We start from the raw sequence: 53,874 nt of genomic DNA, 5'->3' as shown, positions 1-53,874 counted from the left end.
TCCTGGACCTTTTCGGCCTGGCGCTCGCCGCGCGTCACCTGGTTCAGCGCCGAGGGATCGACCACCTCGACGGCGATCGCCTCCTGATGCTCGGGCAGCGGCGTCGCGCCGGCAAACGCCAGCAACCCCGCGACCAGAACGGTCGCGTGGCCCAGGGCGGAAACCGCCAAGCCCGGCTCGGAACGCGAGACCATCAACGCGACGGCACCTTCTCGTTCAACGCGAATTCGGTTCGGTGACCAGCGCCACCCGCCTGAAGCCGGCGCTGGTGATCGTCGCCATCACCGAAGCGACGCGGCCATAGTCCACCTGCTTGTGGCCGCGCACATAGATCCGGTCCTCGACCCCCTGCTTGGCGATGCTCTGCAGCTTCTGCACGAGGTCAGGTTCGAGCGTCGGCTGGTCCTGCAGGAAGATCTGGCCCTTGTCGTCGATTGCGATGGTGATCGGCTTCTGGTCGACATTGATCGGCTTGGCGCCGGTCTGCGGCAGGTCGATTGGTACACCCGTCGCGATCAGCGGCGCGGCCACCATGAAGATGATCAGCAAAACCAGCATGACGTCGATGAACGGCGTCATGTTGATCTCGGCGATGGCGCCATGGCGGCGCGGGCGACGCCCACGGCGCCCCCCGGCCTTGGCTCCGGCTGCGGCTGACATGCCCATTGTTCTAAGCCCTCACGCCGCCAGACGTTCGTCGATCTGCCGCGACAGGATCGCGGAGAACTCGTCGGCGAATGCCTCCAACCGGTTCTGGGCCTTGGCGACCTCGGCCTGCAGCTTGTTGTAGGCCATCAGCGCCGGGATCGCGGCGAACAGGCCGATCGCGGTGGCGAACAGCGCCTCGGCGATGCCAGGCGCAACGACGGCGAGCGACGAGTTCTTCGAGACCGCGATCGCGGTGAAGGAATTCATGATGCCCCAGACCGTGCCGAACAGGCCGATGAAGGGGGCAGCCGAGGCGATGGTCGAGAGCACGAGCAGCTTCGATTCGAGACGCTCCGCCTCGCGCTGGATGGTGACGTCGAGCACCTTGTCGATGCGGGCCGACAGGCTCGCGACCGAGCGTCCGCCATTCTCGAAGGAGCGCTTCCATTCGCGCATCGCCGCGACGAAGACGGCCGCCATGTCGTTGACCGGCCGGTTGGCGAGGTCGCGATAGAGTTCCTCGAGCGAACGGCCGGACCAGAACACCTCCTCGAACGCGTCCATGTCCTGGCGCGTGCGGCGGTAGAGCAAAGTCTTGTCGATGATGATCGACCAGCACCAGATCGACGCGGCCAGCAAACCCATCATCACGAGCTTGACGACGATATGGGCGTGCCAGAACAGCGACCAGAAAGACATGTCGATCTGCGGCGCGGCCTGCGCGATCTCCACGGCGGGGTTCATCCTGTCATCCTTCTGCCTGGCCGACGCGAAACCGATGCTTGGCCCGCGCAGCCTGTTCTTCGCGCCGCGAAGCTCGCGCCGCCGCCCGTTCTGCGCTCCGGGGATATGCCATTGGTACCAATTGCCGCTGAATTCGGCGAAAGATGGGCCAAACGGCGGTGCTCCCGTGCGCCAGAGGCCTTGCGTCCCCTTAAATCCCCGCCGAGGTTAAGGGCCGGCATGGTTAACATCGCGTTATGACGAGCGTGCGGCTGCTCCGGCACCGGAGGCGAAAGGCCACACCGATCGGACGTGAAGTCATCGCGAAAATGGGATTCCTCTGCGAAAACGGAGGAGGCGCAGAGAACCCCTCCCCTTGTTGGGAGGGGCAGGGGTGGGGGGTAAAGTCGGAGCGAACTGGCCGGGAAACGGACTGATCCGCTTTTACGAGCGGCCTTGTACCCAGTCGTTCGCCCCCCATTCCCATACCCTTCCCCACAATGGGGAACGGAGGAGCCGGGGCGACCAGCGTTTCGCATAGGAATACATAGCGGGGACAACATCAGAAAACGCCAACGGCCCGCTTCCGTGAGGAAGCGGGCCGCCGACGGTCGTCAGCTCTGAAAAGGGGCGATCAGGCGCTTTCGACAGTATCTGTGCCGTTGCTGGGACGGCGCGTGTTCATGAACTGGTCGAACTCGGCCTTGTCCTTGGCCATGCGCAGCCGGCCGAGGAAGTCGTGGAATTCGCGCTGCTCGTCCTCGAGACGGCGCAGCGTCTCGTCGCGATACTCGTCGAAGGCGCGGTTGCCACTCGACGCGCCGCGGCCCCAACCGCCGCCGAAGCCGCCACGGCCCCAGGGCTGGGCCCCGCCCATGCGCTCGCGCAGGCGTTCCATCTTGTCTTGCAGGCGATTCATCCGGTGCTCGTAACGTGCCGGTCCACAACCATGTCCCATGCGTCCACTCCAGAATAGAAAGACCAGGGTCGCCAGACCCAGCGGCCAGAAAATGATGAAGCCGAGGACCGCAAACGCGAGCCAGGCTCCTTTTCCGTATTCATCAAGCTTCGCGACGATCGGCATCGATTCCTCTCGAACCTGAATGGCAGCGGCGGGTGCCGCTGCCGGCCAACCTTTCGATCGGCTTTCGCCGACCGTGTGAATGTAAATCACATTCACATATCTGGACGCACTTGCCAAGGCTTTCAAGGCGGGCGGATCAAAATTTTCCGCGGGACGTCAGACGGATTGATCGGGAGGCAGGCCCAGGCCCCTGAGATAGACCAGCATTCCGGCCTCGAGCAGGTCGGCGGCCGACATCGGCAGCGGCCGGCGGCCGGCATCGGCGCGGCCGAACAGCGCCGCGACGCCGTGCGACATCGCCCAGATATGCAGCGCCATCATCAGCGCCGGCGGCCGCTTTGCTTGCGGCAGCACCGCGATCAATGTCTCCGCCGCCTGGCGCAACTGCTGGAAGGCACGATCGGCGGCGGCGCGCAGCTCCGGGCTCGCATCGAGCGGTACACCGGCTTCGAACATTGCCGAATAGTAGGCAGGCTCGTCATGGGCGAAGGCGAGATAGGCCGGGCCGAGACGATGGAAGGCTGTCTCGGCATCGGGCTTGCCGCCGTTCCAGGCCTTGGCCAGAGCTGCCTCGAAGGCGGTGAACCCCCGCACCGCGACATCGGCGAGCAGTTCGTCGCGATCGCGATAATGCCTGTAAGGCGCTGCCGGGCTGACGCCGGCCATGCGGGCGGCCTCGGCGAAAGTGAAGCCGTTCGGGCCCTTCTCGCCGATCAGCCCCAAAGCGGCGCGCACCAGCGCCTCCTTGAGGTTGCCGTGGTGATAACCGCGCGGCTGCTCGGGCTCGTTGCGTTTCCAGCTCATGTTACGGGCCCTAACATGGTGACCGGCCAGCGTCGATGCCAGCGGCATCGGACGTGGTCAGACGATCTCCAGGCCGAGCCGATGCCTGAGCACATCGGGAATGCGCCGGGCCTTGCCGCCGCCGACGCAGGCGACCTTGACCTGCGCCGTCACCAGCACCTCTTCGCCACGCAGGACGCGTTGCTCAAGCTCCATGGTCGCCCCGCGCGCCAGGGTCGGCTTCGTCTCGACCGTGAGCAGGTCGTCCATCACCGCCGGCCTCACGAAGTCGATCAGCATGCGCCGGACCGCGAAGCCGAGCGCCGCATCGCCGTCGAAGAGCTCGCGCTGTTCGATGCCGAGCGCCCGGATCAGCTCGGTGCGGCCGCGCTCCATGAAGCGCAGATAGGAGGCGTGGTAGACGACGCCGGAGAAGTCGGTGTCCTCGTAATAGACGCGGACGGAGATGCTGTGGGCGCCGGCCATGACGGTCCTTCTGCAAGGTGGCGCGGGCGTTCTAGACCGACGTGCGCCAACCGGACAACCTCATGGGAGGCTGCCTGCCGCTCAGCGCTTGCAGGGCTTGCCCATGAACGAGCCGCAATCATAGGGCTGCGACAGCCCGGCACGGATCGAATAGGCCTTGCCGTCGATACGGTTGACGATATCGTCGATGCGCCAGCCACCGCCCTCCTCGACCATCAGGAAGCGGACCGCCATTTTCTGCCCGAAGCTGCGAAACGAGGCGATCACGCGCGCTCGTCCCTGCGAGGCCTTGCCGGCGAGTTTGACCTGCAGCTCCTTCACCTCGCCGTCCTGGCCCTGGATGAATGGATCGGCGCCGACATGGCCGATATCGCCGCTCTCGTCCTGATGGCGGTCGTCACGGGCGAACAGCGCCGCGAGACTCCTGCTCATCAGCGCATCGCGATGCGGTGGGCGCCAGGGCGGCTCACCGCCGCCATCCAAGGTTTTCTGGGTGACCTCATAGGCCTTGCGCACGGTGGCGTCGGGGGTGGGCTCGGCGGCAAAAGCTGTGGCGACGTGCAACAGCCCGAAGGAGAGGATAATCATACGTAGCGGCAGCAGCGTGTGCATCTCAGAGATCCATCAAGGTCGCGTAATCCTGCCCGCCATAGAAGACACGCACGATCCTGATCCGCGTCGTCTGAATGCGATAGGCGATCACTGCCCGCCGATAAGGAAATATCCGAATTCCGGGGACGAGATCATCGCGCTCCACGCCCAGTTCCGGAAACTCGCAGAGCAGCTCGCAGCGCTTTTCGATCTCGGCCACCCACTGCCGGGCAGCGCGCGGATTATCGAGTGCGATATAGAGCAGGACGGCTTCGAGGTCGGCGAGAGCAGAGGCGGAATAGACCAGCTCAAGCCGCATCGGGAGAGGTCTTGGCAATCGAGACCGCAAGGCGGTCCAGGCGAGCAGAAACCTCGTCTGCGCCGATATCGGTCGAGTCGGCATCGCCTTGCGCGATCTTCTCCCGGATCACACGCAAGTCCTCCTGCCGCCTCTGCTCGGCCTCGAGCCATGGCCGCATCGCGTCGCGCAACACTTCCTCGGCGGTTGCGAATCCACCGGCATCCGCCCGCGCCTGCACGAGAGCATCGATATCTTTCGGCAGTCTCAAGGTCATGGAACGTCCTCTCACTGCCTGCATATTAGCAGCAAGGCACCTCGGACCAAAGATCAGTCCTCATCGTCTTCCCCGAACAGCCCGAACTGCGCGGCCTCACGGTTCGGCTCCGGCATGCCCAGATGCCGGAAGGCGTGCGGCGTCAGCAGCCGTCCGCGCGGCGTGCGCTGGATGAAGCCCTGCTGCAGCAGGAAAGGCTCGATGATCTCCTCGATCGCGTCGCGCGGCTCGGAGAGCGAGGCGGCGATCGTCTCGATCCCGACCGGGCCACCGCCGAAATTGATCGCGACGGTGGTGAGATAGCGCCGGTCCATCTGGTCGAGGCCGATGGCGTCGACATCGAGCAGGCCAAGCGCCTTGTCGGCGACCTTGCGGGTGACGATCGCGTCGCCATCGACGACGGCGAAGTCGCGCACCCGCCTCAGCAGCCGCCCTGCGATGCGCGGCGTTCCGCGCGCGCGGCGCGCGATCTCGTTCGCCCCGTCATCCGACATCGGCACGCCGAGCACCCGCGCGCCGCGCGCGACAATGCTCTGCAATTCCTCGACCGTGTAGAACTGCAGCCGGATCGGGATGCCGAAGCGGTCGCGCAACGGCGTGGTCAGCAGGCCGGCGCGGGTGGTGGCGCCGACGAGCGTGAACTTCGGCAGATCGATCTTGACCGAGCGCGCTGCCGGCCCCTCACCGATGATCAGGTCAAGCTGGTAGTCCTCCATCGCCGGGTAGAGGATCTCCTCGACCGCCGGGTTGAGGCGGTGGATCTCGTCGATGAAGAGGACGTCGCGCTCTTCGAGATTGGTGAGCTGGGCCGCAAGGTCGCCGGCCTTGGCGATGACCGGCCCCGAGGTCGAGCGGAAGCTGACACCGAGCTCGCGCGCCACGATCTGCGCCAGCGTGGTCTTGCCCAGCCCCGGCGGCCCGACGAACAGCACATGATCGAGCGCGTCGCCGCGCGTGCGGGCGGCATTGATGAAGACCTGGAGATTCGCCCGCGCCGCCGCCTGCCCGGTGAAGTCGGCGAGCGAAAGCGGCCGCAGCGAGGTCTCGCTGTCGTCGTCGCGCTTGTCCGACGTCATCAGGCCGGGCCGCTTCGGTTCGCTCACAATTCGATCTCCAGCTCCAGCGCATCGTGCACCGGAATGTCCTGGTAGCCAGTCTTGATGATCGTCGGAATCACCGAACGATAGGCGTCGATGGCCTCGATATAGAGGCCGGAGAAGCGGAAGCCGTGCTTCTGGTAGAAGACCAGGGCCGGCATGTTGTCATTGGTCAGCATCGCCCTGAGCTTGACCGCGCCGGCTGCCCGCGCCGCGGCCTTCACCGCCTCTAACATGCGTGACGCGGCGCCTTCCCCCTCTTTCAGGGAATGCAAGGCGCACAGTACCGCAATCTCGCCGTCATGCGCCCAGCTCGCCACCGCCAGAAGCTCACCTTCGGCCGTGAACATGCCGAGCAGGGGCAATTCGGCGCAATCGTAGAGCTTCAGGCCGATCACCATGCGATGCGAGCCCCAGTGCCGCATCATCAGGGCAAGGAACGCCGACTTGTCGGCGATCTCCCGAAAGATCACCGTCGGACCGTTCTTCACTTGGCAAGCTCCTTCAGTCCGAGCCGGATCAGTTGCGCCGTGCCAGCCCCCTCGCCTGCCGTACGCGACGCAGCCGCGACCGCCGCGACCGCCTGCGCCTGCTGGTAGCCGAGATTGGTGAGCGCCGAGACAGCGTCCGCCACCGGCTGCGGCAGTCTCCTGTCCTCGAGCGCGCCGGAGAGCTGCGCGATGGCCGGATCGACATGGCCGAAGGCCGGCGCCTTGTCCTTGAGCTCGGCGCAGATGCGCTGGGCGAGCTTGGGGCCGACGCCGGGCGCGCGCGCCACCGCGGCCTTGTCGTTGCTGGCGATCGCGGTCGCAAGCGCGCCGGGCTCGAGCGTCGACAGGATGGCGAGCGCGACCTTGGCGCCGACGCCCTGCACCATCTGCATCAGCCGGAACCAGTCGCGCTCATTGTCCGACATGAAGCCGTAGAGCCGGATCGCATCCTCGCGGACATGCGTCTCGATCGACAAGGCCGCCGCCTCTCCCACCTTGGGCAGGCGCTGCAGCGTGCGCGACGAGCACTGCACGACATAGCCGACGCCCTGCACGTCGACGATGACATGGTCCTCGCCATACGAATCGATGAGGCCCTTGAGCTTTCCGATCATGCCTCCTGTTAGCATGGCGGCAGCCCGCCGCCAGATCGGATCATTCGTGGCGATCGCGCGTTCTCCACCGACGATATCGGGGAGCCGCATGTGCTGACGAAGACGAGGGACCTGCGGACCGGCCGTTCGGTCTGGCAGGGCAAGCGGCCACCGCGCTTTCCAAGGCAAGGCATCACCGCGGATATCGAGAGCGACGTCGTCGTCATCGGCGCCGGCATTTCTGGCGCCATGCAGGCCGACGCGTTGAGCGAGGCGGGCTTCCAGGTGCTGGTGATCGACCGCCGCGGGCCGGTGACGGGCTTCAGCGGCAACGGCATCACCTATAGCCGCATCGGTGCCGAAATCGTTCGGTCCGGCCTCCTCGGCAAGGGCGATCCGGACGCCGAGCTCTACGCTTTCCGCAGCTGATACTGCGCCAGCAGCGCCCTGGCGCCGCGATGCTGCGAATGACAGATCGCGACGGCGAGCGCATCCGCCGCATCGGCGCTGCGCGTCTCGGCCTTGGGCAGCAGCACGCGGATCATTGCCTGCACCTGCTTCTTGTCGGCATGGCCGACGCCGACCACGGTCTTCTTCACCAGATTGGCGGCATACTCCGCCACATCGAGCCCAGCCAGCGCCGGCACGACCAGCGCGATGCCGCGCGCCTGACCGAGCTTCAAGGCCGATTGCGGATCGCGGTTGACGAAGGTCTCCTCGACGGCGACCTCCTGCGGCTGATGCCGCGCGATCACGCTGGCGATGCCGTCATGCAGTTGCCGCAGGCGTTCGGCGAGCGACTGCTTCTCGTCGCTTTCGACCACGCCGCAGGCGACGAAGGACAGCTTCGTGCCCTCGCTGACGACGATGCCCCAGCCGGTCTTCCTGAGACCGGGATCGAGGCCGAGAATGCGAATCGGATCGGACATGCGCGAACGCTATTCCCGATCGGGCTCCGGCGCACCCCGTCGTTGCGCGAGCCGGGGCCGAGGCAGAAGCCTCGACCCATTTTAGTGACGCCAGTGACAACGCCTTGCTCAGGCGCCCTTCAGGCGGGTGTTGCACTGGCTGTAATAGCCGCCACCCTTCTGGATCCATTTCAGGTCGCCATTGCCGCCATTGGCCTTGTTGGCATTGTACTGGTCGTTGCAGGTCTTGAAGCGCTGCTTGCCGGCCGAGAGGGTCGAGTATTTCGGATCGACCTTGCTCGGAAACATAGCATTGCCGGTTGCGGCGGGCGCGGCTGTGGGCTTGGCGGGTGCGCTGGCGACAGGCTTGGCCGGCGCGGTCGCGGCCGGAGCAGTCGTCGCAGCGGGGGTTGCGGCAGCCGGAGCGGCCACGTCACTGCATTGCGCCTTGCGGAAATCATTCCACGACTGCCCGCCGAGCGTATTGCCGGCCTTGGCAGCGTTGTACTTGGTGCTGCATTCCTTCATCGACAGTGCGAGCGCCGGCGACGAGGTCTGCAGCATGAGGCCGCCGGTGAGCGCGAACAGTCCGGCGGCAAGTGCAAATCTGGTGCGTGTCATGATCGTCATCTCCCTGTGGGATCAGGTTGATGCAGCGTCGACCAGACGGAACATTCCGGAAGGTCTCGCGGCTGATCGACGCTAGGATCGCCAAGATGAACGCGCGATGACGGACCTCATTACAGTTTTGTAAGGCAGCCGGTCAGCGGCTTGCCACCAGTCCGGACCGGCGCGAAATGCTCTTCGGCCAAGGAACCGAACGAAAAGCAGGGCGCTCTTTACGCCACCGATGAACGACACTCATCGCTGCCATCACTGCAACAGGGGTTGATCGGCCGGCGCCTTGCGTGAAGGTAGAAAATCCTTCCCCGGCGTTCCGATGACAAACCTCCTGATCTCGCTTTTTCCCGGTGTCTCGCTTGACGGCATCGCCGTCCTGATCGGCGCGACCTTGCTCGGCGGCCTGGTCCGCGGCTTCACCGGCTTCGGCTTCGCCATGGTGTTCATGCCGCTGGCCTCGATCGTGCTCGGGCCGGTCGCAGCGCTCGGGCTGATCTGGGTCATCGACCTGCCCTTCGCCCTGCCGCTGGCGGCGCGCTCGGCAAAACGGGCGGAATGGAGCGAGGTCATTCCGCTCCTGATCGCCGCGACGCTCACCCTGCCGCTCGGCATCGCCCTGCTCACCTGGCTCGATCGCGAGACCATGCGCTGGCTGCTGGCGCTGCTCGTGCTCGCCGCCGTCCTGCTGATGGCCTCAGGCTGGCGCTACCATGGCAAGCCCGGCATCCCGCTCTCGCTTGGCGTCGGCACCGCCTCGGGCCTGTGCAACGGTCTCGCCAGCATCGGCGGCATGCCGCTCGCCGTGTTCTGGCTCGGCGCCCAGCGCAACGACCGGCACAAGACCCGCGCCAACCTGCAGACCTATTTCGGGCTGAGCACCGTGGTCAGCGGCGCGGTTCTCTGGCTCAAGAGTATCATCACCTTCACCTCGCTCGTGATGGCGTTGCCGCTCTTCGCCGTCTATGGCGCGGGCCTCTGGCTCGGCACCCACGCCTTCGGCCTGGCGTCCGAACAGACCTTCCGCCGCATCGCCTATCTGACGATCTTCCTGAGCGCGCTCGTCAGCCTGCCGTTCTGGGACGGGCTGATCGGGCGCTGAACTCAGCCGCCGAGCTTGGCCATCACCTCGTCGGCGATCTCGAAATTCGCGAAGACGTTCTGGACGTCGTCGTCATTGTCGAGCGCTTCCATCAGCCGCATCATCGACGCCGCCTTGTCCTCGTCGAGCGGGGCGGTCGTCGTCGGGCGCCAGACCGGCTTGGCCGAGGCCGGCGCGCCGAGCGCGGCCTCCAGCGCCTTCGAGACCTCGTTGAGCGAATCGAAGGCGCACAGGATGACGTGGCCGTTCTCGTCGCTGATCACGTCGTCGGCGCCGGCCTCGATCGCGGCCTCCATCACCTTGTCGGCATCGCCGGCTTCGGCGGGATAGCTGATCTCGCCGACGCGGTTGAACATGAACGAGACCGAGTTGCTCTCGCCCAGTGCCCCGCCCGCCTTGGTGAAATAGGAGCGCACGGCAGAGGCGGTGCGGTTGCGGTTGTCGGTCAGAGCCTCGACGATGACGGCCGCCCCGCCCGGGCCATAGCCCTCATAGCGCACCTCGTCATAGTTCTCGCTGTCGCCGCCCAGCGCCTTCTTGATGGCGCGCTCGATATTGTCCTTCGGCATGTTCTCGGCACGCGCGGCGAGCACGGCCATGCGCAGGCGCGGGTTCAGGTTCGGGTCCGGCATGCCCATCTTGGCGGCGACGGTGATTTCGCGGGCCAGTTTCGAGAACAGCTTGGAGCGCACCGCATCCTGCTTGCCCTTGCGGTGCATGATGTTCTTGAACTGTGAATGGCCGGCCATACGCTCAAATCTCCGCTGTTATGCGCCGGCCGGCTTATACTCAGCCGGCTCGGCGCGAGGCAAGCGCGGCGACAGCGTTTCCCGCGCCCCCATGCTTAAGCGTTTATTCGCGAACTGTCCGCAATGTCGCGGGCAGGCCCACCAGCGGAATAGAACGCAGCGCGCATGACTAACGCCATCGCCGAGCACGCGGCGCGCCTGCGAACCTTCCGGATCGACGCCATCGACATCGGCCTGCTGCGGCAGCAGGCCGAGTTTGCGCGCCGGCGCCTGCCGGACTTGCTGCCGGAGTTGCATGAGCATTTCGAGGCCTGGCCCGAAATCCTGAGCGCGATGCAGCGGCCGGAGGTGCACGAGCTCAGGCTCGCGCACTGGATCAGGCTGGTGTCGGGCGAGCTCGATGACGGCTATCTCCAATCCGCGCACGCTGTCGCCAGCGCCCTTAACGACAACGGCGTTCCAGCCCATGCGGTGGCAATCTGTCACGCGATCGTCGGCAATGCGGTCGGAGCCGAACTCGGTCTGCTGCGCGACGGCCTCGCCAAGCTCAGCCATTTCTGGCAGGCGAAGGAATACAACCGCCGCATTGCGCTGCGCGCCGCCCTGCAGAAGGCGGTGCAGCTCGATCTCGAACTGCTGCTCGAGACCTATTCGCATGTTCAGCGGCAGAGCCGCGAGCGCATCCAGCGCGAGATCTCGGCTTTCGAGGTCACGGTCCGGGACGTGGTCGGCGCCGTGACCGGCAGTGCCCGTGTCGTCGAGGCGACGGCGCATACCATGAACGGCATCGTCAAGGAGACTGGCACGCAGGCCGTCGCAGCCGCCCGGGCGTCGGACGAGGCTTCCGACAATGTCGGCAGCGTCGCCAGCGCCGCCGAGGAGCTGTCCATCTCGCTCAGCCAGATTTCCGAGGAAGTCGCGCGTGCCACGACCAAGGCGCACGATGCCAGCCAGGCCGCATTGCGGACTGAGGCGATCGTCAAGGGGCTCGCGCAATCGGCGCAGACGATCGGCTCCATCGTCGATCTGATCCGCGACATCGCCGCTCAGACCAATCTGCTCGCCCTCAACGCGACGATCGAGGCGGCGCGCGCCGGCGAGGCGGGACGGGGCTTCGCCGTGGTCGCGCAGGAGGTGAAACAACTGTCCGCCCGCACCGCCAAGGCGACCGACGAAATCGCGGCTCAGGTTCCGGCCATGCAGGCGGCGACGCAAGAAGCCGTCCAAGCGATCGAGAGCATCGTTGGCTTCGTCGGCGACATGGACCACACCACGCTGACGATCGCGAGTTCCGTCGACGAACAGCGGGCAGCGACCCAGGAGATCGCCCGCAGCGTCAATTTCGCCTCGCAGGGCACGCAGGAAGTCGCGCACGCCATCGCCAGCGTCAACGAATCCGCCCAGGCATCCGGCACCAGCGTCGGCGAAATGCTCGGCCTCGCCCAGACGCTTGCGCGCCAGGCCGAAACCCTGACCGAAGCCTTCGAGAACCTGACCCGGCAGAACCGCGCCGCCTGAGGGGCGACCGTCACCGACCTGTCAAGCATGGCTCATATATTCGAGCCGTTCCAATTTGCACGACAGGGCCGGGCATGACCGAAGAGACCCAATACGAATCCACCTTCGGCGCCAGCATGCTCGAGCATGACGACGCTCCGCCGCAGAACCATTCGGCCAACCCGACCATGGGCGAGCTGATCGGCCAGCGCTTCTCGCGCCGCGGCCTGCTCAAGGGCGCGCTCGCCGTCTCAGCCATCTCGGCGACGGTTGGCGCGGCCGCGCTGATGACCGCCGACGAGGCCAGAGCCCAGGCGAAGGCGTCTGCTTTCAGCTTCAAGGAGGTCGAAGCCGGGGTCGACGCCGACCATCATGTCGCAGAAGGCTATCAGGCCGACGTGCTGCTGCGCTGGGGTGATCCGCTGTTCGCGGACGCGCCGGATTTCGACCCGGCCAAGCAGACGCCGGAGGCCCAGGCCAGGCAATTCGGCTACAATAACGACTTTGTCGGCTATCTGCCGATGCCGGGTGCGGCCGATCCGTCTGCCCATGGCGTGCTCTTCGTCAATCACGAATACACCAACCCGCATCTGATGTTTCCCGGTGTCGTCGAGATCAAGGACGGCAAACCCGTGATGAAGAACGCCACGCCCGAGCGTTTCCGGATCGAGGCCATGGCACATGGCGCGACCGTCGCCGAGGTCCGCCGGACCGACGGCAAATGGGCGCTGGTGAAAGACTCCAAATACAATCGCCGCATCACCGTTGCGACCGAGATGCAGCTTTCGGGTCCCGTTGCCGGCTCCGACCGCGTGAAGACCAATGCCGATTCCAGCGGCCGCAAGGTCTTCGGCACGCTGAACAACTGCTCCGGCGCGATGACGCCCTGGGGCACCTTCGTCTCCGGCGAGGAGAACTTCCACGGCTACTTCTCCGGCAAGCTGCCGGAAGGCCATCGCGAGGAAGCCAACTACAAGCGCCTCGCCATTCCCTCGGCGCCCTATGCCTGGGGCCGGTTCGAGGAGCGCTTCGACCTCGCCAGGGAGCCGAACGAGGCCAACCGCTTCGGCTGGGTCATCGAGGTCGATCCGTTCGACCCGAACTCGGTGCCGAAGAAGCGTACCGCGCTCGGCCGCTTCAAGCATGAGGGCGCCGACAGCATCGTCGCCAAGGACGGCCGCGTCGTCGTCTATCTCGGCGACGACGAGCGCTTCGACTATGTCTACAAGTTCGTGACCACCGGCCGCTTCGACCCGAACAACCGCGCCGCCAACCTGGACTTGCTCGACACCGGCACGCTCTTTGTCGCCAAGTTCGGCGCCGACGGCTCGGTCGAGTGGCTGCCGCTGGTCTTCGGCCAGGGGCCGCTCACCGCCGCCAACGGCTTCGCCAGCCAGGCCGACGTGCTGATCGAGACCCGCCGCGCCGGCGACCTGCTCGGCGCCACCAAGATGGACCGGCCGGAAGACATCACCCCCAACGGCGTCAATGGCCGCGTCTATGTGATGCTGACCAACAACACCAGCCGCAAGGAAGACCAGGTCGACACCGCCAATCCGCGCGCCAAGAACGCCTTCGGCCACATCATCGAAATCATCGAGGATGGCGGCGATTTCACCGCGACCAAAGGCAAATGGGAAGTGCTGCTGAAATGCGGCGATCCTTCGGTCGCCGCGGTCGGTGCGAGCTTCTCGACCGAGACCAGCAAGAACGGCTGGTTCGGCATGCCTGACAACGCCGTGGTCGATTCCGCCGGGCGGCTCTGGGTCTCGACCGATGGAAACGGCTTCCCGGAAACCGGCCGGACCGACGGACTCTGGGCCGTCGATACCGAGGGCGAGGCGCGTCGGACCTCGAAGCTGTTCTACCGCGTGCCGCACGGCGCCGAGCTCTGCGGCCCCTGCTTCACGCCCGACGATACGACGGCCTTCGTCGCCGTCCAGCATCCGGGCGACGACGGTCCGGACTGGCCCGCCTTCGGCCGCCGCTCCTATTACGAGGATCTTTCGACCCGCTGGCCGGACTTCAAACCGGATATGCCGGTGCGGCCGTCCGTAGTGGCGATCACCAAGAAGGGCGGCGGCAAGATCGGGGTTTGAGGCCTTTCTCTTTCACCCCCCATCGCTGAACGCGGAAAGCGCGGGAACCCTCTCCTGTAAGGAGAGGGTAGGGTGAGGTGTAGGCCGTTTTACCAGCGGGGCGCCACGCTCACGGCGCAGTCGGGTTCAGGCTGACGATTTCCCTCCCGAACACCTCACCCCTGCCCCTCTCCTTACAGGAGAGGGGTTCCCCGCGGTTCACGCGGCATAACTGAGGGCGGCCTACGCCGCCTTCTTCGAACCGAAGGTCGGGTCGAGCTCGCCCTTGGCGTAGCGCTTGGCCATGTCCGCGAGCGTGATGACGCGCTTGATCTTCGAGGCCTGGCCGGCAGTGTTGAACTCTTCCAGCCGCTTCTTGCAGAGGGCGGTCATCGCCTCCATCGCCGGCTTCAGGTACTTGCGCGGATCGAACTCGCCGGGGTTCTCGGACAGGATCTTGCGGATCTGGCCGGTCATCGCCATCCGGTTGTCGGTGTCGATGTTGATCTTGCGCACGCCGTGCTTGATGCCGCGCTGGATCTCCTCGACCGGCACGCCCCAAGTCTGGGGCATCTTGCCGCCATACTGGTTGATCACGTCCTGGAGGTCCTGCGGCACCGAGGACGAGCCGTGCATGACGAGATGCATGTTCGGCAGCTTCTTGTGGATTTCCTCGATGACGTGCATCGCCAGGATCGCGCCATCGGGCTTGCGGGTGAACTTGTAGGCACCGTGCGAGGTGCCCATGGCGATGGCGAGCGCATCGACCTTGGTCTCGGCGACGAACTTCACCGCTTCGTCGGGATTGGTCAGGAGCTGGTCGTGGCTGAGCTTGCCCTCGAAGCCGTGGCCGTCCTCCTTCTCGCCTTCGCCGCTCTCGAGCGAGCCGAGCACGCCGAGCTCTCCTTCGACGGAGATGCCGCCGAGATGGGACATCTCGGTGACGGTCTTGGTCACGCCGACATTGTAGTCCCAGTCGCCCGGGGTCTTGCCGTCGGCCTTGAGAGAGCCGTCCATCATCACCGAGGTGAAGCCGGCCTGGATCGCGGTCATGCAGGTCGCCGGCTCGTTGCCATGGTCGAGATGCACGCAGACCGGGATGTGCGGATAGATCTCGGTGACCGCGTCCATCATGTGTTTGAGCATGATGTCGTTGGCGTAGGAGCGCGCGCCGCGCGAGGCCTGGATGATCACGGGGGCGTCCGTCGCGTCCGCCGCGGCCATGATCGCGAGCGCCTGCTCCATGTTGTTGATGTTGAAAGCCGGAACGCCGTAGTCGTTCTCGGCGGCATGGTCGAGCAATTGGCGAAGCGTGATACGGGCCACGATGATCCTCCGGTTGGGCTCTGCTTATCCGGAGGGTTTAGAATCGAACTGTGGCGGACGCAAAGCGAAAGCAGCCAAAAAGTGAACGCGATCAGCGCCCGCGCGCCTCCAAGACCCTGACGCGCTCCTCGATCGCCGCGACCTGTTCGGCAAAATCGCCCGTCACGGCCTTGGCCATGACGAGCAGACCCGCGGTGTCGCGGCGCTGCTTGCGAACGAGATCGTCGAGCCCCTCGAAGCGTGCCTCAACACGGGTGAAGCGCTCGTTCACATCGGTCCGAAACGAAGCGATATCCGCCTGAATCTTCTTCAGGATCTCGTACATTGCCGTCTGCACGTTCTCGCTCATGCACGAGAACATAGCATAAACACTGCACTCCGCAACTGTAAGCTGCGGTTCAGCTCAGCCCTTCCGCAGCGCCTCGACGCCCGGTAGCGCCTTGCCTTCCATCCATTCGAGGAAGGCGCCGCCCGCGGTCGAGACATAGGTCAGGTCCTCGGCGACGCCAGCATGGTTCATCGCCGCGACCGTGTCGCCACCACCGGCGACCGCGACGAGCTTGCCCTCGCGGACGCGCTCGGCCACGGCCTTGGCAATCGCAACCGTCGCGGTGTCGAAGGGCGGCAGCTCGAAGGCGCCGAAAGGCCCGTTCCAGACCACCGTCTTCACGGTGTTGAGCTTGAGCACGACCTCGGCGACGCTGAGTGGGCCGGCATCGAGGATCATCTCGTCCGCCCCTATCTCGTTGATCGAGACGACGCGATGGCCCGGATGGGCCCTGAACTCGCGCGCCACCAGCGCATCGACCGGCAGAATGATCTCGCAGCCTGCGGCCTTGGCCTTCTCCTCGATCTCACGGGCGGTGCCGGCAAGATCGTGCTCGCACAGGGACTTGCCGACATTGACGCCGCGCGCGGCGAGGAAGGTGTTGGCCATGCCGCCGCCGATGACGAGCACATCGACCTTCTTGACGAGGTTGCCGAGCAGCTCGAGCTTGGTCGAGACCTTGGCGCCGCCGACGATCGCCATCACTGGCCGCGCCGGGTTGTCGAGACCGGAGGAGAGCGCTTCCAGCTCGGCCTGCATGGTGCGCCCGGCATAGGCCGGCAGCAGATGCGCCAGCCCTTCCGTCGAAGCATGGGCGCGGTGGGCAGCCGAGAAGGCGTCGTTGACATAGAGATCGCCATTGGCGGCGAGCGCCTTGACGAATTCGGGATCGTTCGCCTCGTCGCCGGCGTGGAAGCGGGTATTCTCAAGCAGCAGGATTTCGCCGTTCTTGGCGGCGGCGATCGCCTTCGGCGCTTCCGTGCCGATGCAGTCGCCGACGAAGATCACCGGCTGGCCGAGCGCATGTGCCAGCGCCGGCACGACCTGCCGAAGGCTGTTCTTCTCGTCACGCCCCTTCGGTCGGCCGAAATGCGCCAGCAGGATGACCTTGCCGCCCTTCTGCGCGATCTCGCGGATCGTCGGCAGGATGCGGTCGATCCGGGTGGTGTCGGTGACCCTGCCCTCCTCCGTCGGCACGTTGAGATCGACACGGACGAGGACGCGCTTGCCGGCGAGATCGGCGTCGTCGAGGGTGCGGAAAGCAGGCATGGAGAACTCTCTCACAAGCGTTGAAACAGACTGGGATAATCCATGACGAGGCCGTCCTCGTCGACGGGGAGTTCGGCGGTGAAACTGCCATCGGCCGTCTCGAACCGGAAGAGGTTCGGTGCGAGGCAGGTATAGACCTGCTCGGTGACAAACGGCTCGAAGCTGTCGAACGGCACGAAGAGCATGGCGATGCGCCGCTGCTGTCCCGGTTGCCAGGCGCAGCGGCGGATCGGCAGCGTGTTGGTGAACGGGGTTCCGGAGAGATCGATGTCGACGCAGCCGTCGAAGGCCGGCAGGTGGCCGCGCTCGCTATCGTGCCAGAGGCCATCGCGCCGTGTCATGGCGAGACGACGGCCATCGGTCGTCGCGACCTCGAAGGCCCTGACCGTGAAGTCAGGATCGCAGTCGATCCGATAGGTCGCACCGTAGTGCTGCCCGTCGCGCTCGCCGATCAGCACGGAATCGGCGCGAAGACCATTCGTGCCCGCTCGCAGCGTGAGATGCTCGAGCCCGTCGCCTTCCAGCGCCTGCCAGCGGACATTGCGCCCGCCCGCAAGTTCGGCGGCCGGGCGAAAGCTCATCGCGGCAGGATCGGTGGCAGCACGCCGGGAACGCCGCTTTTCAGCACGATCACCGTCAGGATGACGGTCAGGATCGCCGTGACGATCCCGGTGAGCAGCAGCGCGCCGAAGCGCGGTGTCGCGTTGACGCGCTGGCGCAGCGCCGAGAACTCCTCGCGCAGGCCGGCGAAGTCCATGGTGCCCGCGGCGAGCTCGACCTTCTGGGCGCTGCGGTCGAGCGAAGCTTCGGCGCGGGTCAGCACCGCCTCGTAGCGCGCGAACTTCTCTTCGATCCGGGCTGCCTTGTCCTCGATCCGCGAAAGCTGGTCGAGCTTGCGCGGATCGCTGGCCGCAAGTGGCTCGGCGATCTTCATCTCAGCCGGCTTCGGCTCGGGGACGCGAGCCGCGGCGATCTCGGCCATGCTCGGCGCCGGCGGCACGGCGATGGTCTCGACGGGCGTGCTCGGCGTGGCGACGGTCGGCTCGATCTTGTTCATTGCGCGGTCCGTTCCTCGGCGATGTGGACGCAGCCGCGCCAGATAAGGCGCGGCTGCAATGGGAGTGTGCGTCAGATCAGCTTCGCCATGGCGACGGCAGTGTCGCTCATGCGGTTCGAGAAGCCCCACTCGTTGTCGTACCAGGTGAGGATGCGGACGAACTTCTCGTCCAGGACCTTGGTCTGGTCGAGCGCGAAGGTCGACGACGCCGGATCGTGGTTGAAGTCGATCGAGACGTTGGGCTGGTCGGTGACGGCGAGGATGCCCTTCAGGGCGCCGCGCTTGCTCGCCTTGATGATCGCCTCGTTGATCTTCTCGACCGTGGTCTTGCGCTTCGAGATGAACTTGAAGTCGACGACCGAGACGTTCGGCGTCGGCACGCGGATCGAGGTGCCGTCGAGGCGACCCTTGAGCTCGGGGATGACGAGGCCGATCGCCTTGGCGGCACCGGTCGAGGTCGGGATCATCGACATCGCGGCGGCGCGGCCGCGGTAGAGGTCCTTGTGCATCGTATCGAGCGTCGGCTGGTCGCCGGTATAGGCATGGATCGTGGTCATGAAGCCCTTGTCGATACCAACCGCGTCATGCAGCACCCTGACCACCGGGGCCAGGCAGTTGGTGGTGCAGGAGGCGTTCGAGACGACGATGTGATCCTTGGTCAGGGCGTCGTTGTTGACGCCGAAGACCACAGTCAGGTCGGCGCCGTCGCAGGGAGCCGAAACCAGCACGCGTTTGGCGCCGGCGGCAAGATGGGCCGCCGCCTTGTCGCGGGTCGTGAAGATGCCGGTGCATTCCAAAGCGATGTCGACGCCGAGCGCCTTGTGCGGCAGGTCCTTGGGATCGCGGATCGCGGTGACCTTGATCGGGCTGCGGCCGACATCGATCGTGTCGCCGGAGACGGTCACCGTGCCGGGGAAGCGGCCATGCACGGAGTCGAAGCGGAAGAGATGGGCGTTGGTCTCGACCGGGCCGAGATCGTTGATCGCCACGACCTCGATGTCCTTGCGCTTCGACTCGATGATCGCGCGCAGCACGTTGCGCCCGATACGGCCGAAGCCGTTGATCGCCACCTTGACCGTCATCTCAATCCTCTCCTTCGCCGTTCGCCGGCAGGACCGGCGTCATTCACGCGGGCAAATCGGCCAAACCATGGCGGAACGCAAGGGCAGGCCTTAAAAATTTCAAGGAAGCTCAGCCGTTGTGACGCTTGATCGCTGCCTCGGCAACCGCCTCCGGCGTAATGCCGAAATGCTTGTAGACCTCCTTATAGGGCGCGCTCGCCCCGAAGGAGGACATGCCGACGAAGCTGCCATCGGCGCCGATCACGCCATCCCAGCCGAAGCGCACGGCAGCCTCGATCGCGATCTTGATCGGCGCATCGCCGATGATCGCGGCCCTGGTCGCCTCGTCCTGCTCCAGCAGCGCTTCGAGCGAAGGCACCGAGACGACGCGGGCGCGAATGCCCTTCTCGGCCAGGAGCTTGCGGGCAGCGACCGCAATCTCGACCTCGGAGCCCGAGGCGAAGAGCGAGACCTGGGCCTTGCCACCCTCGGCCGCCAGCAGCTCGTAGGCGCCCTTGGCCGAACGGTTCGTCGCCGTGCCGTCGGTGCGGACCGGCGCCAGGTTCTGGCGCGAGAGCGCCAGCACGGTCGGCCCATCGGTGCGCTCCAGCGCGATCTGCCAGGCCTCCGCTGTCTCGATCGCATCGGCGGGACGCAGCACGCGCATGTTCGGCATGGCGCGCAAGCTGGCGATCTGCTCGACCGGCTGGTGGGTCGGGCCGTCCTCGCCGAGGCCGATCGAATCATGGGTCATGACGTAGACGACCGGCAGGCCCATCAGCGCGGCGAGCCGCATCGACGGGCGGGCATAATCGGCGAAGACCAGGAAGGTACCGCCGGCGGTGCGGAAACCGCCATGCAGCGTGATGCCGTTCATCGCCGCGGCCATGCCGTGCTCGCGGATGCCGTAGCGGACATAGCGGCCCTTCGGCGTCTTCGGCGTGAAGTCCTCGGCCGCCTTGGTGCGTGTGTTGTTGGATGGCGTGAGATCGGCCGAGCCCATCACCAGCTCCGGCATCACCGGCATGATGGCTTCAAGCGCCAGCTCCGAAGCCTTGCGGGTCGCGACCGTGACCGGGCTCGCTGCGAGCGCCTTCTTGTGAGCGACGAGCGCCTTGCCGAGCTTGGCCGGAGGGGTGAGCGACAGCCGGCGCTCGAACTCGCTGCGCTTGCGCTCGGACAGCGCAGCCAGGCGCGTGTTCCATTGCTTGCGCTCGGCGAAGCCGGTGGCACCGAAGCCGCGCCAGGCCTTGAGCACGTCGGCCGCGACCTCGAACGGCCCGCCGGTGATGCCGAGCGCCTTCTTGGCAGCGGCGAGTTCCTCGGCACCGAGCGGCTCGCCATGCGCCTTCGAGGTGCCGGCCTTCTTCGGCGCACCGAAGCCGATCACGGTCTTGCAGGCGATCAGCGTCGGCTTGTTCGACTTCTGGGCTCGGCGGACCGCCGCCTCGATCGCATCGGGATCATGCCCGTCGACGCGCTCGGCCTTCCAGCCGCAGGCCTTGAAGCGCGCGACCTGGTCGACCGAATCGGAGATCGAGAGCGGCCCGTCGATCGAGATGCCGTTATCGTCCCAGAACACGATCAGCTTGTTGAGCTTCTGATGGCCGGCGAGCGCGATCGCCTCCTGGCTGATGCCTTCCATCAGGTCGCCGTCGGAGGCGAGCACATAGGTCTTGTGGTCGACCAGCTTCTTGCCGAACTCGGCGGCGAGCATGCGCTCGGCCATCGCCATGCCGACCGCGGTGGCGAGCCCCTGGCCGAGCGGGCCGGTGGTGGTCTCGACGCCGGCAGTCATGAAGTTCTCGGGGTGCCCCGGGGTCTTCGATTCGAGCTGGCGGAACTTCTTGAGGTCGTCGAGCTCCAGGCCCGGCGTGCCGGTGAGGTAGAGCAGCGCGTAGATCAGCATCGAGCCGTGGCCGGCCGAGAGCACGAAGCGGTCGCGATCGGGCCAGCGCGGTTCGGCGGCATCGTATTTCAGGATGCGGGTGAAGAGCACGGTCGCGACATCAGCCGCACCCATCGGCAGGCCGGGATGGCCGGACTTCGCCTGCTCGACGCCATCCATGGCGAGCGAGCGTATGGCATTGGCGAGCCGCTCGTGCAAAGCGCGGTCGATCGCGGGCGTCGTCATGAAGTCTCTCCGGCGAGGCGGGAACGAGACTCGCGCGCCGGAGCTGTCCGGGGGCGAGCAGCGAACTTGCGAAAAAGGTCGCGCGTTCGATAGGCCGCCGGCTCAAGCGGAGTCAATTCGCCATACGCCGTGCAGGCCAAAGCGGAGCAAATCTTCCGTGACTGATTCAAAAGTGCCGTGTCGCCATGCTGGAATGGCGGGCGAATGGACCGCGGCCTATCGTCGCCACCAAACGAAAGAGCCCGGCCTCACGGCCGGGCTCTTCTGTCGTTGTCGCTGGCCCGAAAGCCGCGAATTACTTCTTGCCGAGGGCGCCCAGCGCGCCGAAACGCGAGTTGAAGCGCGAGACACGGCCGCCGCGGTCCAGCATGTGCTGGGTACCGCCGGTCCAGGCCGGGTGGGTCTTCGGGTCGATGTCGAGATTGAGGGTGTCACCCTCCTTGCCCAGCGTCGAACGCGTGAAGTATTCGGTGCCATCGGTCATGACGACCTTGATGGTGTGGTAGTCGGGATGAATGCCGGTCTTCATGGCGAAATCCTCAATTGTCGAAAAGCGGGTGGCCGGAACTCGGCGCACATCGCCGGCTCTTCGAACAATTCGTATGAGCCTGTCGTGAAGTCGGGTGCCCATAGCGCAGCCGCAGCGACGGTGCAAGCTTTTCGGGATAGGTAAGCGTGGCGAACGAGACCAAGGAAGACACCAAGGCGCGGCCGGATTTCAGCGCCCTGCGCTCGTTCTGGCCCTATGCGCTAGCGCAGAAGCAGCGGATCGCCTTCGCGCTCGTCGCGCTGATCGTCGCCTCGGTGGCGACGCTGATACTGCCGATGGCGGTGAGGCGCGTCATCGATGTCGGCTTCTCCGGCGGCGAGCAGCAACTGGCGAATTCCTATTTCGCCATCCTGATCGGCGTCGTCGCCGTGCTGGCGCTGGCGAGCTCGTTCCGTTTTTATCTGGTGATGACGGTCGGCGAGCGCGTCGTCTCGCAATTGCGCGCCGACGTCTTCGCGCACCTGACCCGGCTCGAGCCGGCCTTCTTTGACGCCAGCCGCGCTGGCGACCTGGTCTCGCGCCTGACCGCAGACACCACCCAGATCAAGTCGACCTTCGCCTCGACCGCCTCGATCGCGCTGCGCAACGGCATCATGTTCCTCGGCGCGCTCGTCATGATGATCGTGACCAGCCCGCAGCTCTCGGCGATCGTGATCGGCGCGATTCCCCTGATCGTGCTGCCACTGGTGTTCTCCGGTCGCACCGTGCGCAAGCGGGCCCGTGCGGCGCAGGACCGGCTCGCCGATGCCTCGGCCTTCGCCGCCGAGGCGATCGGCGCGATCCGGACCATGCAGTCCTTCGGCGCCGAGCGTGAGACGACGCGGCGCTTCCAGGGCGCCTCGGATGGCGCTTATGACGCCTCGCGCGATGCGACGCGCTCGCGCGCCTGGCTCTCCGGCATCGCGATTTTCCTGGTCTCGGCCAGCGTCGTGCTGGTGCTCTGGGTTGGTGCGACCGAGGTCTTCGCTGGGCGGATGAGTGGCGGGCGCCTGTCGCAATTCGTGCTCTATGCCGTGCTGGCGGCGAGCTCGCTCGGCCAGCTCTCGGAGGTCTATGGCGACATCTCGGCTGCAGCCGGCGCTGCCGGACGGCTCGGCGAAATCCTCGCTACCAAACCGGCCATCACCGCGCCGCCCCACCCCAAGGCGTTGCCTATGCCGGCGGTCGGCGCCCTCGCCTTCGAGGGCGTCTCCTTCCGCTATCCCGGCCGTAGCAATCTCGCGCTCGCCGATCTCGATCTTGCGATCAGGCCGGGCGAACGCGTCGCGCTGGTTGGCCCATCCGGCGCCGGCAAGAGCACGGTGCTGCAGCTGGCGCTGCGCTTCTACGACCCCTTCGCCGGCCGCGTCGTCGTTGATGGCGTCGCCGGGCCGGAGGCCGACCCGACCGACTGGCGCAGCCGCTTCGCGCTGGTGCCGCAGGAGCCAACCGTGTTCGGCGTCTCGGTCGCCGACAACATTGCCTATGGTCGGCCCGGCGCGGCCCGCGCGCAGATCGAGGAAGCCGCGCAGCTCGCCGCCGCCGACGGCTTCATCCGGGCGCTGCCTGATGGTTACGACACCGTCATCGGCGAGCGCGGCGTCACCTTGTCGGGCGGCCAGCGCCAGCGTCTCGCCATCGCGCGCGCCGTGCTGAAGGACGCCCCGATTCTCTTGCTCGACGAGGCGACCTCGGCGCTCGATTCGGAAAGCGAGCGCGCCGTGCAGGACGCGCTCGACCGACTGATGCAGGGGCGGACCACGCTGGTCGTGGCCCATCGGCTCGCCACCATCCTCTCCGCCGACCGCATCCTGGTGATGGAGGACGGCCGGGTCGTCGAGGAAGGCACGCATGCCGCCCTCGTCGCCAAGGGCGGGCTCTATGCGCGGCTGGCTGCGCTGCAGTTCGGGTTGGAGGCGGCCTGACTTCCTTCTGCCTTTCAGAGCTTCCTTCTCCCCTCGGGGGAGAAGGTGCCGGCAGGCGGATGAGGGTGGTACGACCGGGTGAGACAAGGACAGACTGCAGCCGTCCTTCCCTCATCCGTCAGCGCTTCGCGCTGCCACCTTCTCCCCCGAGGGGAGAAGGAAGGCCTCCAGCAGCGCCGCCGTGTCCAGCAGGCTTCGCTTGCGCGCGACTTGTGCCGGCGTCTGCCCTTCCGCATTGCGCATCGTTGGATCGGCCCCCACCGCGAGCAGGAACTCGACGAGATCGCAGGCGCTGGTGTCGTCGTCCGGCAGGCAGAACAGTGGCGCCTCGCCCGAGCGGACCGGCGCATTGGCGAGCGTCGGTTCCTTGGCAAAAAGCGTCTCCAGCCGCTCGATCTCGCCGGCCTCGCACAGCGCTTCGATGTCGTGGCTGCGCGAGGCCAGATAGATCTGCGCGGCGCTGGCGCCTTGATGACGCGCCCAGCCGAGCGGGGTCGAGCCATAGCGACGCTCGATCGGATCGATCTGCGCACCCGCCTCGACCAGCAGCGCGACGATCTCGATCGCACCGCTCCCGGCCGCCTTGTGCAGGGCCCGGACGCCGTCGCGCGTCTCGGCATCCGGCGAGACGCCTAGGCGCAGTGCCAGCGCTGCGATCTCCGATTTACCCTGCCGGATCGCGACCAGCAGCGGCGCCGGGCTGAGCAGGAAGTCCGGATTGCCGTCGAGCAGCCGGCGTGCCTCGGCTTGGTCGCCACGCGCAACCGCAGCGGTGAAGGCCTCCTGTCCGCTGAGTTCGACCGGGCTGGCGCCATTCTCGATCAGCAGGCGAACGAGATCGCTGCGACCGTCGAGCATGGCCTGCTTGACCAGACTCTGCTTCGAATAGGCGTTGACCGCCTGCGCCCGGGCGCCATGGGCTAGGAGCCAGGCGGCGCGTTTCGGCTGGCGCGGCACGGCGTTGCCGAGCAGGTAGTCGAGCGGCGGTGCCGGCAATTCACGCACAGGCTCATGCCAACGCCCGGTCTCGCCACGCTTCTCCGTCTCGCTCCAGAGCAGGTCGAGCCAGGTGATATCGTCGGCACCGAGCGACGAGTTGTAGAGCGCCTGGCCATTGAGCGGATCGGCGCCGCGGGCGATCAGGAGCCGCGCCAGCGCCTCGGCCTGCGGATGCGAGGGCTGGTTGCCCTCGCCACCGCCGATGACGCCGGTCAGCGGGGTGAAGTGGTTGGTGCCGTCGCTGAACAGCGCGTTCGGATCGGCGCCATGGTCGAGCAGGAGCTGCGCGAGCGCGACGGCGTTGCGTGACAAGGCTTCGTTCGGCAGGCGCGTGAAGGCGAGGCGGACCAGCGGCATCCAGCCGTCGAAATCACTCGGCTTGTTCGCAACCGCGGCGTCCTTGCCGAGGAAGGCGCTGACCGCATTGAGATCATGCGCAGCGACGGCGGTGTGGATGCTGTCGCCGGTGATCTCGGGATGGCGTTCGAGCAGGCGCTGCGCCAGTGCGCCGCGCGCCGGCCGGTCGGCCTCGTACTCGCCCCAGCTTTGGGTGCCGGGCCTGACGCCGTAGCGCAGCGCCGACTTCTCCAGGAACAGCGCAACGAGCGCGGCATGGCCGCGCGCCGCAGCCTCGCGCGCGGCGAGTTCCTGCTTCAGCGCCGCCCAGCTCGCCAGCCCGTAGTCGCGCGCCAGCGCATGCTGGACCTCGCGCAGCTTGGCCGCGCCGGCATGGTCCGGGATCAGCTTGCGGAAACGGGCAAGAGCTTCAGTATCGCCGGCCTCGATCTCCTTCAGCCAGCGCTTGGCCTGGCGGCGGATCGTCTCGAGGGTCGAGCGGGGCGTGAGTTCGCGGGTGGGATCGGACATGGGCCTTCCTTCCGAAGAAAGCCTGATGTCCGCTCGACAGGCCGGAAGAAAGCGAGATGCGATGTCGTCGCTCGGTATGGGTGGGAGCAGGCTCCCTTGCCGCGGACTGGTGGCGCCCCATGCGCTCTACCCGGATGAAAAGCGCATGGCGGCGGTGGAGTCAATCGGTGTCGCGAAGCGCCGATGCAGTCCGCGGGGAACCCTCTCCTGTAAGGAGAGGGCAGGGTGAGGTGTAGGCCGCTTGACCAGCTCCGCGAGCGCTCGCGGCGCGGTCGGGTTCGGGCCAACGATTCCTCTCCCGAACACCTCACCCCTGCCCCTCTCCTTCCAGGAGAGGGGATCTCCGTCGCGTCCCCTGCGCTCGAGTCAGCCGCTCACTTCGCCCACTTGGCGCCCACCAGCTCGTCCCACTTCCTGAAGGCGACGACCATCTTGTCGGGTTTCAGCGGCAGCTCGATCGGGTTGTTGGCGATCAGGTCGGCATATTCCGGCCGGCCGAACTCGGCGATGACCTTCTGGCTCGCTTCCGGCGCCAGTGAGAGCGGCACGTTCTTCACCGCCGGGCCCGGATAGAGATAGCCCTCGTCATAGGAATAGGCCTGCATCTTCGGCGTCAGCACATGCGCCATGATGTCGAGCACCACGGCGAGGCGATCATTGGGCAGGCCCTTCGGCACGCACATGAAGAAGGCGTCCGAGACCCAGTGGAAGCCCTTCAGCGTCTGGATCTTGGCTTCCTTCGGCACGATGCCGAGCGCGCGCGGATTGATGTCCCAGCCGGTGGTCGAGATGATGATGTCGCGCGAGCCGTCGCCGAACTCCTTCATCGTCGCGCCGGTTCCGGCCGGATAGTACTCGATGGACTGGCCGAGCTCCTGCAGATAGGCCCAGGTCTTGTCCCAGCCGCCGACCGGGTCCTGTGGGTCCTTGTCGCCGAGGAGGTAGGGCAGGCCCATCATGAAGGTGCGGCCCGGGCCGGAATTGGTCGGGCGGGCATACATGAACTTGTTCGGATTGGCCTTGGCCCAGGCGAGCAGCTCCTCGGCCGTGGTCGGCGGGCTCTTCACTCGGTCCGGCATGTATTCGAGCAGCGGGCCGGAGGGGTAGTAGTTGACGACCACGCCGAAGCCGTCGCCCTGGACCTTGTGCAGGTTGAGCGCGGCCGGCTCGTAATTGGCCTCGATGTTCGGGAACTTGTCGGAGAAGTCGGGCAGGATCTTCTGCCAGAGCTTCTGGTCGAGCCCAGCGGCGAGGCCGTCGCTGCCGGTCAGGATCAGGTCGAGATCGACCTTGCCGGCATCCTGCTGCGCCTTGAGCTTGCTGGCGAGTTCGGGCGCCGGCGCCTTCACGAAGGCGATGCGCGAGACCAGCTTGGGATTGGCGGTGCGGTAGTCCTCGAAAGCCCTCTGCATCAAGGCGAGCGCGCCGCCGACATCCATGACGCTGATCACGACGGGGCTGGTCGGCAGCGGCGGCGAGGCGGCGAATGCCGGACCGCCGGCGGCAAGCGCGCCGAGGCCACCGAGAACGGTGCGGCGGTCGATGCCATGAAGATGCTTGGTCATTGCCTTCCCCCTTTGTTGTCGCGCCGTTCCAGCGGCGGTCATGCGTCGTAGCGACGTTCCTGATCGGCGAGGCGGACCCGCCTGACGAAAAGCTCATCCGACCACTCGACCTCGCCCTCCGCAAGCGCGATGCCATGCGCTTCGAGCGCAGGGCGGATCGCGGCGAGTGCGTGGCTGGAGGCCATGGCGAAAGCCTGCTCTGGCGTCGCTATGCCCCAGGCGACGACATTGCGCACCGCCTTGTCCAGGCAGAGCGCCGAGCCAGCGAGCAGTCCCGCTTCCTGCCGGACCGAACCATCAGGCATGCGATCGACGGCCATGCCGGCAAAATGGTAGCGGCCGACCGGCGCGGCAGCCGCAACCACCGCGTCCGTAACGAGGATCGAGCGCTCGACCCCCTTGGCCCGGATCAGCGCGGCGAGCGCCTTGGGATGGACATGGATGCCATCGGCGATGAAACCGGCCATCAGCCTGTCCTCGGCGAGTTGGGCGAAGATCGGGTTGGCGAGCTTGTGCAAGGTTTGCGGCAGGCCGTTGCCAAGATGGGTCGAGAGCAACAAGCCGGCATCGGCCGCGGCCGAGACCTGATCGAAATCGGCAGCCGAATGCCCGATCGCGACGATCTTGCCGGCATCCGCCAGCGCCTTCGTCAGCGCGACCGCGCCTTCGCGCTCGGCAGCGAGCGTCACCATCAGGATCGGCCGCGACAGGCCGCGTTCGACCTCGGCGATCAGCTCCGGCTTTGCTGTCGTCATCGCCGCGGGAGGGTGGCAGCCGTGATAGCCCGGCGCCGGGTTCAGGAACGGGCCTTCAAGATGATAGCCCGGGCACATCAGCGGGCCGAGCCGGCTGCCGGCGACCGCGGCATCGAGCGCCCGAAAGCGCTCGATCAGCTCATGCGGGTAGGCGGTGATGATCGTCGGCAGGCAGTGCGTGACGCCAGTCGCCAACATCGCCTCCAGGGCCCGATCGAGATCGGCCGCCGTGATCGCCGGGTTGTTGAAGTCGACCCCGGCGAAGCCGTTGATCTGGAGATCGACGAGGCCAGGCGAGACGGGCATGACCCGCTCAACCCGTCTTCAGCAGCGAAGCGGCCGGCGGATCGAGGAACAGCACCGTGTTGGGATGGCGTTGCAGGATCGAGGCCGGGTGCAGCGGCGTGATCTCGCCTTCGAGCGCGTCCTTCACCGCCTGAGCCTTGCGGGCGTCCGGCACCGAAAGCACGATCAGCTCGCTCTTCAGGATCTGGCGGATGCTCATCGAGATCGCCTGCTCCGGCACCGCGGCGAGACTCTCGAACCAGCCCTCGCCGAATTGCTGGTTGCGACAGGCCTCGTCGAGGGTGACGACGATATAGGGCTCGTCCGTCTCGAAATCGGCCGGCGGATCGTTGAAGGCGAGATGGCAGTTCTCGCCGAAGCCGGCGAAGCAAAGATCGATGCGGCGCCCTGCGATCAGCCCATTGAGGCGTCTGGTCTCGGCGACAGGATCGCCCTCGCCGTTAACCGGAATGAAGGCTGGCTTGACGGTGAGCGGTGCGAGGAAGCGCTCCTTCAGATAACCGCGGAAGCTCGCCGGATGGCTCTCGGGCAGGCCGACATATTCGTCGAGATGGAAGGCGGTGACCTTCGACCAGTCGATGCCCTCGGCGGCAACGAGGTTCTGCAGCATCTCGAACTGGCTCGCGCCGGTGGCGACGATGATCGTCGCCTGCCCATGGCGTGCGATCGCAGCGCGGATCGTCTCGGCGCCGAGCGCCGCTGCCTGCCGGCCGAGCTCGTTCTTGTCGGGGGTGATGCGGATGTCGGTCATGCTGCTCCTGCCGGCTCGGCCGCGGCGGTCGGCGTGGTACACTACCATACCAGCCCTCATGCTAGCATGGGCGCAAGACGGCGCACCTATCGCAAAGGCATGGCACGCCGCCGCTTTTCGCGGGATTTGCGCGCATAGGTTTGTGTCGGGCCGTCAGGCTCTTCCTATGGGCGTTGGCCAGTGAGCGGCAGCAATGCGAGCCGCGCGATCACGCAGGAACGTAGGTCAACCTGATCACGTCCTCGCCGACTCGATCGCTGGCCATAAGGCGGAGCGGCGGCCGCGGGCCAGCAAAGAATGGCCTGCCGCGACCCAGCACGACCGGGTGCAAATACAGTCGATACTCATCGATGAGGCCAAGGTCGGTCAGGCTTTGCGCCAGCTCTGGTCCGGAGACCGTGATCTCCCCGGCAAGTCGAGCCTTCAGCCCACGGACCACCGCCTCGAGGTCGTCCTCGACGAGCGTGGCGTTGGGGCCGATGGACTTCAACGAGCGCGACACCACCCATTTCGGCTGGCTCCGCCACGCCGCCGCGAACTCGCGCCGCTCCGCGCCCCACTCAGGATCGTTTTCATCCCAATAGCGCATGATCTCGTACATGCGGCGGCCGTACACACTGCCGGCCAGGCCGCGCACGTGCTCGATCCAGTGACGAAAGAGGGCCGCATCAGGCGCGAATGCCTGATGGTCGACATATCCGTCCAGCGACAGGTTCATTCCGAAGACGAGCTTCGCCATGCTGCAAGACCTCCAATGCAGCGTCAGGATAGCTCGAACGCCCCGCGGACGTGACAGTAGGGAGGGCCGCCCGCCGGTGACGCCATGCCTCATCATGCAACCAAATCGTTGCGTGATGGACGCCCACGTGCTAGCAACGCGCCATGGACCTCGACCGCCTCTTCCGGGCGCTGGCCGATCCGACCCGGCGGCGCATGGTGAGCGAGCTGGCCGAGCGGGACGGCCAGACGCTGTTCGAGCTGCATGTCCGCCTGATCAGCTGGCACGGGGCGAGCCTCTCCCGGCAAGCCCTGTCGAAGCATCTGCAGCTGCTGGAGGAGGCCGGCCTGGTCCGTACCGAATGGCGCTGGCGCAGCAAGCACCATTTCCTTGAGCGCTCGCCGCTGCGGCAGATGTGGGATGTGTGGATGCGGCCTCTGGCCGAGCCGCCAGAGAAGGAGACAAGCGATGCCGATCAAGATCGTCGTGACGAGCGTGCTGGTCGATGACCAGGAGAAGGCGCTGCGCTTCTATCGTGACATTCTCGGCTTCGAGCTGAAGCACGACATCCCGATGGGCAAGCATCGCTGGCTGACCCTGACCTCACCCGGCGACCCGGACGGCGTCGAGCTATTGCTCGAGCCGGATGAGCATCCGGCTGCAAAGCCCTTGAAGACCGCCCTGGTCGCCGACGGCATCCCGGCGACCTCTTTCGGAGTCGAGGACGTCCATGCCGAGCATCAGCGGCTGTCGGCGCTCGGCGTCGCCTTCACCCAGCCGCCGGTCCATCTCGGCCCGGTCACCACCGCGGTGTTCGACGATACCTGCGGCAACCTGATCCAGATCGCCCAGCGGCATTGAGGGGCCGGCCGCCACAGCAGCCTGTCCGCCTCACCGCTCGGTGATCTTGAACTCGATCCTGCGGTTGCGGCGCCAGGCGTCGTCGTTGTTGGCGACGTCGAGCGGCTGGAACTCGCCGAAGCCGGTCGCGGCGATGCGGTCGGCGGGAATCCCCTTGCTGACCAGGTATTCCACCACGGCGACGGCACGCGCCGTCGACAGGCTCCAGTTCGACGGGAATTGCGCGGAGCGGATCGGCCGGTTGTCGGTATGGCCGTCGACGCGCAGGATCCAGGGCAGGTCCGGTGGCATCTCGCGGCCGAGATCGACGATGATGGCTCCGAGCTTGTCGAGCTCGCCGCGCCCCTCCGGCTTCAGCACGGCCTGGCCCGCGTCGAAGAAGACCTCGGACTGGAAGACGAAACGGTCGCCGACGACGCGGATATCCGGCCTCGTGCCGAGCACCTGGCGCAGGCGGCCGAAGAAATCGGAGCGATAGCGCGCCAGCTCCTGCACGCGCTGGGCCAGCGCGACATTGAGGCGCGAGCCGAGCTCGGAGATGCGCGTCTGCGATTCCTTGTCCTTGGCCTCGGCAGCGCCGATCGCCTCCTCCAGCGCCGCGAGCTGACGGCGCATGGCGACGATCTGCTGGTTGACCATCTCGACGGTCGCCTGAGCCTTGGCGGAGAGCTGCTTTTCGGCGTCGAGCGCCTTCTGCGTGTCGGCGAGCTGGGCTGGAGCGTTGCTACTGGCAGCGCCGTCGAGCAGCCCCTGCACGCGGGCGCGTTCTGCCTGCTCGCTGGCGAGCGATGATTGCAGCAAAGCGAGCGAATCCTTGGCTTCTTTGCCAGTCGACCGTTCGAGGGCGAGCAGGTCGCTGAGCTCGGAGATCTGGCGATTCAGCCGGTCGAGCACCGTGTCCCGGCCGCTGATCTCCTGCGACAGGAAGAACTGGCCGAGGACGAAGACGGAAAGCAGGAAGACGATGCCGATCAGCATCGTCGAGAGCGCGTCGACGAAGCCCGGCCAGAAATTCACCTCTTCCCGGCGATGTGCGCGCGACAGGGCCATGGCGTTGCCTATCTCCTCAAGGGCTATGTCGTCCCGGGCACTATGCCGGAAATCCAAATCACCGAGAATATTCCAGCCGGCGATGGCAGGCAGGAGATCCGCGGGGACCCCTTCTCCCGTGTGGGAGAAGGGCAGGGATGAGGGCCTGCCCTATCCGTAAGAGGTCGCAGCGGCGCCGTTGCGTTTCAGTAATCGGCGGCGGTCCCTCACCCCTGCCCCTCTCCCATCCGGGAGAGGGGTTCCCCGCGCTCTCTACCCCGTCCGTCATCGCTGTCCTCTGACCGGCTCATGACTCACCGACGCGTTCGGCGGCGAGGCGCTCGATCAGGCGCTTCAGGTCCTTCTCGCGCGCCGCCTGCGCCTCGACCCAGTCGCGGATCAATTGCTGCTCGGAGCGCATATGCTGGACGAGGCCCTGGATGCCCTCGGCGAGGTTCGCGAGCGCCTGCGTCGCGGCGCGATTGTTGCTCCCGTCCTGCATCGCCGCCTGCAGCTTGTCGAGGCGCTCGACCACGATGTCGCCGGATGCCGGACCGGCGACCGGCAGCGCCAGCGGGATGGTCGCGGAGTTCGCGGTGGCGGAACCGAGATAGTCTTCGACCTCGTTGCGGAAGCGGCGCTGCGCCTGGCCGAGCTGGAGATCGAGGAAGCCGAGCAGAACCGCGCCGGCGATGCCGAACAGCGAAGCCGAGAAGGACAGGGCCATACCGGCGAGCGGTGCGGCGAGGCCCGTCTTGAGCTCGTCGAAGAGCACGCCCGCCTCCGCGCCGGTGCGCAGGCTCTTGATGACGGTGCCGATCGACGAGATGGTTTCGAGCAAGCCCCAGAACGTCCCGAGCAGGCCGAGGAAGACCAGAAGTCCGGCGATATAGCGCAGTACCTCGCGCCCGTCATCGAGCCGGACCGCGATCGATTCGAGCAGGGTCGCAGCCTGGGACGGGGCGAGCGTGCGACGCTCCAGCGCCGGCAGCGCGGCGCCGAGCGGGCTGATCACCTGATTGCGCCGGATCGCCACGCCTGCCGGGTTGGCGGCGAGACGGGTGGCGGCGCGCGCCTCGCTATCGATACGCCAGAGCTCGCGCAGCGTGATCAGCACGCCGACAGCAAGCGCGCCAAGGATCAGGCCGTTGAGGCCGGGATTGGCCATGACCGCGGTGACGAGGTTGGCGTGCAGGATGTAGACGAGGAAGCCGATCAGCGCGAGGAAGATCAGCGCGCGCAGGGCGTAGCGCAGCGGGCGGGAGAACCGGAACGTCTGCGGCCGATGCATCACCGTCGCCGAACTTCCCTCAGCCAGGGGCTCCAGCGGCTGGACCTCGGGGGCCGCCTCGTCATTGGCCATGCCTGCTCATCCGATCCGGTTTCGTCGCGGCGGCGACTGTCGCCTCCCGCCACGCAAGGATCAAGCAGGAAAGCGCGGTGTCGCGCTCAGAGCACAGTCTTCAATGCCGCCCGCAACGCCGGCTCGCCGGCTTCGTTGCCGCAGATCACGTCCTTGGCTGATGTCGGCTGCTTGCCGTCGAGCGTGCCGAAAGTGCCGCCCGCCTCGCGCACCATCACCGCAGCGGCGCCGAAATCCCAGGTATTGAGGCCGCGCTCCCAATAGGCGTCCATGCGGCCGGCGGCGACATAGGCGATGTCGAGCGCGGCCGAGCCCATACGGCGGACATTGGCGAAGCGGCTCATCACCGCCCCCAGCTCCTTCAGGAAGAGCGGGTGGCCGCCCTTGCCGATATGCGGCACGCCCATGCCGATCAGCATGTCGGCCGATTCGCGCCGGCCGGAGACGCGCATGCGGCGGTTGTTGACATAGGCGCCCTTGCCCTTCTCGGCGATGAAGAGCTCGTCCTTGGCGGCGTCATAGACCACGCCGGCGATGAACTGGTTGTCGCGCTCCAGCGCCACCGAGATATTCCAGTGCGGGATGCCGCGCAGGAAGTTGTGGGTGCCGTCGAGCGGGTCGACATGCCAGCGATTGCTCTCGTCGGTTCCGACGACGACGCCGCTCTCCTCCATGACGAAGCCGTAGCCCGGCCGCGCCTTTTCCAGCGCCGCGCGCAGGATCTCCTCGGCCTTGTGGTCGGCCTTGGAGACGAAATCGCCCGGGCCCTTGGCCAGGACCTGCAGATTCTCGACCTCGCCGAAATCGCGCTTCAGCGAACGCGACGCCTTCATCACGGCATCGGTCATCACGGTCATCAGGGGCGAGCGGATCATTATCAAAACCTCCGGCGCTCGAAGCGCGGCAGAATGGAACGGACTATCAAACAGCGGCAGTCGTTGGGCAGCGCCGGCAATGCGGCGCGAATTCGCGCCGTCACTTGCTCGGTTGGCTCGGCGTCGTCAAGGCCGTCGCCTCGATCCGGTCGGCGGCGAGGCGGGCGGCACGGGCGCGCTGCTCCGGCGAAAGCCGCTCCAGCAACTGGTCGAGCGTGGCATCGGAGAGGCCTTGCGCGCGGGCGGCGAGATGCCAGGCGGCGGCCTCCGACAGGTCCGGCGAAACGGCGCGGCCGAACTGGTAGAGCTTGGCCAGCCGGTTCTGGGCGATGGCATTGCCCTTGTTGGCCGCGCGGATGAAAAGTCTAGCTGCCGCGCGCTCGTCCTTGGCGACGCCGTCGCCGTTGAACAGCATGATCGCGTACTCGACCTCGCCGGCGATCAGCCCGTTGGCGGCGGCCTTGCCCATCCACTCGGCCGCCATGCCGTCATCCTGCGGCACGCCGCGGCCCATCTTGTAGAGAATGGCGAGCGCATGCTGGGCGTCGCCGAGATCGGCGGCGGCAGCGACCCTGAGGCAGCCTATGGCCCGCTGGTCGTCCTGCGGCCTGCCCGTCGCGAGCAGCGCGATGGCGAGATTGTAGTTGGCGGCGGGATGGCCGGCGGCAGCGGCCTTCTCCAGCAGGGCGCCGGCCTTCTTCGGCTCACGCGTAACGCCGCGTCCCTCCAGCATCGCCATGGCGAGCGCAAAGGTGGCGTTGACGTCACCCTTGTCAGTGGCGAAGCGGTACCACTCGGCCGCGGCCTTGGCGTCGTCACGGACACCGAGACCCTGGCGATAGATCTCGCCGAGCAGCGTCATCGCCGCGGCGTCGTTCGGATCGGCCTCGAGCCGCTTCAGAGCCTCCGACTGGGCCCGCCGATAATGTCCTGCCTGATAGGCGCCGTAAGCCAGGTCCGGCTCCGTCGCGGCGGCGGGTAGAGCGAGGGGCAGCATAAGCGCGACGAGGACCGTAATGGGCCAGCGTCGCAAGGTGCGCGCTCCTGCCTTACGCTGCTCGTGATGTCCAAACCTCGCAAGCAAAGCGCGGGAGCCCTCCCCCCTTGTGGGGGAGGGTTGGGAGAGGGGCGACTGGGCGAGCGTTGAGTCGCTTGCGATCGGCCTCACGGCTGACTACCCCCCTCTCCAGCTCTCCCCCACAAGGGGGGAGAGAGCAGGTCGAGCCTCATCGCGCGATCCTGCGGGCGTGCTGGGCCGCGATCGCAGCATCGGCTTCAGCGACGGCCGCGCGGATGTCGACACCTTCGGCGAACACCCATTCGCCGAGCGCGACGAACTCGGCGCCAGTCTCGATCAGGGTCTGAACGGACTCGGCGTCCGGGCAATAGGCGATGCAGGGCGTCTCGAAGATCTCGGCCCACCAGGAAGCGCGCTCGATCACCGCTGGCAGCGGCGGGAGCGAGCCGTCCGGCCGCGGCTCGCCGAACATGACGTAGTCGACGCCGGCCTCGCCCATATCCATGGCGTCATGGCGCGAGCGCAGGCCCCCTGCCCCGATGATGCGTTCCTGCTTCAGGCTGGAACGGGCATCGGCGATCACATCGGCACCTTGGGTCAAATGGACGCCGTCGGCACCGCCGCGGCTGGCGACCTGAGGTGAAGCCTCCACCACCAGGGCGACGTTCTGCGCCTGCACCGCTGGAGCCAGCGCCTTGACCCGTTCGGTCAGGCTGCGCTCGTCGCCGGGCGCGAGCCGCAGCAGCACGGCGGCGACATCGCCGCCAGCGAAGGCCTGCATCAGGCGAAAGGTGATCGCGCCGGGATCCAGGATCGGCGGCGTGACGAGCATCAGGCGGGTGCGGAGCGGGTTCGTAGTCATGATCTTGCGCGCAAACGGCCTGCGGCGTGATCCAATGTCAAGACCATAAGCCCGGCGACGAGACTCCAGAAGGCCGAGCCGACGCCGAACAGCGACAGGCTCGAAGCGGCGACAGCGAAGGTGACGGCCGCGGCGAAACGGTCCTTGTCGCTCGCCATCGCCTGGCCGAGCGCGCCTGCCAGCGAGCCGACGAGGCCGAGGCCTGCGACCGCGACGATCAGCGCCTTCGGCATGGCGAGGATCAGCGCGAGCAGGAGGCCGGCGGTGGCGGCAATGACGAGCCAGAGGACGGCATACCAGATCCCGGCCTTCCAGCGCTGCTTCGGATCGGGATGGGTGTCGGTGCCGGTACAGATCGAGGCGCTGACCGCCGCCATGTTGACCATATGCGCGCCGGTCGGCGCCGTCAGTAAGGACATCAGCCCGGTGATGAACAGGCAGGACGCGGTCGGCGGCTGATAGCCCGAGGCACGCAGCACGGCAAAGCCCGGCAGGTTCTGCGCCACCATGGTGACGAGATAGAGCGGAATGCCGACACCGACGATGGCGGTCAGGTCGAGCTGCGGGACGATCAGCTCGATATGGGTCAGCGCGACCGGTCCGGCCGGCAGCGTCGCCGTGCCCGTGGCGAAGGCGAGCGCGAGGCCCGCCACCAGCGCCGCGATGACGCCGAGGAAGGGATTCCACAGCCGCGCCAGCAGGAAGACGACGAGCGGCGTCAGCACCAGAGCCGGCTGCAGGCGCATCTCGTCGAAGACGGCGACGACGAAGCGGAAGATCACGCCGGCGAGCATGGCCGCGGCGATGCTCATCGGGATGCGCTCGACCAGCGCACCGAGCGGGCGGAAGGCGGCGGTCGCCATCATCAGCGCGGCGGCAGCCAGGAAAGCACCGACGGCCGAGGCCATGTCGACGCCGCTCGCAGCCGCGATCAGCGCCGCGCCCGGCGTCGACCAGGCACAGATGATCGGCATGCGATGCCGCCAGGACAGGATCAGGCTGGCGAGCCCCTTGGCGATGGCGAGCCCGGCGATCCAGGAGACGGTCTGTCCCGGCGTCGCGCCGAGAGCCTGCGCGGCGGCAAGCACCACCGCAACCGAGGCCGCGTAACCGACGAAGACGGCGACGAGAGCGGAAAAGAGCTGCGACATCAGCCGCTCTGCGGATCCCAGGCTGTCGGCCAGGTCTCAGCGAGCGTGGCGCCAAGGCGCACCGGCCAGGCCGCCTTGGCGAGACCGGTCCGGTCGTCGGTCTCAACAGCGATGCCCGACAGCGTGCCCTCGCCGAGCGCCGGCTCCAGCCGCGAGCCCGGCGTCTTCTGCAGGAAGCGGCGGATCGCCTCCTCCTTCTGCATCCCGAGGATCGACTCGTAGTCGCCGCACATGCCGGCATCGGTCTGGTAGGCGGTGCCGGCCGGCAGCACGCGCGTATCGGAGGTCGGGACATGGGTGTGGGTGCCGACGACGAGGCTGGCGCGGCCGTCGAGATAATAGGCCATGGCGAGCTTCTCGCTGGTCGCCTCGGCATGCACGTCGACGATGACGGCGTCGGCGGCATCCCCCAGCGGGCAGGCGGCGAGCTCGCGCTCGAGCGCGGCGAAGGGGTCGTCGAGCGCGTCCATGAACAGCCGGCCCATGACGTTGACGACGAGGACGCGGGCGCCGTTCCGCGCTTCGATCACGGTCGCGCCACGACCGGGCGTGCCAGGCGGATAGTTCGCCGGCCGGATCAGGCGCGGCTGGCGCTCGATGAAGACCATCGCCTCGCGCTGGTCCCAGGAATGGTTGCCGAGCGTGATGACGTCGGCGCCGGCAGCGAGGGTCTCGTCGCAGATCGCCTCGGTGATACCGAAGCCTCCTGCTGAGTTCTCGCCGTTGATCACGACACAGTCGAGCTTCCAGCGCTCGCGCAGGCCAGGCAGGCGGTCCTGGACGGCAAGGCGGCCGGCGCGCCCGACGATGTCGCCGAGAAAGAGTAGACGCATGACACTATCCAGTGATTGGGCTGCCACATTGCGGCCCGTTCCGTCGCGCTTTCACCTAAGATGCCGTCACCCCGGCCAGAGCGGCGAGGTCGCGCAGGACTTCACGGTTTTGAGGGAAGCACGGCGGGACGACTGCGTCTTGAATGAAAGACGCTTGCTAATGACGTGATCACCGCAGCGAAATCAACAGCAGTGGATCGCCTCGTCCTGCGTGACCACCCAGTCGAGGCGGCGGTCATGGGCCTCGGCGGGCACCGCTTCGATCTCCTGCGCCGCATAGGCGATGCCGATGGTCGCGACCGGCTCGAGCGCGGCGATGGCGCGGTCGTAATAACCCTTGCCGTAGCCGATCCGGTAGCCGCGCCGGTCGAAGGCGGCGAGCGGCACGATCAGGATCGCAGGCCTGACCTCGGCCGCCTCCGGACTCGGCACCAGCGTGCCGAAGCCGCCCGGCACGATCGGCTCCCAGGGCGCCCAGCGCCGGAACAGCATGCGCTTCTCGACGATCGCCGGCAGGCAGAGTGGCAGCCCGCGCTCGTGCAGCGCTTCCAGGATCGGGCGCGGATCGGCCTCCGAGCGCATCGGCCAGTAGGCGGAGACCGGCCCCTCCTTGAACACCGGCAGCGCCAGGGCGCGCGCGACGATCGCCTCGTCCCAGATCAGGCGGTCGTCGAGCTCGAGGCCGTCGCGCCGGGCGAGCGCCTCGGCACGCAGCGCGGCCTTGCGAGAAGAGAGGATGGGAGAATCGGTCATGGGCAGTGCGGAGCCACCTTGGCCGTGGAGATTTCGATCCCGGGACACCTACAAAGTAGGTGGGCGCCGTGTGTCCGGGTCCAGGGACCCGGTCAGGGACAGCTCCCTAGGGAGTCGTATGGGCCCGGGAATACATAACTCGCACGCACCAGGCAGCCCCGCCAAGCCAAGGTAGGATGCATGCCGGCAAAGCGCCAGAGGCGTTTGGTGGAAGGTGTGGGAATTTCGTGCCGTCAGGCACCACGCGCGATGCCGTGCCGGATCACGCGGTCGATCAGGTCGGGATAGGCGATGCCGCTTGCCGCGAGCGCCTTCGGGAACATGCTGATGTCGGTGAAGCCGGGAATGGTGTTGACCTCGTTGACCAGCGCGCTCCCGTCCGGCCGCAGGAAGAAGTCGACGCGGGCCATGCCGTCGCAGCCAAGCGCGTAGAAGGCGCGCTTGGCCAACGCTTGAAGGTTGGTGATGACATCCTCGGGTAGCTCGGCCGGAACCTCGACGCGGGCACCGTCCTCGTCGAGATATTTGGCCTCGTAGGTGTAGAAGCCATAGCTCGCGGCAGCGACGATCTCGCCCGGCAGTGAGACGATCGTCTCGCCATCGGCCTGCTCCAGCACGCTGAGCTCGATCTCGCGGCCTTCGATGAACTCCTCGACCAGGACGACGCGATCGTGCCGGAAGGCCTCGGCGAGCGCCGCCGCGAAAGCCTCGGCGGTCGTCGCCTTGCTGACGCCGACGGAGGAGCCCTGCCGGGCCGGCTTGACGAACAGCGGCAGGCCGAGCGCGGCGCTGGCCTGCTCGAAGCTCAGCGCCTCGCCTTGCCGGACGGTGAGCGAGCGGGCGACGCCGAGCCCGGCCTCGCGCAGGAGCCGCTTGGCGATGTCCTTGTCGAGCGCATTGGCCGAACCGACGATGCCGCAGCCGGCGAGCGGGATGCCGGCGACCGCGGCCAGGCCCTGGACCGAGCCATCCTCGCCGTCGAGGCCATGCAGCACCGGGAAGAGTACATCGATCTTCGGGAGCGTCTGCGGCGCAGCGCCGTCCTGCAGGCGCAGCAGGCGCCCGCGCCCGCCGGGCAGCAGGCAGATCTCGGCGCCGTCCTGCGGGATCGGATCAGGCAGGACGCCGTTCTGCAATTCGAGCTCGCGCCATTGCCCGGCCTTGGTGATCAGGATCGGGACGACATCGTACTTCGCCTTGTCGATCGCCTTCACCACATTGGCGGCGGACATCAGCGAGACCTCATGCTCGGCAGATTTGCCACCGAGGAGAATTGCCACCCGAACCCTGTCGCTCATCGTCCCTGCCTTCATCGACTCATCTCAGCTGCGAGCGTCAGTCAGGCATGATTGAGGAATTGCAAAGGCAGGCGGGAAGAAGTTTTGGCGCAGAGCTATGGCGAAGGGCGCGGGGGAACCCTTCTCCCGTGTGGGAGAAGGGTTCCCCCGCGCTTGTTCGTATGCTCCCGCTTACCCCGTCTGCCCCGGCAGCAGGCTCCGCGCCACCCCCTCGATGCGCTCGGCCGCGGCGACGAGGGCGGCGGCCGCCTTCTCCTCGACCTCGCCGGCGCGCTGGTCGGCGGTTCCCGCGTCACCCTGGATCGATTGCAGCCGGCCTTCGAGCGTCTCGACCTTCTTCTTCAGCTCACTGACCTCGTCGGCGACCATCAGCGCCGCCATGACGTGCAGGCGCATGTCGCCGATCTCGCCGAAGGCCTGGCGCATCTCCTCGATCTTGCCGTCGTAGAAGCTGGCGAGTCCCTCCAGATGCGGCTCCTCGCCCTCGCCGCACGCCATGCGGTAGGCCTTGCCGGAGATGGTGACGTTGACCTGGGGCATCAGGCGTCCTGTTCAGCTTCTTCGTCAGGGCGGACTTCGACGCGCGCGATGACCTCTGCGAGCGCCGTCATGGCGCGGTCGAGCTTGCGATCGACCTCTTCCGCGACACCCTGGACCTGACCGACCCTGGCCATCGCACCGTCGAGTTCGACAGCGAGGCGGGCGCGGTCGTCCTGCATCAGGGTCAGCTCGGTTTCGAGATTGGCCCGGCCGCGCTCGACCTCTAGCCGCCTGCGAGCGGCTGCTTCGAGTTGGCCGAGCGCGCTTTCGAGGCGCGACAGGGCGTGGTCCAGTCCTGGAGACGCCACGCTCCCTCCTCTGCTGGCCGGCCAAGCCGGCTCATCCGATTCGGAAGCCTAGTTTAACAAATATGACGGTGAAAAGCGCTTTGGGCGCTTTGCGCCCCGCACTGCGGTCTCGGCAGTGGATATCCGGGGCAAGTCTGGCGCGTCTGGCCACCTGAAGGACGGCCAAGGCGACTTTCAGCGCAGCAGACCGAGCCGCGCCTGCAGGCTTTCGAGCTGGCCGCGCACCGGGTTCACCGCGATAGGGCGACCCGTGCCGGACATCTGCTCCTCGAGATGGCGAATGCGCTCCTGCAGGCGGCTCGAATGGGCGACGAGGTCGCGCAGGCGCTGCGGCAGGCGCTCCGCCTCGGCATTGGTCGGCTGCAGCATCGATTCGGCGATACGTACCCTGTTGTGCTCGTTGCGCGCCTGCTCGGCGCTCATCTCGCCCTCGGCGACGGCGCGCTGCACCAGCAGCCAGGAGGCGATCTGCATCAGGCGTGTCGTCAACCGCATGCTCTCGGTCGCATAGGTCAGCGAGACCTCGCGCGGCAGCGCCGCCGACTCGGCGCGCCCGTCGCCATCGAGATAGGATGCGGTTGCCTCGACCAGCCCCATTCCTTCGCGGAAGAGCTGCATGAACGCGTCCGATTTGACAAAGCCGCGCGCGAACGAGATCGCGCCGTCCTTGGCCCCGGGCCTCAGCATCGTCAGATCGGTCATACCATGTCTCCAATCGGCACAATGGCGCGCGATTGAAGGACGCGACGCCGACTCCTGCCGGGACATCGCAAGGATAACGCCGTAGCGTTGTCGGCGCCGCGGTAACGTGTCGTTAAGGTTAACGGTGCCATGGTCCGGGCCCGGCGACGCCCCTGCCCGCTCGACCAATCCGGGCCGAAGCCAAAAAAAGAGCCGCCCCGAAGGCGGCTCGAAGGTCAACAGGGAGGCGTCAAACAGAGTGGGCAGGAGCCACTCGATATCCAGACAAACTGGATGATGCGATTCATACTTTGGAATCGTTAAGCGACCGTTAACGCCGCCCGAAAACGCGACAAATTCGAACGATTCCGGTTCAGTTCGTGAATGTCAGCTTCAGGCCGAAGCGGTCGCTGTGGAGATGCTCGTTCAGGGTATAGCGATACGTCGCGCCAAGGCTGACGCGGGGCGCGAGCTCGCGCCTGATCTCGATGCTGTGTCCGCCCAGCACTGTGACCGGAGCCTGCACGACGACGACGGTATTCGGCAGCTTGAGCCTGAACGCGGCGAGGGGCTTGCCGCCATCCTCGCGCAGCCCAAGGCTGGCGATGTCCTCATCGGCCATCGCGGGAACTGCCAAGGTTGCAGCGAGTGCAAGAACGATGCTGAACGCGCGCATGTGTTTCTCCGGCGTCAACGAGGGCGAGCGCGCGACCGGGCCGCCGCATGCGGCCCGCATTCACACAAATCCTCTGGTGTTATCGAAGTGGATTCGCCCGACATCCCGTCGGTGCGGCGCGGCAATCTCAGGCCGCTTCCATCCTTGCGGCTAAGATAGCCGCTTCGGCCCTCGACGCGAAGATGAATATCCGTTCATCGGCTGGCGCATCTTGTCGCGTGGCAGGAAGGACGCAACCATCCCGCGAAGTGCCGGCGGCCCGGCCTTCGCTCTTGACCGCCGCAGTTTCGCCTCAGGCCTTCTTCTGGAAGAAGGCATCGGCAGCCGAGCGTGACGCCGCCTTCTTCTCCCGCGCTTCCTGCAGCCGCGCGATCTCCGCTTCGAGGAGGGCGATCCGCTCGTCGAGCTCGGCGACGGCCAGCTGCGACAGGTCCTGCCCGATCTCGTGAGCGCGCTTCGGCGCCGGGCGGTCGTCGTCGAGAAATCCAGCCATCGCAGCCTCGCCTTGCATCCTCCGGACGCGAGAGCTTAATCGGACGCGAACGCCAGCACCACAGGCGAGGAGATAGCCATGACTGCCCTGCCCGCGATGATGACCGCCATCGGCTTCGATGCCCCCGGCGGCCCGGAGGTCCTGAAACCGCAGCAGCGCCCGGTGCCGCAGCCGGGTCCCGGGCAGGTCCTGGTCCATGTCGCGGTCGCCGGCGTCAACCGGCCCGACGTCTTGCAGCGCATGGGCGGCTACGCTCCGCCGCCCGGCGCCTCCGATATTCCCGGTCTCGAGATAGCCGGCCGGATCGTCGCCCTCGGCGAAGGCGTCTCGCGCTACGAGGTCGGCGACCAGATCTGTGCGCTCGTCGCCGGCGGCGGCTATGCTCAGTACGCCGTGGTCCACGAAGACAATGCCCTGCCAATCCCGGCTGGGCTGTCGCTGGAGGAAGCCGGCGCGATTCCGGAGACCTATTTCACCGTCTGGACCAATGTCTTCCAGCGCGGCAGCTTGAAGAAGGGCGAGAGCTTCCTGGTGCATGGCGGCACCTCTGGCATCGGCACCACCGCGATCCAGCTCGCCAAGGCTTTCGGCGCGACGGTGCTGGCAACCGCGGGGTCGGACGAAAAATGCGCCGCCTGCCGCGAACTCGGCGCCGACCACGCCATCAATTACCGCAGTGAGGACTTCGTCGCCGCGGCGAAGGCAGCAACCGGCGGGCGGGGCGTCAACCTGATCCTCGACATGGTCGGCGGCGACTATATCAACCGCAACTACGACGCTGCCGCCGAGAGCGGCCGCATCGTCCAGATCGCCTTCCTCAACGGGCCCAAGGCCGAGGTCAATTTCAGCCGCCTGATGATGAAGCGGCTGACCCATACCGGCTCGACCCTGCGCCCGCGCACCATTGCCGAAAAGGCTGCAATCGCACGCGAGCTCGAGGAGAAGGTCTGGCCCCTGCTGACGGGACGGCGCTGCAAGCCGGTGATCCATGCACGCTTCCCGCTCGAACAGGCAGCGGAGGCGCACCAGCTGATGGAGAGCAACGCCCATATCGGCAAGATCGTGCTGACGGTATGAACGGCGCTGATCCGACCCCAATCGTGGCGAACATCACATCGACGCGTCATCCCGGACAAGCGGCGGAGCCGCGCAGCTCCGGGATCCATCGCAGGGCTCCGGCGCTCTACGATGGATCCCGGCGCTCCGCTTCGCTACGGCCGGAATGACGCGGAGAATGAATGGACCCGAGGGCAGCCCCCTGCCGCACGCTTTCCATGGACAGCGATCTCGGCTTTGCCTATAAGGCGCGCCATCCTCCTCATCGTCGATGATTTGGATGACCGGCCGGGGCGGCCGGTCTGCGCCTGAGAGCTATTGCCCGCGACATTCCAGGAGACGGCCCGTGTCACAAACGCCGCTGATGCCGAAAGCCACTGCGGTCTGGCTGGTCGAGAACACCTCGCTGACCTTCGAGCAGATCGCCGAGTTCTGCAAACTGCATCCGCTCGAGGTGCGCGGCATCGCCGACGGCGAAGTCGCCGCCGGCATCAAGGGACTCGACCCGATCACCTCCGGCCAGCTCACCCGCGAGGAGCTCGAACGCGCCGCCAAGAACCCGGCGCACCAGCTCAAGCTCGCCGAGCGCAAGGTCAAGGTGCCGGAGATCAAGCGCACCAAGGGGCCGCGCTACACCCCGGTCTCGAAGCGCCAGGATCGGCCCAACGCGATCCTCTGGCTGCTGCGCAACCATCCCGAGCTCAAGGACGCGCAGATCATCCGCCTGATCGGCACGACCAAGACAACGATCGCCCAGATCCGCGACCGCACCCACTGGAACGCCCAGCAGCTGCAGCCGATCGACCCGGTCAGCCTCGGCCTCGCCTCGCAGATCGACCTCGATTTTGAGGTGGCTCGCGCTGCCAAGGATCGCCCGGCCATGGTCGTGCAGAACACCGGCTCGACCCTGCTGCCGGCCGAGGAGACCACCGCGCCCGCGCCGGCGCCGGCCTCCCAGCCCTTCGCCGACATGAGCCGGCCGAAGCGCGAGGAAGAAGAGAAGATCGACGTCGATTCGGTCTTCGCCAAGCTGAAGCAGCTCAAGCGCCCGGCCGAAGACGAGGACGACGAGCACTGAGCTCGACGAGCTGATCGAAGCTGGAGGTGAGCGATTGTGATGACCGATCTCACCTTCACCTTCCTCGGCACCGGCGCGCCGCCCGTCAGCCTGCGCCGGGCCGGCCCCGCCCATCTCGTCGAGGCGGATGGTCTCAAGCTTCTCATCGATTGCGGCTCTGGCGTCAGCCAGCGCCTCGTTGCCGCCGGCCATGCCGGGGCGCAGATCGATGCGCTCATCGTCACGCATGAGCATTCCGACCATCTGGTCGACTTCTACCAGCTCGTCGTCTCGTCCTGGCATCAGGGCCGCAGCCGGCCCTGGCGGGTGCTCGCGCCCGAACCGGCGCTTGCCAATTTGCGCGGCCAATACGAGGCCTTCGCCCGCGAGCGCGCCTTGCGCATCGCCTTCGAGAAGCGCCCCGATGCGATCGGCCTCGAGGTCGTCTTCGAGGAATTGCGCGAGGGCCCGGTCGCGGGGCTGGGCGCCCTTGCGGTCGAGGCTTTCCTCGTCGACCACAAGCCGGTCGAGCCGACCTTCGGACTATCATTGTCGGCGGCCGGCAGCCGCATCGTCTTCTCCGGCGACACGCGCCTGACACCGTCGCTGAAGCAGGCTGCGCACGGCTGCGACCTGCTGGTCTGCGAGGTCTTCATCGACAACCAGATGCCGGTCACCGCCGGTGTCCGCTCGGCCGAGACCGTCGCCTCGGTCCAGAGCTACCACATGACCCCGGCAGTCGTGGCTGGCCTCGCCGAGCGCGCCGGCGTCAAGGCGCTGGCGCTGACCCATCTCGTCCCGCCAGGAGCCGACACGGCGGCGCTGTTCGCTGAGGTCCGGGCCGGCGGCTATGCCGGACCGCTGATCGTCGGCGAGGATCTGATGCGATTGGAGCTGCCGGCGCGCTTGCTGCGCTGGAACGCCGCCGCGTTAGGATTCTGATCGCCGGCGCGCTGGCTCAGGCCGCCCGGCGCAATCCCGTGCTAGCCTGCCCGCCATCGAGCCGGAAGCTGCCAGCCAACCTCGCGACCGCTTCGGCCGCCTCCGCCATGCCGCGCCCGGCAGCAGCGGTGCGCGCCGCCGCCTGGGCGTTGTCCTGGGTAGCGGCGTCGATCTCGACCAGCGCCCGCTCGATCGCGCCGACGCCCTGAGATTGCTCTGCCGTCGCCTGGCTGATCTCGCCGAAGGCCTGCGCGACCTCCTCGACCTCGCCGGAGATGGTGGTGAGGCTTGCGCCGGCCGCGCGCACCAGTTTCACACCCTCATCCACATGCAGCTTGGTCTCGCCGATCAGCGCCCGCACATCGCGTGCGGCATCGGCCGATTGCTGGGCGAGCCGGCGGACCTCGGTCGCGACCACGGCGAAACCGCGCCCGCCCTCCCCGGCCCGCGCCGCCTCGACCGAGGCGTTCAGCGCCAGCAGGTTGGTCTGGAAGGCGAGCCCGTCCATCACTTCGACGATATCGACGATCCGGCGCGACTGCTGGTCGATCTTGTCGATCGCCTCGACCGCGCGGCCGGCCACCGCAACGCCTGCACCGGCATCGTCTGCGGTCGCGCGCGCCTTGCGCGCCGCCGCCTGGACGATGTCCGAAGTCTGGCGAACCGTCGCCGCGATCTCCTCGATGACGCTGGAGGTGTCCTGGATCGCGCTGGCCTGGCTTTCGCCGCGTTGCGACAGGTCGAGCGTCGCCGAGAGGATGTCCTCGGCTGTGATGCGCGTTTGCCCTGCGTTCTGCACCACAGCCGCCAACGCCGCGGCCAGCGCTTCTGTCGAGCGATTGAAATTGCCGGCGACGGCGGCGAGCCGCCCTTCGAACCCGGTCGACATCCGCACCGTCAGATCACCATCGGCGAGGGCAGCGAGGGCCTGGTCGGTTTCGTCAAGGAAGCTCTCGCAGGCCCCCGTCAGCTCGTCGATGCCGCGCACCAGCGCGCTGAAGCGGCCGAGCTCGGCGGTCTGCGCGGTCCGGACCGAAAAGTCGCCGCGCTTGGCCGCATCGACCACGATCGAGACCGCCTCGATCAGCCGCGCCTCGATGTCGCCCCGCCCGGTTTCCGCCTCTGCACTGTCATGGCGCAGCGCCTCGGCGCTCTCCTGGTTCAGCAGCGCCGTGGCCGCCGCCTCGTCGGCCTGGTCGAGCGCAGCCGCGAGCCGGTGGGCAATCCAGATCAGCGCGCCCGCCTCGGCCAGCAGGATGACGGCATGGACGACGACGCGGAGAAACTCGCTGCCATCGGGGAACACCGCTGCCGGATAGGCGAAGTTGAGGACGAGGTGATGTACCGCCACGACCGCCGTCGCAGCCAGGATCGAGCGCCAGCAGCACCAGGCTGTCATCACCGCGAGCGCCGCGAAGAAGGCCATATGCAGGTCGATCTGGTAGCGGGTGCCCTCGCAGGCGAAGACCAGCAGCGCCACCTGCCCGTTCACCGCGATGGTCGAGATCAGCCGCGTCGACAGGCCGATCCCGTCGGAGCGCCAGGCCAGCGTTGTCGCTGCGGCCAGCAGGGTCGAGACCAGCCCGATCGCGATCAGCGCCGGATGACCGGCGAGCCAGGCGACGGCGCAGGTCACCGGCACCAGCAGCCACTGCCCCGTCATGAGCGGTGCAGCGAAGGCCCGGCGAAACGTCTCGAGGCTCAGGCTCATGGGGATCGTCTCGCTGAAATGAGGGGATCGCGCGCCTGACCGGAACAGCCGCCGCCCAGCCCTGCCAGGACGAGCGCGGCGCCGGATTGGTAGAGGCGCGTTGAAAAGCCGGGGGATTGCGAGCGGGCCAGCAAGCCGAAGCGGCCGATCGGGGCGAGGATGACACCGTCCGCCCGGCTCACCGCCTCTACGGCTTGAGCGGAGCTGCTGGCGAGCACGAGCACGATGGCCCCTTCCCGCGGGGCCAGCACGACACCGACCGGCGCGAGCAACGCGCCGATCGCCAAGGCCAGAGGTCCGACGCGTGGGCGAAGCGCCATCGTTTAAATCCGACAGGATAACCGCCTGCGATCCTGAACGATTTTATTTAAAACAACGTAAAGTTGTACTTTCGTCGAACTGTGCGAGAGCGCTTTTCAGCCCAGCCCCCTGCCCTTCAGCGCCACGCCGATCTCAGCCAGCACGGCCGGGTCCTCGATCGTCGCCGGCATCGCGTACTCCTCGCCATCGGCGATCTTCTTCATCGTCGCGCGCAGGATCTTGCCGGAGCGCGTCTTCGGCAGCCGTGCCACCGTGATCGCGAGCTTGAAGGCGGCCACGGGACCGATTTTGTCACGCACCAGCCCGACCAGCTCTTTCTCGACCTCGGCCGGCGACTGCGTCACCCCGGCCTTCATCACGACGAAGCCGCAGGGCTGCTCGCCCTTGAGCGCATCCCTGATGCCGACCACGGCGCACTCCGCCACGGCCGGATGCGAGGCCAGCACCTCCTCCATGCCGCCGGTCGAGAGCCGGTGGCCGGCGACATTGATGATGTCGTCGGTGCGGCCCATGATGAAGACATAGCCGTCCGCGTCGATGAAACCGGCATCCGAGGTGTTGTAGAAGCCCGGATAGGTCTCGAGATAGGCGCTGCGGAAGCGGGCATCGTCCTGCCAGAGCGTCGGCAGTGCGCCGGGCGGCAACGGCAGCTTGGCGACGATCGCGCCCATCGTGCCAGGCGGAACCGGCTTGCCGCCCTCGTCGAGGCACTGGATGTCGTAGCCCGGCAGCGGCACACTCGGCGAGCCGTGCTTGATCGGCAGCAAGCCGAGGCCCACCGGGTTGCCGACCATGCAGGCGCCGCTCTCGGTCTGCCACCAATGGTCGACGACCGGCACCCCGAGCACCTCCTCGGCCCATTTCAACGTATCGGGATCGGCCCGTTCGCCGGCGAGGAAGAGCGTGCGGAATTGCGAGAGGTCGTAGTTCTTGAGATAGGTCGCCTGCGGATCCTCCTTGCGGATGGCCCGGAAGGCGGTCGGCGCGGTGAACATCGCCACCGCCTTGTGCTCGGCGATCACCCGCCAATAGGCGCCGGGATCGGGCGTACCGACCGGCTTGCCCTCATAGAGGATCGAGGTCGCGCCCAGCAGCAGCGGCCCATAGACGATGTAGCTGTGGCCGACGACCCAGCCGACATCGGAGGCGGTGAACATCACCTCACCGGGCTTGACGTCGTAGAGCTGCATCATCGTCGCCAGCAGCGCGACCATGTGCCCGCCATTGTCGCGCATCACGCCCTTGGGCCTGCCGGTGGTGCCGGAGGTATAGAGCACATAGAGCGGATCGGTCGCGGCGACCTCGACGCAATCGGCCTTGCGGCCATTGGCGCGGGCGGCGGCGACGAGCGTGCGCCAGTTCTTGTCGCGGGTGACATGCATCGAGGCGTCGACCTGCGGCCGCTGCAGCACGATGCAGGCGTCGGGCTTGTGGCTGGCAATGTCGATCGCCGCGTCGAGCAGCGGCTTGTACTCGACCACGCGCGTCGGCTCGATGCCGCAGGTCGCGGTCAGGATCAGTTTCGGCGCGGCGTCGTCGATTCGGGTCGCCAGCTCCTTGGCCGCAAAGCCGCCGAACACCACCGAATGCACGGCGCCGATCCGGGCGCAGGCCAGCATGGCGATGGCCGCTTCGGGGATCATCGGCATATAGAGGATGACGCGGTCGCCCTTGCCGACGCCCTGGTCCTGCAGCACGGCCGCGAGCGTCGAAACCTCGTCGAGCATCTGCGCGTAGGTGAAGCTCGCCTTCGTACCGGTGACCGGGCTGTCATAGATCAGCGCCGTCTGCTCGGCCCGGCCGTCGCGGACATGCCGGTCGAGCGCGTTGAAGCAGGTGTTGCAGCTCGCATCGGGGAACCAGCGGCCATAGATGCCAGCGCTCGCATCGAAGATCGTCTGGGGCGGCTTGATCCACTCGACGCCCGCCGCGATCTCGGCCCAATAGGCTTCAGGGTCCTGCTGCCAGGCGGCATAGGTCTGCGCATAACGGCTTGCATGGCTGGCAGTCATCAAAAGCGTTCCTCTTCGCCGGGTATTCGGCCTAGAGCTTCGTTCCGGGCTGGCCGTCTGCGGGCCGGATTTGGCACGGGATCGTGCCCATGTCCGCCGCTTGCGTGCAAGCGCTCCTCTGTCAGACTTTCAGCGCAACCGGATGGGCTGCGCTGCACAACCGGCGCTCGGCCGGCAGCCGCGCGGGACGATGACCTTCGACCTCACCTTCTTCGCCGTCATGGTTCCCGCTGTCATCCTGATGGGGCTGTCCAAGGGTGGCTTTTCGGGCCTCGGCCTGCTCTCGCTGCCGCTGATGGCGCTGATCGTCTCGCCGGTGCAGGCGGCGGCGATCATGCTGCCGATCCTGATCATCCAGGACGTCGTCACCGTCTGGTCCTATCGGCGCGAATTCGACCGCCGGAACCTGGCGACGCTCCTGCCCGGCATGCTGCTTGGCGTGCTCGCGGGCTACCTCCTGGCGGCGAAGGTCTCCGACGCGGTCGTCGGCCTCGCGGTCGGGGTGATCTCGATCGGGTTCGCGCTGCGCCGCCTCCTCGCCGGCAAGACCGCGGCGCAGCCGGTGACGAAAGCGAACTATGCGGCCGGGACGGTCTGGGGCGTGATCTGCGGCTTCACCAGCATGATCGCCCATGCCGGCGGCCCGCCCTTCCAGATCTATGTGATGCCGCAGCGCCTGCCGCCGGCCGTCTTCGTCGGCACCGGCGCGCTGTTCTTCGCACTGATGAACTGGATCAAGGTGCTGCCCTATTTCATCCTCGGCCAGTTCAGCCCGCAGAACCTCGCCGCTTCGGCCGCGCTCGCGCCGGTCGCGATCCTCTCGACCATTGCCGGCGTCTGGCTCGTCAGGCGCGTTCCGGCCGAGCGCTTCTACACCATCATCTACTGGCTGCTGATCGCGGTCGGCCTGAAGCTCGTCATCGAGGGGCTCGGCGGCCTGCGCCTGTAGCCGCGACGTCAGCCCCACCTGAACGCGCCAGCAGCCGATCCAGCGCAACGAACACCAGGCCGATAACGAGGAACACGCCCGCGATCCCGAGCGCGTTCAGAGCGACGCGCTCATAGCCGAGCGCCGCGGCATTGATGAAGGGATAGGGATAGAAGCCCGAGACCGCGCCGCGGATCAGCGCCCAGGCGAGATAGAGCAGCGGATAGGCCAGCCAGGCGACCGCCATCGCCCAGCGCAGCCTGCCCTTGCGCACGAAGGCCAGCCAGAAGCCGACATAGAGGGCCGGCATGACATAGTGCAGCATGATGTTCGCCTGCCATTGCAGGCCGGCGGGCGCCCAGATCCGGCGCAGCAATGTGAAGTAGATCAGCCAGACGACGACGATATAGCTCGCCACCGCTGCCTGAGCAGGTGGCCGGCCCAGAATGCCGCGCCCAGGCGCGAGCGCAGCCTGCGTCAGCGTCGACGCCACGAGGATATTGGTCAGGATGGTGAAGAAGTTGAAAAAGCGGGCCAAGACCTCGGCCGACGACCAGCCCTGTTCTGCCCCTTCCATTGCGATCAGATAAAACTGGAGCGCAAGCACCGCCCAGCCAATGATGGCGCCGCCTGCCGCAACGATCCGCATGGTTCGCCTCCGCCGATCATCACCATCCTGCCGACCCATGTCCTGGCTAGCAAGCCACCGCCGGCGATTGCACCGCCTCGGAAAAAGAGATGGATTACCGTTAGCCCCGCAAGCCGCTAATCCTGCGGTGACGCGACGGCAGAAGGCGCCCCGATGAAGACCACGCCCTACGACACCGATCTCGACCGCAACCCGGCGAACTTCCAGCCGCTCTCGCCATTGCCCTTCCTCGAGCGTGCGGCAAGCGTCTTCCCGAACCACGTCGCCGTCATCCATGGTCCGCTGCAGCGGAATTATGCCGAACTCTACGCCCGCACCCGCCGCCTCGCCTCGGCGCTGAAGCAGCATGGCATCGGCAAGAACGACACCGTCGCGGCGATGCTGCCAAACACCCCGGCCATGCTCGAATGCCATTACGGCGTGCCGATGTGCGGCGCCGTCCTCAACACGCTCAACACCCGCCTCGACGCCGCGATCATCGCCTTCTCGCTCGACCATGGCGAAGCCAGGGTGCTGATCGCCGACCGCGAGTTCTCCAGGACGGTCAAGGAGGCGCTGTCGCTCTGCAAGGTAAAGCCGCTGGTCATCGACTATGACGACCCCGTCTATGACGGCCCGGGCGAGCGGCTCGGCAGCGTCGAGTACGAAGATTTCCTGGCGCAGGGCGATCCCGGTTTCGACTGGGTCATGCCATCGGACGAATGGGACGCGATCGCGCTGAACTACACCTCCGGCACCACCGGCGATCCCAAGGGCGTGGTCTACCACCATCGCGGCGCCAACCTGCTCGCGACCTCGAACGTGCTCACCGGTGGCATGGGCCGGCACCCGGTCTATCTCTGGACCCTGCCGATGTTCCACTGCAATGGCTGGTGCTTCCCCTGGACGATCTCGCTCCTCGCCGGCACCCATGTCTGCCTGCGCCAGGTCCGGGCCAGGGCGATGTACGATGCGCTGGCCGACCATAGCGTCACCCATATGTGCGGCGCGCCGATCGTGATGTCGGCGCTGCTCAACGCGCCCGATGCCGAGCGCCGCAGCTTCGCCCAGAAGGTCAACTTCTTCACCGCCGCGGCGCCGCCGCCGGAAGCCGTGCTCGCCGGCATGGCGCAGGCCGGCTTCAACGTCGTCCATCTCTACGGGCTGACCGAGGTCTATGGCCCGGCCGTCGTCAATGAGTGGAACGGCGCCTGGGACGCCCTGCCGGGCGGCGAACAGGCGGCGCTGAAGGCGCGCCAGGGCGTGCGTTACCCCGCGCTCGAAGGTCTCGATGTCCGCGATCCCGAGACGATGCAGCCGGTGCCCCATGACGGGCAAACGCTCGGCGAGGTGATGTTCCGCGGCAATGTCGTGATGAAGGGCTATCTCAAGAACCCGAAATCGACAGCCGCCGCCTTCGAGGGCGGCTGGTTCCATTCCGGCGATCTCGGCGTGATGCATCCCGACGGCTACATCCAGCTCAAGGATCGCTCCAAGGACATCATCATCTCCGGCGGCGAGAACATCTCCTCGATCGAGGTCGAGGACGCGCTCTACAAGCATCCCGCCGTGCAGGCCGCCGCCGTGGTCGCCCGCCCCGATGAGAAATGGGGCGAGACACCCTGCGCCTTCGTCGAGCTGAAGCCCGGTCAGAGCGCGACGCAGGATGAGATCATCGCCTGGTGCAAGACTCTGCTCGCCTCGTTCAAATGCCCGCGGACCGTGATCTTCACCGAGGTCCCGAAGACCTCGACCGGCAAGATCCAGAAGTTCAAGCTGCGCGAGATGGCGCGGGCGCTGTAGTGGCTCGGACTCACAGCTCCTCGGCCGCCCAGTCTCCAACACGAGCCAGGAACCTATCCGCGGCGTCCAGCTCGGCGAGAGCGATCCACTCGTTCGGCTGATGCGCCTGCGCAATCGAGCCGGGGCCGCAGACCAGCGCCGGAATGCCTGCCTGCTGGAAGAAGCCGGCTTCGGTCCCGAACGGCATCGCGATCGGCGGCCATAGTCCACCGAGCCCGCGCGCCACTGCGACGGCTGGATCGTCCGGGACGCAACTGAGCGGCGGCACGTTCGCCAGCGAGACCGTTTCGACGCCGACCCCGGCAGCCAGCCCAGTCGCTAGGCCCTCGACAACGGCGAGCACGGCATGCGCGGCAGCCTCATCGGGCGGCCGGAACTCCCAGACGACCTCGCAGCGTTCGGGGATGATGTTGATGGCGCTGCCACCCTCGATCCTGCCGATGTTGATGGTGGTTCCGCCGTCGCCGCCACCCAGCGCAGCGAGTACCGCGATAAACGCCGCCGCGGGCTCGATCGCGCTGGCGCCGAGACGCGGATCGCTCGAATGGGCGGCGCGGCCATGGAAGACGCTGCGATAGCCGTAGAAGCCGCGATGGCTGAGCCCGATCTGCATCTGCGTCGGTTCGCCGATGATCGCGAGCGCCGGCAGCGGGCCGTGCGCGAGCATGTCGGTGATCAGGAGCGGGACGCCGAGACAGCCGATCTCCTCGTCATAGGACAGGGCAAGATGGATCGGCCGTCGCAGCTCCCGGGCCCGCCAACCCGGAACGGCTGCAAGGCAGGCGGCGACGAAGCCCTTCATGTCGACGGCGCCGCGGCCATGCAGGCGCCCATCCCGGCTCGCGAGCACGAACGGATCGCTCGCCCAATCCTGATCATCGACCGGAACAACATCGGTATGTCCCGAGAGGACGATGCCGCCCGGCTCATCCCGCCCGATCGTCGCCAGGATATTGGCCTTTTCTCCCGACACGTCGCTGGTCAGGCGCACACGTGCGCCTGCATGTTCGAGATAGTCGGCGGCCCAGTGGACCAGATCGAGATTGGAGCGTCGCGAGGTGG

The 53,874-nt window shown here is 67.0% G+C and carries 59 protein-coding genes and 1 other RNA gene (2 of these 60 running past the window's edge); 12 read left to right on the top strand and 48 right to left on the bottom strand.

Translation table 11 applies throughout. The annotated features are described in order from the left end of the window. The 12 genes from tolA to ruvA form a co-directional block, all read right to left on the bottom strand. Positions 1-170, bottom strand: partial view of a cell envelope integrity protein TolA gene (tolA, locus tag ACSQ24_RS05370; protein ID WP_436093691.1) — the 5' end (the start) only. It extends 952 nt beyond the left edge of the window; 170 of the gene's 1,122 nt are visible here — the first part of the coding sequence; its start codon is at positions 168-170; its stop codon lies beyond the left edge, outside the window. Between the two features lie 46 nt (positions 171-216). Beyond that, on the bottom strand, positions 217-666 hold the full coding sequence (tolR, locus tag ACSQ24_RS05365) for a protein TolR (protein ID WP_436093690.1): 450 nt from the start codon (positions 664-666) through the stop codon (positions 217-219). A 12-nt stretch (positions 667-678) separates the two neighbouring features. Beyond that, positions 679-1,392, bottom strand: coding sequence for a protein TolQ (tolQ, locus tag ACSQ24_RS05360; protein WP_092156110.1), 714 nt, complete (start codon positions 1,390-1,392; stop codon positions 679-681). Positions 1,393-2,005: 613 nt separating this feature from the next. Beyond that, entirely contained in the window at positions 2,006-2,455 is a 450-nt protein-coding gene (locus tag ACSQ24_RS05355; RefSeq protein ID WP_436093689.1) for a DUF2852 domain-containing protein, read from the bottom strand. Positions 2,456-2,611: 156 nt separating this feature from the next. Then, positions 2,612-3,259 carry a TetR/AcrR family transcriptional regulator gene (locus ACSQ24_RS05350; protein WP_436093688.1) on the bottom strand — a complete coding sequence of 216 codons (648 nt, stop codon included), beginning with the start codon at positions 3,257-3,259 and terminating at the stop codon, positions 2,612-2,614. A gap of 57 nt (positions 3,260-3,316) precedes the next feature. Beyond that, a complete protein-coding gene (ybgC, locus tag ACSQ24_RS05345) occupies positions 3,317-3,724 on the bottom strand; it encodes a tol-pal system-associated acyl-CoA thioesterase (RefSeq protein ID WP_436093687.1) in 408 nt (135 codons plus the stop codon). 81 nt (positions 3,725-3,805) lie between these two features. Continuing rightward, complete coding sequence (locus ACSQ24_RS05340; RefSeq protein WP_436093686.1) at positions 3,806-4,336, bottom strand: DUF3828 domain-containing protein; 531 nt, start codon at positions 4,334-4,336, stop codon at positions 3,806-3,808. Between the two features lies 1 nt (position 4,337). Continuing rightward, entirely contained in the window at positions 4,338-4,634 is a 297-nt protein-coding gene (locus tag ACSQ24_RS05335) for a type II toxin-antitoxin system RelE/ParE family toxin (RefSeq protein WP_436093685.1), read from the bottom strand. Beyond that, entirely contained in the window at positions 4,624-4,890 is a 267-nt protein-coding gene (locus tag ACSQ24_RS05330) for a ribbon-helix-helix domain-containing protein (protein WP_436093684.1), read from the bottom strand. Before ACSQ24_RS05330 ends, ACSQ24_RS05335 begins: the two co-directional genes overlap by 11 nt. Positions 4,891-4,943: 53 nt before the next feature. Beyond that, the gene (ruvB, locus tag ACSQ24_RS05325; RefSeq protein ID WP_436097824.1) at positions 4,944-5,966 is read right to left on the bottom strand and encodes a Holliday junction branch migration DNA helicase RuvB; all 1,023 of its coding nucleotides are present in this window, start codon (positions 5,964-5,966) and stop codon (positions 4,944-4,946) included. A 23-nt stretch (positions 5,967-5,989) separates the two neighbouring features. Next, positions 5,990-6,478, bottom strand: a complete 489-nt coding sequence (locus ACSQ24_RS05320) for a GNAT family N-acetyltransferase (protein ID WP_436093683.1) — start codon at positions 6,476-6,478, stop codon at positions 5,990-5,992. Further along, on the bottom strand, positions 6,475-7,092 hold the full coding sequence (gene ruvA, locus ACSQ24_RS05315) for a Holliday junction branch migration protein RuvA (RefSeq protein ID WP_436093682.1): 618 nt from the start codon (positions 7,090-7,092) through the stop codon (positions 6,475-6,477). Before ruvA ends, ACSQ24_RS05320 begins: the two co-directional genes overlap by 4 nt. A 90-nt stretch (positions 7,093-7,182) precedes the next feature. Between ruvA and ACSQ24_RS05310 the strand changes: the two genes are divergently transcribed. Beyond that, positions 7,183-7,500, top strand: coding sequence for an FAD-dependent monooxygenase (locus tag ACSQ24_RS05310; protein ID WP_436093681.1), 318 nt, complete (start codon positions 7,183-7,185; stop codon positions 7,498-7,500). Here the strand turns inward: ACSQ24_RS05310 and ruvC are convergent. Next, entirely contained in the window at positions 7,482-8,000 is a 519-nt protein-coding gene (gene ruvC, locus ACSQ24_RS05305; protein ID WP_436093680.1) for a crossover junction endodeoxyribonuclease RuvC, read from the bottom strand. The two genes, ACSQ24_RS05310 and ruvC, sit on opposite strands and share 19 nt — an antisense overlap. A gap of 108 nt (positions 8,001-8,108) precedes the next feature. Further along, entirely contained in the window at positions 8,109-8,609 is a 501-nt protein-coding gene (locus ACSQ24_RS05300; protein WP_436093679.1) for a hypothetical protein, read from the bottom strand. 310 nt (positions 8,610-8,919) lie between these two features. Here ACSQ24_RS05300 and ACSQ24_RS05295 point away from each other — a divergent pair, with 310 nt between their 5' ends. Beyond that, positions 8,920-9,699, top strand: a complete 780-nt coding sequence (locus ACSQ24_RS05295; protein ID WP_436093678.1) for a sulfite exporter TauE/SafE family protein — start codon at positions 8,920-8,922, stop codon at positions 9,697-9,699. A gap of 2 nt (positions 9,700-9,701) precedes the next feature. Here ACSQ24_RS05295 and ACSQ24_RS05290 read toward each other — a convergent pair whose 3' ends face one another. Continuing rightward, entirely contained in the window at positions 9,702-10,448 is a 747-nt protein-coding gene (locus ACSQ24_RS05290; protein ID WP_436093677.1) for a YebC/PmpR family DNA-binding transcriptional regulator, read from the bottom strand. 165 nt (positions 10,449-10,613) lie between these two features. Between ACSQ24_RS05290 and ACSQ24_RS05285 the strand changes: the two genes are divergently transcribed. Both ACSQ24_RS05285 and ACSQ24_RS05280 read left to right on the top strand, forming a co-directional pair. Beyond that, positions 10,614-11,966 (top strand): methyl-accepting chemotaxis protein, encoded by a 1,353-nt coding sequence (locus ACSQ24_RS05285; RefSeq protein WP_436093676.1) that lies wholly within the window; start codon positions 10,614-10,616, stop codon positions 11,964-11,966. 74 nt (positions 11,967-12,040) lie between these two features. Then, entirely contained in the window at positions 12,041-14,044 is a 2,004-nt protein-coding gene (locus tag ACSQ24_RS05280; protein ID WP_436093675.1) for a PhoX family protein, read from the top strand. Between the two features lie 222 nt (positions 14,045-14,266). Here the strand turns inward: ACSQ24_RS05280 and fba are convergent, their stop codons facing one another. From fba to rpmE, 8 genes are all read right to left on the bottom strand, one after another. After that, the gene (fba, locus tag ACSQ24_RS05275; RefSeq protein ID WP_436093674.1) at positions 14,267-15,349 is read right to left on the bottom strand and encodes a class II fructose-bisphosphate aldolase; all 1,083 of its coding nucleotides are present in this window, start codon (positions 15,347-15,349) and stop codon (positions 14,267-14,269) included. Between the two features lie 91 nt (positions 15,350-15,440). Beyond that, positions 15,441-15,698, bottom strand: coding sequence for a hypothetical protein (locus ACSQ24_RS05270; protein WP_436093673.1), 258 nt, complete (start codon positions 15,696-15,698; stop codon positions 15,441-15,443). A 54-nt stretch (positions 15,699-15,752) separates the two neighbouring features. Continuing rightward, entirely contained in the window at positions 15,753-16,946 is a 1,194-nt protein-coding gene (locus tag ACSQ24_RS05265; protein ID WP_436093672.1) for a phosphoglycerate kinase, read from the bottom strand. Between the two features lie 11 nt (positions 16,947-16,957). Further along, entirely contained in the window at positions 16,958-17,527 is a 570-nt protein-coding gene (locus ACSQ24_RS05260; protein WP_436093671.1) for a putative glycolipid-binding domain-containing protein, read from the bottom strand. Then, positions 17,524-18,003 (bottom strand): hypothetical protein, encoded by a 480-nt coding sequence (locus tag ACSQ24_RS05255; RefSeq protein WP_436093670.1) that lies wholly within the window; start codon positions 18,001-18,003, stop codon positions 17,524-17,526. The genes ACSQ24_RS05260 and ACSQ24_RS05255 overlap by 4 nt, the downstream gene beginning before the upstream one ends. A 71-nt stretch (positions 18,004-18,074) precedes the next feature. Beyond that, positions 18,075-19,085, bottom strand: coding sequence for a type I glyceraldehyde-3-phosphate dehydrogenase (gene gap, locus ACSQ24_RS05250; protein ID WP_436093669.1), 1,011 nt, complete (start codon positions 19,083-19,085; stop codon positions 18,075-18,077). Positions 19,086-19,194: 109 nt separating this feature from the next. Next, positions 19,195-21,198 (bottom strand): transketolase, encoded by a 2,004-nt coding sequence (gene tkt / locus ACSQ24_RS05245; protein WP_436093668.1) that lies wholly within the window; start codon positions 21,196-21,198, stop codon positions 19,195-19,197. Positions 21,199-21,493: 295 nt separating this feature from the next. After that, positions 21,494-21,727, bottom strand: a complete 234-nt coding sequence (gene rpmE / locus ACSQ24_RS05240; protein WP_066471911.1) for a 50S ribosomal protein L31 — start codon at positions 21,725-21,727, stop codon at positions 21,494-21,496. Between the two features lie 146 nt (positions 21,728-21,873). Here rpmE and ACSQ24_RS05235 point away from each other — a divergent pair, with 146 nt between their 5' ends. Further along, positions 21,874-23,652, top strand: coding sequence for an ABC transporter transmembrane domain-containing protein (locus tag ACSQ24_RS05235; RefSeq protein WP_436093667.1), 1,779 nt, complete (start codon positions 21,874-21,876; stop codon positions 23,650-23,652). 111 nt (positions 23,653-23,763) lie between these two features. On the opposite strand, the gene ACSQ24_RS05230 is transcribed toward ACSQ24_RS05235, so the two are convergent. The 5 genes from ACSQ24_RS05230 to ACSQ24_RS05210 all read right to left on the bottom strand — a co-directional run bounded on the left by ACSQ24_RS05230 (position 23,764) and on the right by ACSQ24_RS05210 (position 29,634). Continuing rightward, on the bottom strand, positions 23,764-25,518 hold the full coding sequence (locus ACSQ24_RS05230) for an ankyrin repeat domain-containing protein (protein ID WP_436093666.1): 1,755 nt from the start codon (positions 25,516-25,518) through the stop codon (positions 23,764-23,766). A gap of 374 nt (positions 25,519-25,892) precedes the next feature. Then, positions 25,893-27,083 (bottom strand): ABC transporter substrate-binding protein, encoded by a 1,191-nt coding sequence (locus ACSQ24_RS05225; RefSeq protein ID WP_436093665.1) that lies wholly within the window; start codon positions 27,081-27,083, stop codon positions 25,893-25,895. 38 nt (positions 27,084-27,121) lie between these two features. After that, positions 27,122-28,144 carry an N-acetylglucosamine-6-phosphate deacetylase gene (locus ACSQ24_RS05220; RefSeq protein ID WP_436093664.1) on the bottom strand — a complete coding sequence of 341 codons (1,023 nt, stop codon included), beginning with the start codon at positions 28,142-28,144 and terminating at the stop codon, positions 27,122-27,124. Between the two features lie 7 nt (positions 28,145-28,151). Continuing rightward, entirely contained in the window at positions 28,152-28,895 is a 744-nt protein-coding gene (locus tag ACSQ24_RS05215) for a glucosamine-6-phosphate deaminase (protein WP_436093663.1), read from the bottom strand. Positions 28,896-29,103: 208 nt separating this feature from the next. After that, a complete protein-coding gene (locus ACSQ24_RS05210) occupies positions 29,104-29,634 on the bottom strand; it encodes a dihydrofolate reductase family protein (RefSeq protein WP_436093662.1) in 531 nt (176 codons plus the stop codon). 143 nt (positions 29,635-29,777) lie between these two features. Here ACSQ24_RS05210 and ACSQ24_RS05205 point away from each other — a divergent pair, with 143 nt between their 5' ends. Together ACSQ24_RS05205 and ACSQ24_RS05200 are read left to right on the top strand one after the other, a co-directional pair. Beyond that, positions 29,778-30,122: an ArsR/SmtB family transcription factor gene (locus tag ACSQ24_RS05205; RefSeq protein WP_436093661.1), complete on the top strand. Its 345-nt coding sequence runs from the start codon at positions 29,778-29,780 to the stop codon at positions 30,120-30,122. Further along, positions 30,082-30,474, top strand: a complete 393-nt coding sequence (locus ACSQ24_RS05200) for a VOC family protein (RefSeq protein ID WP_436093660.1) — start codon at positions 30,082-30,084, stop codon at positions 30,472-30,474. Before ACSQ24_RS05205 ends, ACSQ24_RS05200 begins: the two co-directional genes overlap by 41 nt. A gap of 30 nt (positions 30,475-30,504) precedes the next feature. Here ACSQ24_RS05200 and ACSQ24_RS05195 read toward each other — a convergent pair whose 3' ends face one another. The 15 genes from ACSQ24_RS05195 to ACSQ24_RS05125 all read right to left on the bottom strand — a co-directional run bounded on the left by ACSQ24_RS05195 (position 30,505) and on the right by ACSQ24_RS05125 (position 42,354). Further along, a complete protein-coding gene (locus ACSQ24_RS05195) occupies positions 30,505-31,524 on the bottom strand; it encodes a peptidoglycan -binding protein (protein ID WP_436093659.1) in 1,020 nt (339 codons plus the stop codon). A gap of 286 nt (positions 31,525-31,810) precedes the next feature. Continuing rightward, entirely contained in the window at positions 31,811-32,866 is a 1,056-nt protein-coding gene (locus ACSQ24_RS05190) for a flagellar motor protein MotA (protein ID WP_436093658.1), read from the bottom strand. A gap of 86 nt (positions 32,867-32,952) precedes the next feature. Further along, positions 32,953-33,741: an inositol monophosphatase family protein gene (locus ACSQ24_RS05185; RefSeq protein WP_436093657.1), complete on the bottom strand. Its 789-nt coding sequence runs from the start codon at positions 33,739-33,741 to the stop codon at positions 32,953-32,955. Positions 33,742-33,841: 100 nt separating this feature from the next. Continuing rightward, on the bottom strand, positions 33,842-34,774 hold the full coding sequence (locus tag ACSQ24_RS05180) for a tetratricopeptide repeat protein (RefSeq protein ID WP_436093656.1): 933 nt from the start codon (positions 34,772-34,774) through the stop codon (positions 33,842-33,844). Positions 34,775-34,967: 193 nt separating this feature from the next. After that, positions 34,968-35,621, bottom strand: coding sequence for a thiamine phosphate synthase (locus ACSQ24_RS05175; protein WP_436093655.1), 654 nt, complete (start codon positions 35,619-35,621; stop codon positions 34,968-34,970). Further along, positions 35,618-36,772 (bottom strand): benzoate/H(+) symporter BenE family transporter, encoded by a 1,155-nt coding sequence (locus ACSQ24_RS05170; protein WP_436093654.1) that lies wholly within the window; start codon positions 36,770-36,772, stop codon positions 35,618-35,620. Before ACSQ24_RS05170 ends, ACSQ24_RS05175 begins: the two co-directional genes overlap by 4 nt. Beyond that, a complete protein-coding gene (locus tag ACSQ24_RS05165) occupies positions 36,772-37,605 on the bottom strand; it encodes a TIGR00282 family metallophosphoesterase (RefSeq protein WP_436093653.1) in 834 nt (277 codons plus the stop codon). Before ACSQ24_RS05165 ends, ACSQ24_RS05170 begins: the two co-directional genes overlap by 1 nt. A gap of 183 nt (positions 37,606-37,788) precedes the next feature. Then, positions 37,789-38,358, bottom strand: a complete 570-nt coding sequence (locus tag ACSQ24_RS05160; protein ID WP_436093652.1) for a 5-formyltetrahydrofolate cyclo-ligase — start codon at positions 38,356-38,358, stop codon at positions 37,789-37,791. 6 nt (positions 38,359-38,364) lie between these two features. Further along, a non-coding RNA gene (ssrS, locus tag ACSQ24_RS05155) (6S RNA) lies at positions 38,365-38,520 on the bottom strand. A 71-nt stretch (positions 38,521-38,591) separates the two neighbouring features. Next, on the bottom strand, positions 38,592-39,656 hold the full coding sequence (locus ACSQ24_RS05150; RefSeq protein WP_436093651.1) for a D-alanine--D-alanine ligase family protein: 1,065 nt from the start codon (positions 39,654-39,656) through the stop codon (positions 38,592-38,594). 171 nt (positions 39,657-39,827) lie between these two features. Then, a complete protein-coding gene (locus ACSQ24_RS05145) occupies positions 39,828-40,196 on the bottom strand; it encodes a cell division protein ZapA (RefSeq protein ID WP_436093650.1) in 369 nt (122 codons plus the stop codon). Beyond that, positions 40,196-40,504 carry a DUF4164 family protein gene (locus ACSQ24_RS05140; protein ID WP_436093649.1) on the bottom strand — a complete coding sequence of 103 codons (309 nt, stop codon included), beginning with the start codon at positions 40,502-40,504 and terminating at the stop codon, positions 40,196-40,198. Before ACSQ24_RS05140 ends, ACSQ24_RS05145 begins: the two co-directional genes overlap by 1 nt. A 174-nt stretch (positions 40,505-40,678) precedes the next feature. After that, positions 40,679-41,206: a protease adaptor protein RcdA gene (gene rcdA / locus ACSQ24_RS05135; protein WP_436093648.1), complete on the bottom strand. Its 528-nt coding sequence runs from the start codon at positions 41,204-41,206 to the stop codon at positions 40,679-40,681. Between the two features lie 352 nt (positions 41,207-41,558). After that, the gene (locus ACSQ24_RS05130) at positions 41,559-41,861 is read right to left on the bottom strand and encodes a hypothetical protein (protein ID WP_436093647.1); all 303 of its coding nucleotides are present in this window, start codon (positions 41,859-41,861) and stop codon (positions 41,559-41,561) included. Between the two features lie 292 nt (positions 41,862-42,153). After that, positions 42,154-42,354 (bottom strand): DUF1192 domain-containing protein, encoded by a 201-nt coding sequence (locus tag ACSQ24_RS05125; RefSeq protein ID WP_436093646.1) that lies wholly within the window; start codon positions 42,352-42,354, stop codon positions 42,154-42,156. Positions 42,355-42,432: 78 nt separating this feature from the next. Here ACSQ24_RS05125 and ACSQ24_RS05120 point away from each other — a divergent pair, with 78 nt between their 5' ends. From ACSQ24_RS05120 to ACSQ24_RS05110, 3 genes are all read left to right on the top strand, one after another. Next, positions 42,433-43,431: an NAD(P)H-quinone oxidoreductase gene (locus ACSQ24_RS05120; protein ID WP_436093645.1), complete on the top strand. Its 999-nt coding sequence runs from the start codon at positions 42,433-42,435 to the stop codon at positions 43,429-43,431. Between the two features lie 325 nt (positions 43,432-43,756). Then, positions 43,757-44,488: a DUF1013 domain-containing protein gene (locus ACSQ24_RS05115; protein WP_436093644.1), complete on the top strand. Its 732-nt coding sequence runs from the start codon at positions 43,757-43,759 to the stop codon at positions 44,486-44,488. Between the two features lie 39 nt (positions 44,489-44,527). Further along, a complete protein-coding gene (locus tag ACSQ24_RS05110) occupies positions 44,528-45,409 on the top strand; it encodes an MBL fold metallo-hydrolase (RefSeq protein WP_436093643.1) in 882 nt (293 codons plus the stop codon). Between the two features lie 16 nt (positions 45,410-45,425). Here ACSQ24_RS05110 and ACSQ24_RS05105 read toward each other — a convergent pair whose 3' ends face one another. From ACSQ24_RS05105 to ACSQ24_RS05095, 3 genes are all read right to left on the bottom strand, one after another. After that, positions 45,426-47,120: a methyl-accepting chemotaxis protein gene (locus ACSQ24_RS05105; protein ID WP_436093642.1), complete on the bottom strand. Its 1,695-nt coding sequence runs from the start codon at positions 47,118-47,120 to the stop codon at positions 45,426-45,428. Further along, on the bottom strand, positions 47,117-47,407 hold the full coding sequence (locus ACSQ24_RS05100) for a hypothetical protein (protein WP_436093641.1): 291 nt from the start codon (positions 47,405-47,407) through the stop codon (positions 47,117-47,119). The genes ACSQ24_RS05105 and ACSQ24_RS05100 overlap by 4 nt, the downstream gene beginning before the upstream one ends. A gap of 129 nt (positions 47,408-47,536) precedes the next feature. Continuing rightward, positions 47,537-49,453 (bottom strand): propionyl-CoA synthetase, encoded by a 1,917-nt coding sequence (locus tag ACSQ24_RS05095; RefSeq protein ID WP_436093640.1) that lies wholly within the window; start codon positions 49,451-49,453, stop codon positions 47,537-47,539. Between the two features lie 190 nt (positions 49,454-49,643). Between ACSQ24_RS05095 and ACSQ24_RS05090 the strand changes: the two genes are divergently transcribed. After that, complete coding sequence (locus ACSQ24_RS05090) at positions 49,644-50,402, top strand: sulfite exporter TauE/SafE family protein (RefSeq protein ID WP_436093639.1); 759 nt, start codon at positions 49,644-49,646, stop codon at positions 50,400-50,402. Here the strand turns inward: ACSQ24_RS05090 and ACSQ24_RS05085 are convergent. Further along, positions 50,371-51,030 (bottom strand): Pr6Pr family membrane protein, encoded by a 660-nt coding sequence (locus tag ACSQ24_RS05085; RefSeq protein WP_436093638.1) that lies wholly within the window; start codon positions 51,028-51,030, stop codon positions 50,371-50,373. The two genes, ACSQ24_RS05090 and ACSQ24_RS05085, sit on opposite strands and share 32 nt — an antisense overlap. A gap of 153 nt (positions 51,031-51,183) precedes the next feature. Here ACSQ24_RS05085 and ACSQ24_RS05080 point away from each other — a divergent pair, with 153 nt between their 5' ends. Then, positions 51,184-52,812: an acyl-CoA synthetase gene (locus ACSQ24_RS05080; RefSeq protein ID WP_436093637.1), complete on the top strand. Its 1,629-nt coding sequence runs from the start codon at positions 51,184-51,186 to the stop codon at positions 52,810-52,812. A gap of 10 nt (positions 52,813-52,822) precedes the next feature. Here ACSQ24_RS05080 and argE read toward each other — a convergent pair whose 3' ends face one another. After that, a protein-coding gene (gene argE / locus ACSQ24_RS05075) for an acetylornithine deacetylase (RefSeq protein ID WP_436093636.1) crosses the window boundary here: on the bottom strand, positions 52,823-53,874 show its 3' portion. The gene runs 43 nt beyond the window's last position; the window shows 1,052 of its 1,095 coding nt (coding positions 44-1,095); its start codon lies beyond the right edge, outside the window; its stop codon occupies positions 52,823-52,825.

Source organism: Allobosea sp. LjRoot237, assembly GCF_964253285.1.
Lineage (GTDB): Bacteria > Pseudomonadota > Alphaproteobacteria > Rhizobiales > Beijerinckiaceae > Allobosea.
The sequence above is the reverse complement of the archived record's forward strand: the minus strand, read 5'-3'. Positions and strand labels throughout refer to the sequence as shown.

Bases quoted from the DNA above. Each gene is read 5' to 3' on its own strand.
- tolR (WP_436093690.1), bottom strand. From the start codon at position 666: ATGGGCATGTCAGCCGCAGCCGGAGCCAAGGCCGGGGGGCGCCGTGGG.
- tolQ (WP_092156110.1), bottom strand. From the start codon at position 1,392: ATGAACCCCGCCGTGGAGATCGCGCAGGCCGCGCCGCAGATCGACATG.
- ACSQ24_RS05355 (WP_436093689.1), bottom strand. From the start codon at position 2,455: ATGCCGATCGTCGCGAAGCTTGATGAATACGGAAAAGGAGCCTGGCTC.
- ACSQ24_RS05350 (WP_436093688.1), bottom strand. From the start codon at position 3,259: ATGAGCTGGAAACGCAACGAGCCCGAGCAGCCGCGCGGTTATCACCAC.
- ybgC (WP_436093687.1), bottom strand. From the start codon at position 3,724: ATGGCCGGCGCCCACAGCATCTCCGTCCGCGTCTATTACGAGGACACC.
- ACSQ24_RS05340 (WP_436093686.1), bottom strand. From the start codon at position 4,336: ATGCACACGCTGCTGCCGCTACGTATGATTATCCTCTCCTTCGGGCTG.
- ACSQ24_RS05335 (WP_436093685.1), bottom strand. From the start codon at position 4,634: ATGCGGCTTGAGCTGGTCTATTCCGCCTCTGCTCTCGCCGACCTCGAA.
- ACSQ24_RS05330 (WP_436093684.1), bottom strand. From the start codon at position 4,890: ATGACCTTGAGACTGCCGAAAGATATCGATGCTCTCGTGCAGGCGCGG.
- ruvB (WP_436097824.1), bottom strand. From the start codon at position 5,966: ATGACGTCGGACAAGCGCGACGACGACAGCGAGACCTCGCTGCGGCCG.
- ruvA (WP_436093682.1), bottom strand. From the start codon at position 7,092: ATGATCGGAAAGCTCAAGGGCCTCATCGATTCGTATGGCGAGGACCAT.
- ruvC (WP_436093680.1), bottom strand. From the start codon at position 8,000: ATGTCCGATCCGATTCGCATTCTCGGCCTCGATCCCGGTCTCAGGAAG.
- ACSQ24_RS05300 (WP_436093679.1), bottom strand. From the start codon at position 8,609: ATGACGATCATGACACGCACCAGATTTGCACTTGCCGCCGGACTGTTC.
- ACSQ24_RS05295 (WP_436093678.1), top strand. From the start codon at position 8,920: ATGACAAACCTCCTGATCTCGCTTTTTCCCGGTGTCTCGCTTGACGGC.
- ACSQ24_RS05290 (WP_436093677.1), bottom strand. From the start codon at position 10,448: ATGGCCGGCCATTCACAGTTCAAGAACATCATGCACCGCAAGGGCAAG.
- ACSQ24_RS05285 (WP_436093676.1), top strand. From the start codon at position 10,614: ATGACTAACGCCATCGCCGAGCACGCGGCGCGCCTGCGAACCTTCCGG.
- ACSQ24_RS05280 (WP_436093675.1), top strand. From the start codon at position 12,041: ATGACCGAAGAGACCCAATACGAATCCACCTTCGGCGCCAGCATGCTC.
- ACSQ24_RS05270 (WP_436093673.1), bottom strand. From the start codon at position 15,698: ATGAGCGAGAACGTGCAGACGGCAATGTACGAGATCCTGAAGAAGATT.
- ACSQ24_RS05265 (WP_436093672.1), bottom strand. From the start codon at position 16,946: ATGCCTGCTTTCCGCACCCTCGACGACGCCGATCTCGCCGGCAAGCGC.
- ACSQ24_RS05260 (WP_436093671.1), bottom strand. From the start codon at position 17,527: ATGAGCTTTCGCCCGGCCGCCGAACTTGCGGGCGGGCGCAATGTCCGC.
- ACSQ24_RS05255 (WP_436093670.1), bottom strand. From the start codon at position 18,003: ATGAACAAGATCGAGCCGACCGTCGCCACGCCGAGCACGCCCGTCGAG.
- gap (WP_436093669.1), bottom strand. From the start codon at position 19,085: ATGACGGTCAAGGTGGCGATCAACGGCTTCGGCCGTATCGGGCGCAAC.
- tkt (WP_436093668.1), bottom strand. From the start codon at position 21,198: ATGACGACGCCCGCGATCGACCGCGCTTTGCACGAGCGGCTCGCCAAT.
- rpmE (WP_066471911.1), bottom strand. From the start codon at position 21,727: ATGAAGACCGGCATTCATCCCGACTACCACACCATCAAGGTCGTCATG.
- ACSQ24_RS05230 (WP_436093666.1), bottom strand. From the start codon at position 25,518: ATGTCCGATCCCACCCGCGAACTCACGCCCCGCTCGACCCTCGAGACG.
- ACSQ24_RS05225 (WP_436093665.1), bottom strand. From the start codon at position 27,083: ATGACCAAGCATCTTCATGGCATCGACCGCCGCACCGTTCTCGGTGGC.
- ACSQ24_RS05220 (WP_436093664.1), bottom strand. From the start codon at position 28,144: ATGCCCGTCTCGCCTGGCCTCGTCGATCTCCAGATCAACGGCTTCGCC.
- ACSQ24_RS05215 (WP_436093663.1), bottom strand. From the start codon at position 28,895: ATGACCGACATCCGCATCACCCCCGACAAGAACGAGCTCGGCCGGCAG.
- ACSQ24_RS05210 (WP_436093662.1), bottom strand. From the start codon at position 29,634: ATGGCGAAGCTCGTCTTCGGAATGAACCTGTCGCTGGACGGATATGTC.
- ACSQ24_RS05205 (WP_436093661.1), top strand. From the start codon at position 29,778: ATGGACCTCGACCGCCTCTTCCGGGCGCTGGCCGATCCGACCCGGCGG.
- ACSQ24_RS05200 (WP_436093660.1), top strand. From the start codon at position 30,082: ATGCCGATCAAGATCGTCGTGACGAGCGTGCTGGTCGATGACCAGGAG.
- ACSQ24_RS05195 (WP_436093659.1), bottom strand. From the start codon at position 31,524: ATGGCCCTGTCGCGCGCACATCGCCGGGAAGAGGTGAATTTCTGGCCG.
- ACSQ24_RS05190 (WP_436093658.1), bottom strand. From the start codon at position 32,866: ATGGCCAATGACGAGGCGGCCCCCGAGGTCCAGCCGCTGGAGCCCCTG.
- ACSQ24_RS05185 (WP_436093657.1), bottom strand. From the start codon at position 33,741: ATGATCCGCTCGCCCCTGATGACCGTGATGACCGATGCCGTGATGAAG.
- ACSQ24_RS05175 (WP_436093655.1), bottom strand. From the start codon at position 35,621: ATGACTACGAACCCGCTCCGCACCCGCCTGATGCTCGTCACGCCGCCG.
- ACSQ24_RS05170 (WP_436093654.1), bottom strand. From the start codon at position 36,772: ATGTCGCAGCTCTTTTCCGCTCTCGTCGCCGTCTTCGTCGGTTACGCG.
- ACSQ24_RS05165 (WP_436093653.1), bottom strand. From the start codon at position 37,605: ATGCGTCTACTCTTTCTCGGCGACATCGTCGGGCGCGCCGGCCGCCTT.
- ACSQ24_RS05160 (WP_436093652.1), bottom strand. From the start codon at position 38,358: ATGACCGATTCTCCCATCCTCTCTTCTCGCAAGGCCGCGCTGCGTGCC.
- ACSQ24_RS05150 (WP_436093651.1), bottom strand. From the start codon at position 39,656: ATGAGCGACAGGGTTCGGGTGGCAATTCTCCTCGGTGGCAAATCTGCC.
- ACSQ24_RS05145 (WP_436093650.1), bottom strand. From the start codon at position 40,196: ATGCCCCAGGTCAACGTCACCATCTCCGGCAAGGCCTACCGCATGGCG.
- rcdA (WP_436093648.1), bottom strand. From the start codon at position 41,206: ATGACCGATCTGACGATGCTGAGGCCCGGGGCCAAGGACGGCGCGATC.
- ACSQ24_RS05130 (WP_436093647.1), bottom strand. From the start codon at position 41,861: ATGCGCGCGTTCAGCATCGTTCTTGCACTCGCTGCAACCTTGGCAGTT.
- ACSQ24_RS05125 (WP_436093646.1), bottom strand. From the start codon at position 42,354: ATGGCTGGATTTCTCGACGACGACCGCCCGGCGCCGAAGCGCGCTCAC.
- ACSQ24_RS05120 (WP_436093645.1), top strand. From the start codon at position 42,433: ATGACTGCCCTGCCCGCGATGATGACCGCCATCGGCTTCGATGCCCCC.
- ACSQ24_RS05110 (WP_436093643.1), top strand. From the start codon at position 44,528: ATGACCGATCTCACCTTCACCTTCCTCGGCACCGGCGCGCCGCCCGTC.
- ACSQ24_RS05105 (WP_436093642.1), bottom strand. From the start codon at position 47,120: ATGAGCCTGAGCCTCGAGACGTTTCGCCGGGCCTTCGCTGCACCGCTC.
- ACSQ24_RS05095 (WP_436093640.1), bottom strand. From the start codon at position 49,453: ATGACTGCCAGCCATGCAAGCCGTTATGCGCAGACCTATGCCGCCTGG.
- ACSQ24_RS05090 (WP_436093639.1), top strand. From the start codon at position 49,644: ATGACCTTCGACCTCACCTTCTTCGCCGTCATGGTTCCCGCTGTCATC.
- ACSQ24_RS05085 (WP_436093638.1), bottom strand. From the start codon at position 51,030: ATGCGGATCGTTGCGGCAGGCGGCGCCATCATTGGCTGGGCGGTGCTT.
- ACSQ24_RS05080 (WP_436093637.1), top strand. From the start codon at position 51,184: ATGAAGACCACGCCCTACGACACCGATCTCGACCGCAACCCGGCGAAC.